Genomic DNA, 56,213 nt, shown 5'->3' with positions numbered 1-56,213 from the left:
GGCCGGTGCTCCGAAACGATGATGTCCGTGTCGCCGCGGACGGTGTCCAGCCACGCCCCGAACTCTTCGGCGTTGGAGACGGTGGCGCTGAGCGAGGCCACCTGTACCTCGCTGGGCAGGTGGATGATGACTTCCTCCCAGACGGCGCCCCGGAAGCGGTCCGCGAGGTAGTGCACCTCGTCCATGACCACGTAGCCCAGGTCGTCCAGGGTGGCCGAATCAGCGTAGAGCATGTTGCGCAGGACTTCGGTGGTCATAACCACCACTGGAGCGTCACCGTTGATGCTGGTATCCCCGGTGAGCAGGCCTACCTTGCCGGCGCCGTACTTTTCGGTGAGCTCAGTGAACTTCTGGTTGCTGAGTGCCTTGATGGGCGTGGTGTAGAAAGCCTTGAGGCCGCGCTGCAGCGCAAGGTAGATGGCGAACTCGCCCACGATGGTTTTGCCGGCCCCGGTGGGCGCTGCCACCAGGACTCCCCTGCCCTCCTGCAGTGATTTGCAGGCCTGCCGCTGGAAGTCATCCAGCTCGAAGTCCAGGGTCCGGATAAAGGAACCAAGGTAGGTGGCTGCTTCTGCCCTTCGTTCCGCGCTGGCCCGGTATCTCTCGGCGGGAGAGAGCTCCTCGGGATCGCTGGGTCCGGCGGAGAATGGGCCAGAAGAGAACGGCCCGGCATTGGAGGACATATACCAAGCCTAACGGGCGGCTAGAGGTTCTTCAGCTCACTGCCCGGGGTGGCGATATCCGCTGTTGCCTCGGTCTCGGCCATCCGCTTCGCCTGGCGGCGGTCGCGGCGCTTGTCATTCATCAGGCAGATGCCAATGGCGGCGAAAAAGAGCACCAACAGGGGGCCGGCCAACATAAACATCGAGATGGCATCCGCCCCGGGAGCGGCGATGGCGGCGAGCACAAACACCAGGAACACGGTGATGCGCCAGGCCTTGAGGATGGTGCGGCCGGAGACGATGCCCGCCATGTTAATGCCCACCAGCACCACGGGCACCAGGAAGGCGAGGCCCAGCACCAGCACCATGCGTGTGACGAACTCAATGTACGTCCTGGCGTCGATGACGCTGGAGGAGCCCTCCGGTGTGAACTGGGTCAGGGCGTGGACAACCTGGGGCACCACGAGCCAGCCTGCCCAGATTCCGGCAAGGAACAACGGAACAGCAGCGGCCATGTAACCCAGCGTGTAGCGGCGCTCCTTGGACGTCAGGCCCGGCGTGATGAACGCCCAGAGCTGGTAGATCCAGATGGGGCTGGAAATGACCACGCCTATGAGGAGCGACATCTGGAGCTTGAAATCGAACGGGGACGCGATGCTCCCGAAGTTGATTGCGGCTAGCCCGCCGGTCTGCTCCGAGATGCGGTTGACCGGCTCGGCCAGTGCCTTCAGCAGCGGGTCGTAAAGTATCCAGCCTCCGATGCCGCCAATGACGACGCCGATAGCCGACTTAATCAGCCGGTTTTTCAGCTCTTTGAGGTGGTCCCAAAGAGCCATCCGCCCTTCGGGGTTGGCTTTACGGGACCGCGACAGTGCCACTGGGGGTCAGGCGCGGTTCGACGGCGGGACGTCAGTGCCGTCTGTCGGCTCACCGGGCTTCGCCTGGGGGTGGTTGACGATGGTGCCTTCCACCGGTCCTGAGGCGTTGGTGGTGGTGTCGGTCTTGCCGTCGTTCTTCATTTCCTTGACCTCGGATTTGATGATCCGCATGGACTGTCCAAGGCTGCGCGCCATGGCCGGAAGCTTGGGTGCGGCAAAGAGAAGCAAAGCGACGATGATGATAATAACGATGGGCCAAGGGCCCTCAAAGAGTCTTCCCACGGGAAATCCTTTCCTCTACGTACATCCTACTTCTATGTGAAGTCGAGATCGCCGAGCGCCTGCGGTTGGCCCCGGTCTGTCTTGCGCTGCACCCGCCGAAGGCGGCGTTGTTCCCGGCGGGACCACTTGGATGCCTCGTAATCATGTCTCATGAGGGCGGGCGAGGCAAAAACTGCTGAGCCCGGCTGGGGCCCCGTGGTGTGCGGAGCATCCTCTTGTTCAACGGGGCGGAGTTGACCGAGTTTTTCGCCTGCCGCGCTGAGATCCTTGACGGTCGCCATGAACTGGCGGAACAGCCGGATGCCCAGCAGGACATAGAAGAGCAGCGAGAGCGCAACGAGCGCCACCCATATCAGGATCCAGGACCACCAAGGCATGCTGAGAAGTCTAGCCGCCGTAGCTTGCCAGGGATGCAGCGAGCCATGTGCGGGCCGCCTCTGCCAGGTCCGCGGGAGCAATGATTCGTGCGGAACCGCCGTGCTGGGCCACGAACATGGGCAGCCAGTCGGTGTTGCCGAAACGGATCTCGGCCACCAGCCCGCCGTCGTCGAGCTCGGCAGTGCGCTCCGCGTAGTAGTCATCGGCGAGGCCCCTCCCCTGCCTGGTGAGCTGGACGGTGACCACAGTATCGTCGTCCGTGGGTGTGAAGAGCTTCGCGGGCGCGCCTTCTGACGGCATGGTTCCAGCCGGCACCGGACGGCCGTTGGGGTGGACCTCCTGTACCCGGTCCAGGCGGAAATTCCTCAAGCCCGACACTGAGTGGCAGTAAGCCTCGAAATACCAGGTGTTGTCCAGTGAATACAGGCGCAACGGGTCCACGTCCCGCTCAGATACTGTGTCCCGCTGCGGGGACAGGTAGGTGAGGCGCAACTGGGACCGGGACGCGATGGCCTGCCGCACGGTGTCGTGGACAGCGGCGTCGGCAGGCGCGATTTCCGGGCCCGCCAATGAAGCCGCCCGCAGCCCTTCCTCGCCGGCGGCCGCCAGCAGTTTGAGGGTCACCGATTCCAGGGCGCCGCCCTCCGCTATGCCAGGCAGCCCGTTGAGTGATTCCAGGCCGGTCAGCAGGGCGCAGGCTTCCTCGACCGTGAAACGGACGGGTCTTTTCAGGTCCAGGTCCTGCGTGATGTAGACGTGGTCGTTTTCCCACTGGATGTCCAGGAGATCATCGGGGTAGCCCTCCGGAAGTCCGGAGCAGATAAGAATCTGCAGGTCGTCCTCCAGCTCCTTCCGGCTGATGCCGAAGTGCTGGGCGACATCCTGGATGTGCAGGCCCTGGTTATGCACCAGGAAAGGGACCAGTTGAAGCATGCGCTTGAGCTGGTCCTCCGAGGTGCGGGCACGGACAGGCCGGGCCGGCGCAGCGCCAAAACTGAACGTGGGAACGGGCGCATGGCTGAAGTCGGCAGCGGCATGGAGCCTTCGCCGGACCGCGTCAACGAGTTCGGCGGGAGCCACGGCGCGGGCGTCAGGGCCGTATGAGGCGAGCTCTTCGGCGAGGGCCTCGGGGTCCCTGAACGGGAGGCTGAGCCGCTCGTAGCCGGCAGCAGGCTGAGGCCAGGGTTGGCTCGCCTGCGCGGCGTCGGGTGCCGCAGCGCGGCGCCGCAGGGCCAGGAGGCGTCCCGCACGGACGTCCACGACGGCGGTGCGCAGCGGCAACTCGGGCAGGCGTTCCAGTTCCTGGCGGATATTGAAGTCGCGCGGAGGAGTGAATTGCTCCCGTTCCAGGGTTCCCACAGCGCTGGTGAAGCGGGAGAGCCGGAAGTGGCGGGGAGCCTTCCTGCCGCGGTCATAGCCCATGAGGTACCAGTGGCCGAAGCGGCTGCCGAGACCCCAAGGCTCCACGGTCCGTGGCTCCTCCGCACCAGAACTCCCGGCCAGGTAGGTGAAGGTGACCGGGTGCTTGGCATGCATGGCGGCAACGAGGTCATCGAAAGCCTGGCCTGCGGGCTTGATCCGCGGCTGCACGCCGGGGGGCAGCTGAACGTCGGACACCGCACCCGATGCCTGCAGTTTCCTCAGCGCGCTCCGGGCGGCGGTGCCGAGCGCGGCCCGCTCCCAGAGCTGGGATGCCAGGAGCAGGACTGTCCACTCCTCCGGGCCCAGTTCCACGTCCGGCAGGCGGTTGGACTCCTTGCCGATCCGGTAGCGGGTGGTGGCGGGATCGTCCTCGCTCCAACCCAGGTCGGTCAAGGTCTCCACGTCAAAGCCGAAATTGCGAAGATCCGCTTTGTCCCGCTCGAACATCCTGCCGAAGGACGCCTCTGTGCCGGGAACGCCACGGTAGACAGTTTCGCGCAATTCGCTGCGGCGCAGTCCGTACCTGGTGTTGAGCAGTGCGATCAGCAGGTTGAGGAGGCGTTCAGTACGGGATGCGGACACTCTGGTTACGTTACTAAACTCCGGGCCGGAACGCAGGAAGCGCGGCAGTTGCAGGACATTGGGGTCCTGCAACTGCCGCGCTCCTGGCTGCTGGCGGAGCCTGGGTCAGCGCACCGCTACGAGGTCAACCACGAAGATCAGGGCTTCGTTCGGGGCGATGGCTCCGCCGGCGCCGCGGGATCCGTACGCCAGCTCAGAGGGGATCTCCAGGCGGCGACGGCCGCCCACCTTCATGCCCAGGAGTCCCTGGTCCCAGCCCTGGATGACCTGGCCAACGCCTACGCGGAAGTCCAGCGGTGCGCCGCGGCCCCAGGACGCGTCGAATTCTTCGCCGGTGGACCAGGCAACGCCTACGTAGTGAGTGGAGACGGTGTCCCCGGCCTTGGCTTCACGTCCATCTCCCTCAATGAGGTCGGTGATCACGAGTTCCGTGGGGACCTCGCCCTCCGGAAAATCGATCTCGGGCTTCTCGCGGTCAAATTCCCGCTGTCCAAATGACATGGTTGCTCCTAGGTGTCTGGCAGATGGTGTGCTGCTGTTCGATGCCACGGCGAAGGCCGGGCCTGTTGCCATTGTTGCTACTTGGCTCCGAGGATGTCCACTACGAAGACCAGGTCGCCCTTGGCCTCGCCCTGGCCGGCGTCGCCGTATGCCAGGTCCTTGGGGATGACCAGGAGGACGCGGGAGCCTACGGTTTTCCCGGCCAGGCCCTGGGTCCAGCCCTTGATCACGCCGGTGAGCGGGAAGGTGGCCGGCTGGCCCCGGTCGAAGCTGGAGTCAAACTTGGTTGCGCCCGCCAGGGTGACGCCCACGTAGTTGACCGTCAGGGTGTCGGTTTCCTTGACTGTGGCGCCGGTGCCCTTGATCAGGTCCTGGGAAACGAGGGCTGTGGGAGCCGCAACACCTTCGGTGGAGATCTCGGGGACGCCGTCTTTCTCAGTGACGGTGGGCAGCCCGGCAGGCGGGGTCACAGTTTCACCTTCAGGCTTCTCCAAGGCAGGCGTCACGTCGGAGGCCGACAGGATCTTGATGATCAGCAGCTGGGTGGGCTGGGCCGGAGTGGACGGGGCCGGGCTGGCACCGTCCGAGGGGCTGGGGGCGGCTGTACCCTGCTGGCCCGGCACGGCCAGCGCAAGGCTGGAGCCTACCTTGGCGCCCACAAACGCGTTGTAGATGACCTCGCTGCCGGTCTTCAGTTCCTCGTTCAGCTCAAGGGGCTCGGGCTCTTGGGGAAACGTGTCCTCCAGAGTTGTCCCGTCGGCGCCGTTCAGGGCGACGATGGAAATGTTGGCGACCTGGTTGGCCTTCACAGGATCGCCGCTGCCCTCAGCGACCACCTTGATGGTGGGGTCAGCCACTTCCAGCGGCTTGTCGAATTCCACGCCAGGGGCCTTTTTGTCCCCATTGTCAGTCAGTTTGAGGGAGTCGAACTTCGCAGTCTCGCCAGCCGGTTTGCTGGTGGGTTCCGGCTCCGCCGATGAACCGCCGCAGGCGGTCAGCAGCAGCAAAGCGGGAAGAAGGATTGCTAGTAGTCGGCGCACGTAAGAAAACTTTCGTCGGGGCAGGATGGAATCGGCGATCCGCAACTGGGCGGGCAGCACCGCGAGGCCCTTGTTAAAAGGCCTTATCCAGAATAGCCCCTCAACCTGAGTGTCAGCCCATAGAGTCCAGCAGGGCATCCACCCGGTCATCCACGCTGCGGAAGGGATCCTTGCACAGGATTGTCTGGTGGGCCCGGTCATTCAGCTTCAGGTGCACCCAGTCCACGGTGTAGTCCCGGCCCAGTTCCTGCGCCCGCCGGACAAAATCACCGCGGAGTTTTGCGCGCGTGGTTTGCGGCGGTGCATCCACGGCGTCCTTGATCACCGTATCGTCCACGATCCGGCGTACTGCCCCGCGGGACTGCAGCAGGTAAAACAATCCGCGGCTGCGGGAAATGTCGTGGTAGGTCAGGTCCAGCTGGGCTATCCGTGGGGCGTCCAGGCCCAGGCCGTGGCGTTCGCGGTAGTTGTCCATCAGCTTCTTCTTGATGGCCCAGTCGATTTCTGTGTCGATACTTCGGGTGTTACCGCTTTCGATGGCCTTCAGCGTCCGCTCCCACAGGTCGAGGATCTGCGGAACGTGCGGGTTGTGTGCGCCGTGCTCCTTGACGAAGGCCGTGACCTTGCTGAGGTACTCCTGCTGGATCTCCAGTGCCGTCAACTGGCGCCCGTTGGCCAGGCGTACCAGGGCACGGCCGCTGAGGTCGTGGGAGATTTCGCGGATGCTGCGGATGGGGTTTTCCATCCGCATGTCCCGCATGATCACCCCGGCTTCGATCATGCGCAGGACCAGGTCCACCGTGCCAACCTTCATCAGGGCGGTGGCCTCGGACATGTTCGAGTCGCCCACAATAACGTGCAGCCGCCGGTAGAACTCGGCGTCCGCGTGCGGCTCGTCCCTGGTGTTGATGATGGGCCGGGACCTGGTGGTGGCGGAAGAAACCCCTTCCCAGATGTGGTCTGCACGCTGGGAAAAGGCGAAGGTGGCCCCATGGGGGGTCTTGAGGATCTTCCCGGCACCGGCGATAAGCTGCCGGGTGACCAGGAAGGGAATCAGGATCTCAGCGAGCCTGGAAAACTCCCCACGCCGGGGAATCAGGTAGTTCTCGTGGCTGCCGTAGGAGTTCCCTGCCGAATCCGTGTTGTTCTTGAACAGGTAGACAGTGCCGTTAAAGCCCTCCGCAGCGAGCCGGGCCTGGGCCTCGTCCACCAGGTCATCGAGGATCAGTTCACCGGCCCGGTCGTGGGCGATGAGCTGGGCGAGGTCGTCACATTCCGCGGTGGCGTATTCGGGGTGGGATCCCACATCCAGGTACAGCCGGGAGCCGTTGGTCAGGAAAACGTTGGAGGACCGGCCCCAGCTGACCACTTTCCGGAAGAGGTACCGGGCCACCTCCTCCGGGGCAAGAGGCCTCGAGTCGGGGCTGGAATACGAAATCCCGAACTCCGTTTCGATACCGAAGATTCTCTTGTCCATGTGGTCCTCCTAGGCCAGCAGTGCAGTTATTTCCGCGTCGTCCAGCCGGCGGAATGCGCGCCGCGAGCCGCGTGTACTCTCGGACTGCCTCTCCAGCACGGCAACCTCCAGGGCAGCCGCGGGGAGCGCCTTCGGCTGCTCCTCCGTTTCCGTTGCCGGGACGAGCGCAGCCATGGCGAGCCTGAGGGCGTCCCCGAAGCCCAGTGAACTGCGCCAGCCCTGATCGATGACTGACGAGACCTTGTCCGCTTGTCCGCCCATCACCACGAACTGGTGTTCGTCGGCGATGGATCCGTCAAACGTCAGGCGGTAAAGGTGGTCCTCAGCCTGTGTTGGACCTACTTCGGCCACCGCCAATTCAACCTCGAAGGGCTTTTGTTCCGCGGTGAACACGGCACCCAGGCTTTGGGCATAAACACTGGCGAGGCCGCGGGCGGTGACGTCTTCGCGGTCATACGAGTAGCCCCGGACGTCTGCATAGCGCACGCCGGCCTGGCGGAGGCTTTCGAATTCGTTGTATTTTCCGACCGCGGCGAACGCGATTTTGTCGTAGATCTCGCCGATCTTGTGCAGGGACGGCGACGGGTTCTCGGCCACCAGCGCGATGCCGTCCGCGCAGCTGATCACGGCGACGGACCTGCCGCGGGAAATGCCCTTCCGTGCGAAATCCGCACGGTCCTTCATCAGCTGTTCGGGCGATACATAAAACTGCTGGGTCATCTCAGGCCTCCCGTCCGGCGTTGGTGCGTGCCTCGATGACGTTCCCGGCTGCGGCAGCGAGTTCGTTCTCAGCCACGCGGCGGGCACCGCTCCTGTCCACGGTATAAATAACTGGCCATAGCTTTCGGACGGTGTCGGGGCCGCCGGTGGCGGAATCGTCGTCGGCCGCATCGTAGAGGGCCTCGACGGCCACCGAGACGGCTTCGGCCGCACTAAGGTTGGGCCGCCACAGCTTCTTCAGCGCACCCCGGGCGAAGACTGAACCGGAGCCCACCGTGTGGTGTTCGTGCTCCTCGTACCTTCCGCCAGTGACGTCGTAGGAGAAAAGCCTCCCGACGCCGGCGCTCGTATCGAAGCCTGCGAAGAGCGGCACCACGGCGAGCCCCTGAAGGGCAAGGGGCAGGTTACCGCGGATCATCGCCCCGAGCCGGTTGGCTTTGCCTTCGAGGCTGAGCAGGGTGCCCTCGATCTTCTCGTAGTGTTCGAGTTCCACCTGGAACAGCCGGGTGAGGTCGATGGCGATGCCCGCGGTACCGGCGATGCCGAGGACGGAGTAGCGGTCAGCGGGAAAAACTTTTTCAATGTGCCTGCTGGCAATCACGTTGCCCATGGTGGCCCGCCGGTCCCCGGCCATCAGCACACCGCCGGCGTAACTCATCGCGACGATGGTGGTGGCATGCGGTACCTGCAGCGGAGCGGCGCCGGGTGTCCCGGCTTGGAGTCCCCTGTTGTAGGGCAGGAGTTCAGGCCGGTCCCGTTGCAGATGTTCGGTAAAGGACGAGGTGGCGTTGGCGGCTACCTGGTTGGCGGTTGATTCCTGCACTCATGCACTCCTTGAACGTAATTCTTCAACGTCGGTACAGATTCCGGCCGGCCGCGGCTTCCGCCACCCTCCGGTCCGGGTTACTGGCCGCCTTTTTGGACGAAGGCGCGCACGAACTCCTCGGCGTTGGATTCCAGGACTCCGTCAATTTCATCGAGGAGGTCATCAACGCCTTCAGTGGCTGCTGATGCCTGTGCCTCGGGCGGCGCCGGGGGTGCCTCGGGAATGTCCTCGTCGACCTGGCTGTCGCGCGATTGTGGCTGCTGCTGCTCCTGGCCTGCCATTGTTACCTCTCCCTTTCGTGTCATCGGATCCGGCGGATCCTCCGATATGCCCATCCTGCCACGAAGCGGGCCTTCCGGCGTGGTTTACGCCGCAGGCGGAGCGGTGGGGTGTCCCAGAAGCTCCGCGAGGAATGGGCCTGCCTCCCGGTAGCGTTCGAACAACGCTCCGGTCAAGGATTTGGTTCCCCGCAGAGGCTCCCGGGTGGGCACGCGCTGGAGCCTGCCGTAGCCTGGAACGTCGAAGATGACGGAGTCCCAACTGGCCCCCACCACGTCCTTGCCAAAGCTGCTGATGCACTTGCCGCGGAAGAAGGCCCGGGTGTCCGACGGCGGCTGTGCGACGGCCGCGGCGATCGCGGCGTCATCCACGATCCTGTCCATCCGGTTCCTGGCGAGGAGACGGTAGTAGAGGCCTTTCTCGGGCCTGATGTCCGCCCATTGGAGGTCGATCAGCCCGAGCCTGGCATCGTTCCACTCAAGTCCGTCGCGGTCGCGGTAGCCCTCGAGGAGCGAGAGCTTGGCGACCCATTCCACGGAGCTGGCCGCAGCCTGCCGGTCGTTGTCCAGCTGGGTGAGGACGGTGGCCCACCGGTCCAGGACGTCATGGGTATGTCCGTCGCCATCCACTGCATCACCGACGCCGGTGTCCTGGGCCAGTTTTGCCGCTGCTTCGTGATACATCCATTGCACGTCAAGGGCTGTCACCCGCCTGCCGTCCAGAAGCCTGACTGTGGCAGAAAGGGAGGTATCGTGGCTGATCGCCTGCAGGGCGGGAACGGGTTCGTGGACCTCAATCTTCGGCGCGAGCCCGGCCTCGATGAGGCTGAGGACCAAGGCGGTGGTCCCGAACTTCAGGTAGTTGGAGACCTGGCTCAGGTTGGCGTCGCCAATAATCACGTGCAGGCGCCGGTATTTGTCCGCCGTTGCGTGCGGTTCGTCCCTGGTGTTGATGATGGGACGCCGGATAGTGGTTTCCAGGCCCACTTCGGCTTCGAAGAAATCGGCCCGCTGGCTGATCTGGTAGCCCGGGGTGGACGCGTCCTGTCCGATCCCCACCCGCCCGGACCCGCAAAGGACCTGGCGGGTGACGAAGAAAGGGGTCAGGCCCCGCACGATGTCACCAAACGGCACCGACCGCGGCATGAGGTAGTTCTCGTGGGAGCCGTAGGAGACGGACTTGTTGTCCGTATTGTTCTTGTAGAGGTTCACCGGCGGCAGGTCCGGGTCCGCCGCCAGCCGGCGGACCGTGGCGAGGCCGACGAGGTCGCCCGCGGCATCCCAAGTGACTGCATCGCGGGGATTGGTGACTTCAGGGCTTGAGTACTCCGGGTGGGCGTGGTCCACGTACAGCCTGGCCCCGTTGCCGAGGACCATGTTCATCAGCAGGGTGCCGGACTCGTCCTGCCCGTCGAGCTCCAGTTCCTCCCGGCCATAGGCGAGTGCCACCGCCTCCGCATCCAGTACGGGTGGCTGGTCCGTCAGCTGGCTGGGGTGCGCGGAGCCCCTGTCCACGGTCCACCCGCGGGCATCGTGCAGGGGTTCCTCATCCGTGTAGTCCCACCGGGTTTCGGCTCCGCCGGCGGCACGCTGGCGCGTCACCTGGGCATAGGCCTGCACCACACGGGCGCTCATCATGGTCGCGTTCGCGGACGGGGCGGACGGGGCATGGATGCCGTACTCGGTTTCTGCTCCCATGACACGCATGGCCCCGCCCACGGGGAGGGCGCCCCCCACGGCGGGTTCCTGCGCTGCCGTCATAGATACTGCCCTGTGGTGGGCATCGTTTCGATGGACTTACCTGGCTCCTGGCCCGCTTTGCCCTGGACGATGGTGCGGATGTACGTGATCCGCTCGCCCTTCTTGCCGGAGATGCGTGCCCAGTCGTCCGGATTGGTGGTGTTGGGCATGTCCTCGTGCTCGCGGAATTCGTCCACCACAGCCCGGAGCAGGTGTTCGATCCGGAGCCCCTTCTGGTGTGTGGTCAACAGGTCCTTGATGGCGTACTTCTTGGCCCGGTCAACAACATTCTGGACCACGGCGCCGGAATTGAAGTCCTTGAAGTACAGCATCTCGGTGTCACCGTTGGCGTAGGTGACTTCCAGGAACTCATTCGACTTGTCCGTTGAGTACATGGCTTCCACTGTGCGCTGGACCATGGCGTCCACCGTGGCCTGAACGTCGCCGTTGTGCTCGGCGAGGTCGGACTCGTGGAACGGCAGGTCCGTGGTGATGTACTTGTTGAAGATGTCCGCCGCGGCCTCGGCGTCCGGGCGGTGAATCTTGACCTTGACGTCCAGCCGGCCGGGCCGAAGGATGGCGGGGTCGATCATGTCCTCGCGGTTTGAGGCGCCAATGACGATGACGTTGTCCAGGCGCTCCACGCCGTCGATTTCGCTCAGGAGCTGGGGCACGATGGTTGTTTCGACGTCGGATGAGATTCCCGTGCCGCGGGTGCGGAACAGCGAGTCCATTTCGTCGAAGAACACCACCACTGGGCTGCCGTCCGATGCCTTCTCCCGTGCACGCGAGAAGATGAGGCGGATGTGCCGCTCGGTTTCGCCCACGTACTTGTCCAGCAGCTCCGGGCCCTTGATATTCAGGAAGTAGCTCTTCAGGTCCACATTCCCGGAACGCTCTGCAGCGCGGGCCGCAAGCGAGTTCGCCACGGCTTTGGCGATGAGGGTCTTGCCGCAGCCGGGCGGGCCGTAGAGCAGGATGCCCTTGGGTGCCTTCAGGCCGTGTTCCCGGTAGAGGTCAGGGTGGAGGAACGGCAGTTCGACGGCGTCGCGGATCTGTTCGATCTGCGGCCCGAGTCCGCCGATGTCCTCGTACGTGATGTCCGGAACCTCTTCCAGGACCAGGTTCTCTACCTCGGACCGGGGGACTTTCTCCAGCGCGTATCCGGTCCTGGAGTCGATGGAGAGGGCATCACCCACCCGGAGCTTTTCGGCCAGGAGTGCGCCGGAAAGCCGGACCACGCGCTCTTCATCGGCCCGTCCCACAACGAGGACGCGGTCGGCCCCGAGCATCTCCTTCAGTGTGGCCAGCTCGCCGGCGCGCTCGTAGCCAAGACCGGCCACAACGAGAAGGGCCTCGTTCAGGAGCACTTCCTGGCCCACCGCGAGCTGGTTGATGTTCACCAGCGGGCTGATGCCCACCCGCATCTTCCGCCCGGCGTTGAAGATGTCCACCGATTCTTCCGTGGCGGCCTGCCCGCTGTTCCCCGGCGAGGGTTGCCGCCGCGGGTTCAATTGAAGAATGGTCCCGAAGCTGTAGGGAGGCTGTTCTTCCTGGTCCAACGCGTTCTTCAGCCGGAGAATCTCAGCCTTCGCGGCCTCGAGCATGCTGACCAGCTTGGTGTTGTTCTGCGTGGCCGCAGCCAACTGGCGGTCAATGTGCCTGAGCTTGTCCCGAAGGATGTTGACCTGGCGGTCCGCAACCGAGAGGTCGGCGGCGGACTGCTCTGCCGGTGTACGTCCGGAGTCCTGGTTTGGCGTCTCCATGATGTATCAGCCCCTTCCTGCTTCTATAAAGACCTTAGCCCCAAGATGGCAGGTAGGGAGGGAGACTCCCGAAATATGGACTAGATCTTGATCTAAGGTGTGTCCTTGACGTTCGTGCCTGCAATCGCGTCCCTGGCGGCGCGTCGGAGCTTCTTGTCGGACACCAGCCGCTCCCCCACCGCACCGGGCGTCCAGGCATTCACATCTTCTTCGTTGAACTCGGTTTTGGAGGGGCGGCGCTTGACGGAGATGCCTGTGACGCCGTCGGCCAACCGGCGGGTGACCAGCAGGAATCCTGTGTGGGCCACCATCCGGTGGTCCGGCCGGACCGCCAGGCCTTCGAGGTGCCAGCCGCGCACCATGGACTCCCATGCGTCGGGTTCAGTGAACCGGCCGTCGGCGCGAATGGCCTCGGCGGTGCGCGAGAGCTGGGTGACGGTGGCGACGTAGTTGATCCAGACACCGCCGGGTGCCAGGACCGTGGCCACAGCGTCCAGGCATTCCCACGGGGCGAGCATGTCCAGGACCACGCGGTCCACGGAACCGGGTTCCTCAGTCCGGACAACTTCCTCCTGGAAGTCGCCAAGCGTGATCTGCCAGGCAGGGTGGGGACCACCGAAGATGGTCTCGACATTTCCGCGGGCGATATCGGCGAATTCTTCACGCCGCTCGAAGGAATGCAGGTAGCCGTTGTCCCCGACCGCCCGCAGCAGCGAAATGGACAGGGCGCCGGAACCTACCCCCGCCTCCACCACGCGCGCACCCGGAAAAATATCCGCCATGGTGACGATCTGGCCGGCGTCCTTGGGATAGACAACCGCGGCGCCGCGGGGCATGGAGAGGACGAAATCGGAGAGCAGCGGGCGCAGCGTCTGGTACTGCTGGCCAACGTTGTTAACCACTACCGAACCGTCAACCTTGCCGATGATGTCATCGTGTTTCAGGAAACCGCGGTGGGTGTGGAACGCCCCGCCGCTTTCGAGGGTGATCGTGTTCATGCGTCCCCGCTCGTCAGTGAGCTGGACGCGTTCGCCCTCCCGGAAGGGCCCGCGCCGACGGGCAGCTCCCACCGGCTGCGAGGCGACGGGGCCAACACCTGGTTGTGCTGCCGCGGCGGCTTCGTTGACGGCAGTTTCGCTGCTCATGATTTTCCTCGCTCCTGTAAAACTGTTGCGCGCCCGCGTGAACGTCAATATGGCGTTAGGCGGTGGCGGCGGCAATGCACTGCCGGCTGGTAACTCTACCGGTTCCTGCCCTGCCGGCGCCCATCCGGCCTTGGCCGCCTGCCGGTCATGGCCGTCAGCACGGCGTCCTGCGAGAGGAGCCCCGTCACCTTGCCGTTGTGGTCAACAACGGCATAGTCCCGGCCTTCGAGCTGGGACAGGAAATGCAGGAGCTCCTGCCCTTTCGACCATTCGGGCACGTAGGCCCCGGCGGCAAGGGAGTAGGACACCGCACTCAGTGGAGTCGACCCGGCCGCGGCAGGCGGCACGGACTGCAATGCGGCTGGATCCACGATGCCCTGCGGCCGGCCGTCCGCGGCGCAGACCACTACGGCGGCCGACGACGGAGCTCCCATTTGGAGGGCCTCCTGGACTGACGCCGTGGCCGGCAACCCCACGGCCGGCGTCGACAGTCCTGCCGCACTGACAAGGTGCAGGCGCCCCCGCAGCGTTCCTTGCTGGATCGCCGCTGACGCTCCCATCCACAGGAAGCCGCCCACCAGGACGGTGATCATCAGCAGGCTGAACTCGGGCGAATCGCCGGCAAGCAGCGGGCGGAGGAGGAACCAGTAACCCAGCGCGATCACGATCACGCGGCCGCCCCATCCGGCCGCCACCGTTCCCTTGGCCTGGCTGCCGGTGGCCTTCCAAACGACCGATTCGACCAGCCGGCCGCCGTCCAGGGGCAGCCCGGGCAGGACGTTGAAGACCCCAATGAGGAAGTTCGCCCACATAAAGATGTTGGTGAGGATTTCTGCGACACTGCCCATGGCGGCACTGTTGAGCAACAGCCATGCGCCGCCGGCCAGGACAAAGTTCGCGGCGGGGCCGGCGAGGGCCACCAGCACTGATCGCCACGGCGTGGCCGTGAAGCTGTCGAACTGGGTGTGCCCGCCCCACAGGTTGAGCACAATTTTCTGCGTGGGCCAGCCGTAGATTTTGGCCGTCAGGGCGTGGGCCAGTTCGTGGACCAGAACCGAAACGAGCAGCAGTACAGCGTAGGCGAAGGCGACCAGGTACGCGCTGGCACCCAGCGCCGGGTTGCTCCGGTCGAGGACCGGCCCGTAGACAATGACCGTGAACGCGGCGATGACGAACCAGGAATAAGCCAGCACAACGGGGACTCCGGCAATCCGTCCCAGCGGTATGCCCTCCCTGCGGACGGGAGCGGCTGTCTCAGTCATGGAACGTCACGGGCGATCCGGCCCCTTCGTACCGCGCCGAGCCAATCCGCGCCGCCTCGAAATCTGGGGCGCCGTCCTGGACGGAGCGGGCCAGGACAAGGCCTTCAAGGTCGGCCAGCGACCGTCCGGCCAGCGAATCCCACAGTGTGTACCGCTCATCCTCCGGCAGCGGGACGATATGCGGAATCGCAACGGTGGGAACGCCGGAGGCGACAGCGGCCGCGACTCCCGGCGTCGAGTCTTCGAGGGCAACACAATGTTCCATGGCAAGGTACGGATCGGATTCCTGGAGCAGTTCGACTGCCGTCAGGTAGGCCTCCGGGTGGGGCTTTCCCTGGGCCACGGTATCCCCGGTTACGAGGACCTCGAAGTAGGGCCGGGGAAGGCTGGCCACCACTTCCCGGGCGAGGGGCCCCTCGGACATGGTGACAAGGGCGCACCTCACACCGGCCTGGTGCAGGTCTTCGAGCAGTTCGCGGGCTCCGGGTCGCCACGGCACCTGCCGCCGGACACTTGCCACTACCTCGGCGGTGAGGTGGTCGATGATTTGGCGTACTTCCAGGTCCACCCCGGCCTGCTGGAGGAGCCCGGCGGAGAACGTCAGAGACTGGCCCACCAACTGCATGGCCTGCTCATGCGACCAGGATCCGCCATGGGCTTCAACCAGCGCATGTTCCGCCGCGATCCAATAGGGCTCCGTGTCCACTATGGTGCCGTCCATGTCCCACAGGACGGCTTTGAGCAGGGAAGGTGGGGCTGGTTGTCGCATTCCCCCAGTCTACGGGGACAGCCTGAATGGGGGCTGTGGCTACGCCGTCGGCGAATACGGTGCTGTTACCGCCTTTTCCGGCACGGACAGCGCATTTTTCGGCGCTTCATTCAATGCATGACCCCGCTCCTTGGACGTAGGGTGAAGAAATGAATAGCTTCGAGGGAGACAACACTGAACCGGTGGCGGGACCCGCCAGCGAACGGTTCCTGCAGCCTGTGCCGGACGGGCAGCGTGTGACAGTGATGCTTGCCGCCTTTGAAGGCTGGAATGACGCCGGCGAGGCCGCAAGCGACTCGCTGCGGTATCTCAACAAGCTCTGGGGCGGCAAGAAGGTGGCGTCCATCGACGCCGACGAGTACTACGACTTCCAGTTCACCCGGCCCACCGTTCGCAGGAACGCTGCCGGTGAGCGCAAGATCAAATGGCCCTCCACGCGCATCTACAAGGCCAGCGCACCCAACTCCAACGTGGACGTCATCTTTGTCCAGGGCACGGAGCCGTCCTATAAATGGCGCGCATACACGGCTGAACTCCTGGTGCATGCCGAAGCGCTGAACGTTGACTACGTCATCCTGGTGGGCGCACTGCTGGCAGATGTTCCGCACAGCCGGCCCATTCCTGTGAGCACCTCCTCTGATGACGGGCCGCTGCGGGAACGGATGAACCTGGAAGCGTCACAATACGAGGGGCCGGTGGGGATTGTGGGAGTCCTCTCCGAGGTTTCGCTGCTGGCGGGCATCCCCACGGTCTCGCTGTGGGCCGCCGTTCCGCACTACGTGGCGCAAGCTCCCTCGCCGAAGGCACAGCTGGCGCTCCTCCACCGCATCGAAGAGCTGCTCCAGGTGCCGCTGGACACGCACGAGCTGGCAGAAGAAGCGGATGCCTGGGAACGCGGCGTGGACGAACTGGCCACTGAGGATCCGGAGATTGCGGCCTACGTCCGGCAGCTTGAGGAGGCAAAGGACACCGCCGATCTTCCAGAGGCAACCGGGGAGTCCATCGCCCGGGAGTTCGAGCGTTACCTTAAGCGCCGGGGCCAGGACCGCCCCTGAGAGCTCTCCGGGGACCGGACCTGCGCTGCCCCCGGGGACCGACCCCGGGGCTGGCGTCAGAGACGGATTCCGAGGAGGGCATCGACGGCGTCCCGAACGAGTGCCTCGTCCTCACGGCTGCCAGGCGTTCCTGCTGAGTTGGCCTGTCCTGCCCAGCGGGTGACGGCGGCAACGGCGGCGGGTGCGTTGAGGTCGGCGGCCAGGGCTGCACGCATCTCTGCTATCAGGACAGAAGCCGAGCCGGCGGGAGCCAGGGGCAGCGCTTGGCGCCAAGCGGCCAGGGCCGACTTTGCGGCGTCGAATCCTTCGTCAGTCCAGGACCAGTCCGAGCGGTAGTGGTGTGCAAGGATGGCCAGGCGGATGGCCGCGGGGTCCTCCCCGGCGGCGCGCAGCTTCGAGACCAGTACCAGGTTGCCTTTGGACTTGCTCATCTTCTCGCCATCCAGGCCTACCATGCCGGCGTGGGCATAGTGCTTTGCCAGCGGAACGCCGGCCAGGGAATACGCGTGGCCCGCCCCCATCTCATGGTGCGGGAAAATCAGGTCGGACCCGCCGCCTTGCACTGTAAAGGGCGAGGGCAGGTACTTCTGGGCGATCACGGTGCACTCAATGTGCCAACCGGGCCGGCCTGCTCCAAGGCTGCCGCCGGGCCAGCCCGGCTCGCCCTCCCGCTTCACGCGCCACAACAACGGGTCCAGGGCCTGCCGCTTGCCGGACCGTCCCGGATCCCCGCCGCGTTCGGCGAAAAGCTCGAGCATTTCACTTTCACCCAGTCCGGAGATGGAACCCAGTGTCCAGGCGCCAGGCGAGACAGACTGCTTGCCGGCCGCTTCGACGTCATAATAAACGTCGCCGTCCGGCTCGCCGTTGGTGCCCTCCACCTTGTAGGCCAGCCCGAGGCTGACAAGGCGTTCCACCTCCGGAACGATCAACGGGATGGATTCGACGGCGCCCACATAGTGGTCCGGCGCCAGAACGTTCAGCGCTTCCATATCCGTCTGGAAAAGCTCGATCTGGCTTGCCGCCAGGTCCCGCCAGTCCACCCCCGTGGCCGTGGCGCGTTCCAGCAGCGGATCATCCACGTCCGTCACGTTCTGGACGTAGGACACATCATGCCCGGCATCCCGCCAGACCCGGTTCAAAAGGTCGAAGGCCACGTAGCTGGCAGCGTGCCCCATATGGGTGGCGTCATAAGGGGTGATGCCGCAGACGTACAGCGACGGCTGCCCGTCTGCTTCCAGGGCTACCTCGTGCCCCACAGCGGTGTCGAACAACCGGATGGCAGGCATGCTGCCGGGCACGTCGGGAACAGGGCGGGAGATCCAGGATTTCACACGCCAAGCCTAGTGCTAGGCGCTGATGACATTGAAACCGAGAAGCAGGTACAGGGCGAGGCCCAGGAAGATCCGGTACCAGACGAAGAGGCGGTAGCTGCGGGTGGAGACGAACTTCAGGAACCAGCCGATGATGATGTAACCCACCACCAGGGCGATGACGGTGGCGAGGGCGGTCTCCGGCAGGCCATAAGGGCCAGTGATGCCTTCCTTGGACACGGTCTTGTAGAGCTGGAAGAGACCGCTGCCGAAAACCGCCGGAATTGCCAGCAGGAAGGAGTACCGTGCGGCCGCTTCACGCGTATAGCCCATCAGCAGGCCCGCCGTAATCGTGCCGCCGGACCGGGACACGCCGGGGATCAGCGCCATGGCCTGGGCAAAGCCGTAGAGGATGCCGTGCTTGTACGTGAGGCAGGTCAGGTCGCGTTCCTGCTTACCCACTGCGTCCGCCACCGCCAGGATCAGGCCGAACACGATCAGCATTGTGGCGACGATCCACATGCTGCGGAGCACCGATTCGATCTGGTCCTGAAACAGCAGGCCCAGGACAATGATGGGGATGCTGCCCAGGATGACAAGCCAGCCCATCCGGGCGTCAGGGTCCTGGCGGGACACTTTTCCGGTGAGGGAACCTGCCCACGCCTTAACGATTCGGACGATGTCCCGCCAGAAATAGATCAGCACCGCTGTTTCGGTTCCCAGCTGGGTGATGGCGGTGAACGCTGCGCCGGGATCCGCGGCGTTGGGCAGGAACTGCCCCACAATCCTCAGGTGCGCACTCGATGAAATAGGTAGAAATTCGGTCAGTCCCTGCACAAGGCCCAGCAGGGCCGCCTCAAACCAGTTCACGCTAAGACCCTACGGCATGGCAGTGCGGGTTCTGCCCGTAAGCTTGCTGCTATGCAGCAGCGTTACGTCGGCAACAGTGGATTGCGAGTTTCCGCCCTTTCCCTTGGCACCATGTCCTGGGCCGGCGAGACGGACGAGCAGGACGCTTCGGAGCTGCTGCGGACCTTCCTTAATGGCGGCGGCCGACACGTTGACACTGCGGCGTCTTACGCGGACGGGCGCTCAGAGGCGATGATCGGGTCCCTGCTTGGCGACGTGGTGGCCCGGACGGAGGTGTCCATTTCCACCAAGGCGGGAATGACGACGCCGGATGGCCGGCGCGGCGTGGACACCTCACGCAATGCGATGCTGAGCGGACTTGAGGCAAGCCTTGCCAGGCTCGGCACCGACTATGTGGACATCTGGTTCGCGCAGGCGTGGGATGGCAACGTGCCGCTGGACGAGACGCTGTCCGCGTTGGAGTTTGCGGTTCGCACCGGTCGCGCCCGCTACGCGGGAGTTTCGAACTTCAACGGCTGGCAGACGGCGAAGGCTGCGGCTATCGCAGGCTTTCCCCTGGTTGCCGCCCAGGCTGAATATTCGTTCCTGCAGCGGACGCCGGAGGCCGAGCTCATCCCGGCCGTTGAGGATGCAGGCTTGGGCCTGATGGCATGGGCGCCGCTGGGCCGCGGCGTGCTGACAGGCAAGTACCGCGGCGGCATCCCAACCGGCTCCCGCGCGGCGTCGGCCGCTGCAGCCGGTTATGTTGAGCCGTATCTCGACGGCCAGGCTTCCAGGACCGTGGAGGCCGTGTGCATGGCAGCGAAAGGGCTGGGCCGGACTCCCCAGGATGTATCCCTGAGCTGGCTGCTGTCACAGCATGGAGTGGCCACGGCGATTGTAGGGCCGCGGACACCTGCCCAGCTGAAGGAAATCCTGGATGCGCAGCTGACACCACTGCCGCCTGAAATTGCGTGCGCCCTGGAAGACGCTTCAGCGGCCGGCTAAGCCAACCGTGCGGCGGTGAGTTTCAGAGGACCTATTCCTCGACGATCTCCAGGTCCTCGTCGTCCACGTCGACTTCTTCATCCTCTTCGTCCTCGTCATCAAAGACCTGGAGCGGGGTGACCTCGTTGTAGGCCTCGTAGAGGGCGTCCTCATAAACTTCGAATGCATCTGCAACGGCGAAAAACGCCGACTCGACGGAGGGATCCCCATCTCCGCGGCGGTTCGATGCTGCTATAAGGTGTTCTTCCAAAGCGGTGGTCAAGGACTGAAGCGCGACACGCGGATCGATGCTCATGACTTCACGTTAGCCGGAAAAGGACGAAAATGGAGAGCAAATGAAGGAACAATTTCTCACCAGCTCGGTCCAGCGGGAACGGGACTATGCGAAGCAGTACGAGTACCTCGTACTGACGGTCAGCCCTGTGGATTCACTGCACGAGGCACGGCGCCGCCTGGTGGAGCACTCCGAATACGGCAAGTGGGAGCTTGAGCGCAGCAAGCTGTATCTGGGCGGCGGGAGGCGGTTTTGGCTCCGCCGCCGGGTCATGCAGGTCCAGCGGACCGTCTAGGCGAAACGACTGGCGGAGGGCCAGGGCCGTGCCCGGCGCGCCGCCACGCGTTACTCCTCGAGGGGTCCCAGCCAGGCGGTGGCGATGGTGTTGTGCGCCGATTCGTCGTCGGACGGGTGGAACATGCCCGCCAGGACATCCCGGTAGAGCCGTTCGAGTTCCGAACCCCGGAAGTAGCTTGATCCCCCACTGACGCGGATAGCCAGGTCCACCACGCGCCGTGCCGTTTCCGTAGCGTTGACCTTCAGGCCCACGAGCTTCGGGAACCATTGCGGGCCGTGGTCAGCGAGGCTGTCGACGTCGGCCGTCACTGATGCCAGCTGCGGGTACAGGTTGTCCATGGCCATCGCCGCGTCGGCCACCTTCCAGCGGATGTCCGGGTCCTGCGCGTAGCTGCGTCCGCCGTTCTTGAAGGACGTGCGCCGCTTCACCGCCTCAACGCCCAGCGCCAGGGCCCGCTCCCCCAAGCCCGTGTAGACGGCTGCCAGCAACGTCTCGAAGCACGCGAAGATTGCGAAGATCAGCGGATCCCGGCTAGGCCCGACCGGGAGTTTGCGGAAGATCCTGTCCGCGGGCACGTGCACGCCCTCAAGGACGGTGGTTCCGGACTGGCTGGCACGCATTCCGAGCGTGTCCCAGTCGTCAAGAATGCGGTAGCCCGGCGTTGCCCGGGTGATAAACCCGTGGACGAGCTCACCGTCCCCGTCCCTGGCCGCGGCGTCTTTGCCAAAGATTCCCAGCCTGGTCCATGCCGGCGACAGGCTGGTGAAGATCTTGGTCCCGGTGAAGGCATAGCCGCCGTCAGGTTGGGCCTCGGCCACGGTGCGGGAGTCGAAGAGGACGGAATCGTTCCCTGCTTCCGAGTTGCCGAAGGCGAAGACTTCTCCTTGGGCCGCTTCCTGCAGCACAAAATCCAGGGACGAGTCCCCTCGTGCGCCAAGGACGTGGGCGACGCCGGTCCATACCAGATGCATGTTCAGGGCCAGAGCGGTGGCGGGCGCGGCCGTTGCCAACCTGCGCTGGCACTGCGCCGCCGCTGCGAGCCCCAGCCCCTTTCCGCCGTCGCCCGCGGGGACAAAAAGCTTCAGGTAACCCGCCTCCACAAGCTCGTGCAGGTCCTCATGGAAGAACGCATTGTCCTGGTCGTACCGGGCCGCCCGCCCACGGATCCGTTCCAGCAGCTCGTCGGGCAGGATATCTTCCGGGGTCATCGCAACTGCCTAGTAGTTGGTGAGCAGGGTGTTGAGGACCCTGGCGCCGAATTTGAGCGAATCAGCGGGGACGCGTTCGTCCACGCCATGGAACATGCCGGTGAAGTCCAGCTCGTCCGGGAGCATAAGGGGTGCAAAGCCGTAGCCGGTGATACCGAGCCGGCTGAGGGACTTGTTGTCCGTCCCGCCTGACAGGGTATAGGGCAGCACTTTGGCGCCGGGGTCCTCGGAATGCAAGGCATCGATCATGGAATCCACCAGGTTGCCGGCGAACGGGACCTCAAGGGAAACGTCGTTGTGGACATAGCTCACGTCCACTCCCGTCCCTGCCAGTTCCCGCACGATCTCCAGGACGTGTTCCTGCTGCCCGGGCAGGGTGCGGCAGTCGATGAGTGCCTCAGCGGATTCCGGGATGACGTTGTGCTTGTAACCGCCCTTGAGCAGCGTGGGGTTGGTGGTGTTCTGCAGGGTGGCGCCGACGAAACGAGCCACTGTTCCCAACTGGTCCAGCAGCAGGTCCGGATTGCCGGCGTCGAACTCCACCCCGGTGAGTTCGGTCACGCCGTCCAGGAACTGCCTGGTGGTGGGCGTCAGTTCGATGGGCCACTTGTACTCGCCGATGCGCGTCACGGCTGCCGCCAGGCGGGTCACGGCGTTGTCGGTGTTGATCTGGGAGCCGTGCCCTGCCCTGCCGTGCGCCACCAGGCGCAGCCAGGAGATGCCCTTCTCCGCGGTCTGGAGCAGGTAGGTGCGCTGCCCGCCGATGGTGGCCGAGAAGCCTCCCACCTCGGAGATGGCTTCGGTGGCACCATCGAAGAGCTCCGGCCGGTTGTCCACTGCATACCGGGCGCCCATGGCACCGCCGGCCTCCTCGTCGGCGAAGAACGCGAAGATGATGTCCCGCTTGGGCTTCTTTCCGGTGCGGGCAAAGCTTCGCAGGACGGAAAGGATCATCGCGTCCATGTCCTTCATGTCGACGGCGCCGCGGCCCCAGATGAGACCGTCCTTCAGTTCGGCGCCGAACGGATCCACGGACCACTGGTCCCGCAGCGCCGGCACCACGTCGAGGTGGCCGTGCACCACCAGGGCGCTTGCGGAAGGGTCCGAGCCGGCCATCCGGGTTACCACGTTCGCCCGTCCGGGAGCAGACTCGAAGATCTCGGCCTCCATGCCGACTTCTTCGATGAGGCCAGCCGCGTACTCGGCGGCGGCCCGCTCCCCCGGCCCTGACCCGTCACCGTAGTTCGAGGTGTCTATCCGGATGAGCTCCTGGCAGATCCGGACAACTTCATCCTCGGGCAGGACGTCAGGCATGGAGGGCTCCTCACTGGGAAATGACTGGCTGGTGCAGCGCTGGCGCACTGCCCTCAGCCTACCCACTTGGCCCGATTCGATGTTTCAGGAAAAGTCGTGTTAGAGTTTTTCTCGCTGCTTCGGAGAAACGCGAAACGCTGAAAGGCGGAAACGGTTTCCGAATTACCACCTGCGCGGGTGGCGGAATGGCAGACGCGCTAGCTTGAGGTGCTAGTCCTCGAAAGGGGGTGGGGGTTCAAGTCCCCCTCCGCGCACAAAGGGAAGCCCCGGAAAATCATTGATTTTCCGGGGCTTTTTTGTGCCTTCGCCATCGTGCCGACCCGGTTCTCCCTTGCCCCGTTACTTGGCGGCTGGAAGGGTAGTCCCCGCACGGTCGCCAACTGCCAGATCGGCAGTTATGCCAAATACCTCTACAAGGACCTGCTCCTTCCGTTCAATATCCGTGACCGTGACAGAGCGAGCAGATCTTTCGATCCGGCCGACCGGCATGCCGTTGATGGCAACAGCCCAGGAATCGGCCGCCGGATCATCTGACTCCCAACCCACTTTGATTTCGCTGATGCCGTTACTCGTCGAGAGAACCTCCACCTGGACATTGAGTGGCGGTGCCAGCCGCTGGCGAAACGGCTTCGTACTGACGTGGACCGGGGTCCGCAGTGTGTGCGAGCCACCAACAACGTTCGACACCCGAAGGATCATCTCGCCGTCGAACTCGCCAATGTAGGCGTGTTTGAAGATCGGGCCAGCGGTCGTCACATCAAAAACGCCGTCGCCATCGAAGTCCCACTCGTATTTCTCCACCGGCCCCACGGACGATGAGGCATCAAACGTGATCTCCATGCCCGGGGCGGCGAAGTAGCCGTTGATGGGCAACCTGGCCTCGACCCCGTTATTCTTGCCCAAGGGAATGACCGTAACCTTTAGCGGGGCATCGGCATCCCCAGCCTGCCCTGACGGTGAGGGGCTGGCTGGACCTGCGACGTCGGCACCTGATGCCGTTGGTAAGGGAATCCTGGGGGTCCCGGCGCCGTAGAGGGGGCCCGAACCTTCGCCGCAGCCGGTAAGTGCCAGTGCCAGGCTTGTGGCCGCCAGTACTGCCGCCGTTTTGTTCATTGCCTCCCCCATCAATCCTTGCCGCCAGAGAGAAGCATGCGCAGATGTCCGGCGTTTGCGATACAGGTGAGGGGGCAAGATTGCCGCAAGAATCCGGGCCCAAGGCCCCACACCAGGACGTAGACTGTGCCGGGTAAGGACGGATTGGGGGATCCAGCGCGGCCATGCCGCGTTCCGCTGGTCAGTCGCAACCAGCGGACCTGAGGATGTTGAGTGACCTTTTTCCAGGACTTCCCCGTACCACCTTCCCCGCAGCGGCCTCAGGCCACCAGGTTCGTCCCGCCACCTTGGGCCGCTCCACCTGCCTATGAGCTGCCGGTGGTGGTCCATGTCGGTGAGTTTCTGCACCGCAGCCCCACGAGTGTGGTGGCGATCAAGAGTGCTGAGGTTTACTCCACGGGCTGTTCTTTCAGTTTGTCCTGGGTTTTCCGTCGTGGCGAGAAGATGAGGATGTCTGGGCTGACAAGCACGCCGTGTTCTTTCAGCCCGGGATGGGTATTCGCCGTGGCAAAGATCAGCAGACCATGTTGATGTTCGGCGTCCAATTTCCTGATGGATCAAAGGCCAGCACGGGAATGCGGGGCCCCTACGGGTTCATGGGCAGCAACGAGGAGCCGGGACCGCCAACTCTTGTCCTAAACAACGGCGGCGGTGGGGTGGCGGTGACGAGCTGGCCGGAACAGGCAGTCTTTGGCTGTGGCCGCTGCCTCCAGCAGGTGACCTTCGCATGGTTGGCCAGTGGAAGGACTTCGGCATGGAAGAGAGCTCCATCGTTCTCGAAGGAGGACGGATGCGGGACGCCGCAGCGGGAGTTCAGGAGTTCTGGCCAGTGGGAGGCACACGCCATGCTTGATCCGGACGCCGTAATCTTGAATCTGGTCTTCGCCGCCATCTTCTTTTACGTCCTCTACGGGGTCATCCGCGCCGGGGTCCGCGACGGCATCGGCCAGGCAGACGAACGGCGGCGCAAGCGTGACGAGGAGCCGGCAAGGAATGGCCGATAAGCCCACCCTGGAGGGGGCCAAAACCCCTCCCGACTGGATGGGACTGGAATCCCAGGATCTTTCACCCGTGACGCTCCTGCTCACAGCTGTTGGTCCCGCCTGCTGGCGTTCGTCGTCGTCCAGGCTTTGTTGGCGTCAACCACGGAAACCACGCCTTCAGAGTCCGCCAAAGACGAGTCGATGCGGTGACCTGCGCTTGGAAGATCATGAATGGGTAACGGCCGCATCGCTGCAATTACGTGTTAGTAACCCTTGCGGACCGAGGAGGATATCCAGACGGCTTCGTCCCTAAACTAAGCCATGGATACGATTCCTGCGGTGATCCTTATTCTCGGTGCTGCGTTTGTTTGGATTGGGTTGACCGTGTTCGTCCTCCTGCGGCTGCGCCGCCGCAGGAACGGGTCCTCGCTGGTGGCCTCTGCTCCAGCGACCGCTGCACCGGACATCAGCCGACCCCACAGGCCTTGGCGCCGCGTCCGGCCCCTCACCGGGCAGGCCCCCCAACGACTACGCAGGTTGCGCACCAGGAAAGTCCGCGGGTAAGAATCCAGACTCCGTCACATCATCCCGGTGGCGGGTGGCTGCTTCTCGCCCGGGTCCCCGCCGTCCGCTATGGACCAGGCGCCCGGATGGCGACTTCACGGTAATGCACCGGCAAGCGCACGATCTCGAGTTCTGAGCTGTCCAGAAGGCAGCGGCTGCCCGTCAGGGTGTCGAGAATCCAGAGCAGTCCATGGCCCGGGACGATCTCCGTGACCGGCCCGCGGTGGACCAAGGTGTTCTTGTAAAACGCTTCGATAGCATCTCCAGGTGCGAGCGCATCATGGAAACCGACAGGAAACTGCTCCCCGCCGATCCTGACCCGTCTGTGCCTGTTCCAGGTGTTGCCCATGCCCCCAATTGTGTCGGCGCGAGGTTGCCTCCACGTGTCTTCTGGATGATTTTCCGCTGACTTATCGGGGCCGGTTCTGCCATTTCCCGTATATGGGCTTCCTTCGGCTAAGGCGTGAGCCCGGCCCCACGGCCTTGGACCTGTCCACAGCTTTACCCATCGGCCAGTGGCACCCTAGGGTAGCCAGCTTGCCTGCTCTCGAAGGTAGTCCGAGGCTGGCTTTGGAATGATTCCGCGCTGAAGCAGGGGGGCGTCATCCCATGTAGCCTCGTAAAGGTCCTGGTGCAGCCCGGCGCCAAAGGCGGAAGCCAGGGCATCATTGCGGTGTCGGAGCAGCCGCACCGCAACGCGGGCTACTGTACGGGGCATGTGCTGGACCCTCATTCGCCGGTGTGTGAGCTCCTGAGCGACCGCAACGGCCTGATTCTTGGTTAGGGGCTCCGGACCTCCGAACTCGATAAGTGCCGGCGGGGCAGGCTCAACGGCTACGGCGCAGAGCAGGGCGGCGACATCCTCCGTAGCAACCCAGCGTCGCCTGGTGTTGCCCTTGCCAATAATGGCTGCCTTCCCGTTGGCAATGTCAAAGCGCGCCATCGGAGCGAGATGGACCTCCTGGAAAGCATCTGCACGCACAATGACCGCCTGCATGGAGGATCTGGCCAGACGTTTCTCGATCGCGAGCTTGGCGTGTTCCAGCGGAGTGCCGACGGGTTTGTCCACCCCTGTGAAGGAGAGGTAGACGAACCGCTGCACACCCGCGGCCTCGGCGGCATCCACCAAGGAGCCCATGCCTTCCTCGTCAACCTCCCTGATGGTGGAAGTGGAGGCACCGGCCAGCCGCCGGCCGATCGCCGTTGCAGTCGCGACGACGGTATCGACTCCGTGGCATGGCGCCCGCAGCCCGGCAGGTACGGTGAGGTCACCATGCATCGCCTCGGCACCTATCCCGCGCAACTCCGCGTCGTTATTGCTGGTCCGGACAAGGCAGCGGACCGGCTGTTCCCCCAAGCGCAGCCGCCTCGTTACACGGCTGCCCAGATCGCCGGTGCCACCGACAACAAGAATCATGGCCGCTCAACTCCGAAACACAAAGGCAGGTGGTGTTCTGTTCGGAGCTTAGGACTCGGCCCCGTGGGCGTCAACGTGCCGCCGGATGGAGGGTCGGGAGGGCCACAGTGACAGAGGCCGGCAACGGTGGACAATTCGTCCGCGGGTTCGCCTCTTCGAGCTTCGGCTACCCCTGCTCAGGAATCCAGAAGGGTGCCGCTACTCCGGCACCGGTGAGGTTATCGCAACGCACGAGCTGGTCACCGATCCGCTCCAGTGGGCAGTCGGCATAGGTGATGAGGTCATCGCCTGCCTCCATGTTTGGAGCGGCCAGTACACCGGCCGCGCTATGAAGGACTAAGGCCACCAAAACGGCAGCACAGACTGCTGCAATGCGTTGGAACATCTACGTCTCCTGAACAGGACATCTGATGAGCTGGACCACCGGCAGATTCGGCGGAGTATGAACTGGGATCCCAGCTGATCCCTGCGGCACGGGCCAGCCAGTGTGTTGCGGCTCCCGTCATTGGAGAAGTTACCATCAGCGCCCTAGCCACATAAGGGTGGCTTCTACCCCTTTACTCCACCGTTCGGCTTAGGGAGTACCCCCTATGGGAACGCCACCGGCCGATCGTCACCCACCACCCGGGGCATGCTGCCGCAATTAAGCTGGTGCTTGCCGGCGCAAGCATGGAACATGGCCCCATGAATGTTGCAGCAGGCAGCCGCCGAGAGCCGGGCCATGTGGTCCTGGTGGGCGATTCCATCTTCGACAACGGCGCCTACGTTGGCGGCGGCCCGGACGTCATCAGCCAACTGCGGCAGGAGCTGCCGGGCTGGAAATGCTCCCTTCTGGCGATCGACGGCGACGTTATCACCGGCGTCGTCCGCCAGCTTGGCCGCCTCCCCGCGGACGCGACCCACCTGGTAGTGAGCGCGGGAGGAAACGACGCGCTAGGTTATGCGCCGCTGTTGCAGGAACCTGCGCCAACAGTGGCCGAGGCACTGCTGAAGCTGGGCGCCGCCAAGGACACGTTCGACGCCGACTACCGGACGATGCTTCCTGCCGTCCTGGCACAGGGATTGCCGACGGCGGTCTGCACCATCTACGACACGCCCCCCTCAGAGCCGAACCAGAAGGTCATCAAGGCCGCGCTGTCCCTTTTCAACGATTCGATTACCAGGGCTGCCTTCCTGCACGGATCGCCGCTGATAGACCTGCGGCTCATCTGCAATGAAGACGGGGACTATGCGAATCCCATCGAACCGTCATCCCAAGGCGGACGGAAGATCGCGGCAGCCATCGGCACGCTGGTCCGGTCCGCCCACACCGGCCCGCATTCACTCGTTGTTGCCGACGGGTACCGGGAGCTTTCAGCCGCGCCGAAGTCACCCGCGGACCCAGGCACCTAAACGCCGCTGTACTACCGGTTGGTTAACTGCATCAGTGCGGCAGGCTTCGAATGCGCGGACGCTTCCCACGTTTTACCAGCCGGGACCCAGCCACTGCCGGCCGAAATTTGGTCCTTCGATTTTCAGCCGCGGCCGCTCTCCGCTCGCGGCGCCTGGCGCGCCGCTCGAGCCGGTCAATCCTGGACAGGATAGCGAAAGTTCCCACCATCCAGACGAACACCATCGTCAACACCAAGGCAATTGCAATCTCAGCGCCCATGCCTACATCTTAGTGCTTCACCGCCTCAAACAAGAGGCCGCGGCCCCGCCAGTGCAGGCTGGACCAGCGTCCTACATCACCCCCAGCTCACGGGCTGCTGCAAGGACGTCCGGCACTGTAACCGCCAGCAACGCCGGGTCCGGCTGGTCGGCGAAAGTGTCTCCCCGCCGCAGCTCGGACCGGGTCAGGACCACGTGCGGACCAGGGGGCGGACCCCAGATCTCGGGCGGAGCGGGACCAAACAACACCACTGACGGCGTTCCATACGCCGATGCCAGGTGCGCGGCTCCCGTATCGGCGGAAATGACCAGGCGTGCCGCCGCTATGGCGGCGGCGAACTCGGCCAGCCCCAGCCGCCCCGCCAACACAGTTTCCTCCGGAAGGCCGGCCCGGCGGCAGACATCGAGTGCACGGCCCCTTTCCCCGCCGCCACCGGTAAAGACCACGTTGTGCCCGGCACCGGCGAGCGCGGACGCAACTGCCGCGAAGCGCTCGGCAGGCCAAAGGCGGCTGCCGTAGGCGGCACCTACATGTAAAACGGTGGCACCGGGAACGGGGCTTGGCATGTGGGGTTTGTTGAGGTGGATATCCAGGGGATCCGCCTCAATGCCATGCCATTCCAGGAGCCTGACCCAGCGTTCCCGTTCGTGCAGTTCCGCGCGCCAGGGCGGACCGTCGCGATACTGGCTTCGGTGCCCTATTGTTTGCCGGGCCTGGAGCGCCTCGATCCTGCCCTGGCTCTCCGGCCCGCTGCCGTGCAGGTTCACGGCCACGTCCACGACGCCGGGCTCCATGGCCAAAGGTTCATCCAGGCCATGGGTGGGAAAGAGTTCGTAACCACCTACCAGGCCCAACGCCTCCGACAACCACCCCTGGGCCGCGTACCGCAGCCGATGCTCAGGGAAAGTCCGGCGGAGGGCCTTCAGCGCCGGGACGGCCACGAGCATGTCCCCGAGCTTAAGCGCCCGAAGGACCAGGAGTTCGGGTTTCCCATCAGGAACCTCGTCACTCTTCACGGCCACGTCATTCTCCGGAACGCTCATGCGCTTTGCCCGCTCAAGTCAGTGGCAGCCAGGCTGCGAACATCCTCGTGGACATCCCGTACCGCAATTTCTGCCACCACCGAATCGTCATGGGGGCACCGGGGTGCGGTCCAGCCCACCTGCGTGACATCGATCCCGCATGTAGGACAGGCAGTCACCCAGGAAGCGTGGATGCGATGAAGGCTCCGGCCGAGCGCCCCGGCATTGATGACGTTGCCTGCCCAGAAGATCCCCACTGTTGGCACTCCGAGGGCCTGGGCAAGGTGGCGCGGTCCGCTGTCGTTTCCAACCACCACCGCCGCGGCTGCCAACAGCGTCACCAAACCTGCCATGTCCAGCTCTCCCGCCACGGACCTGACTTGTCCCGAGGCTGCCAGTTCAACAATGCGGCATGCGAGTTCCTCTTCGCTCTGATCTCCCACAACAACCACTTGGAAGCCATCTGCAGCGCAGGCAGCGGCGAGTTCAGCGAACCTCTCAGCGGGCCAGCGACGGCGGGGATCCGTCGCGCCGGGATGCATCACCACCAAAGGCTGGGCACCGTCGTCCGTACCGCCGTAGGCGCCCAAGTCCTCCGCGGGAGCGAGCCGCGCCTCAAGATCAGCCGGGAAAGCCCCGGCGAAACCTGCCACTTCCAATGCCCTCAACGGTTCATGCTGGTAGTAAAGGTAAGGCACGGTCCGCTCCAGGCTGGCTGCATCCGCCGTGCGGGTTCCCACGGTGTGCCGGGCGCCGAGCCGAAGCAGGAAAGGATTCGAGTACCGGCCCCCGCCATGGAGCTGGACAGCAAGGTCAAAGCGGCGGGCCCGCATGTCCTGGAAAAACCTGTCCAGCTCCTCCTCGTTTTCCTCCCCCGGCCGGACGCCCTCGGAGAAAGGCAGGACACACACTTCATCCACCGGGCCCTGTGTCGCAGCTATCAGAGCCTTATGCGCCGGAGTGCCGAGAAGTGTTATGGACGCTTCCGGATATGCCGCCTTCAACGCGGCCATAGCGGGGATGGCAAAAATCAGGTCACCCAGCCCGCCGCCCCTCAGGACAGCGATCCTGTTTACCGCGTCAAACTTCTCGAGGACGGGACCAACACCCGTGCCAACCCGCCCGGCACCACCGAATTCTGCCGTCAGCTGCTCCACATATACCCCTTCACCTAAAGCCGGGGCCGCTCCTTTTGCCGCGGCCTCCCCTTCCCGTGCCGCCGCAACAACGTGACGAATCCTGGCACGGCCTTCCTTTGAACCTGTACCCAGACGCCGGTCAATATACTCCGCCTATTGGGGAATACCGGGATGATGCTGTACGTTTCATACGCGACAGACGAACCAAAGAAAAGAGAAGCACCTAAATTGGCAACCGATTACGATGAACTGCGTTCCGACGTCAAGGAATCGCAGGACAACTCACTCGAGCAGCTCCAGTCAGCAAATGCTCCCGACGCGCGCAGCGTTGTGCTCGAGCTGGATGAAGCCGACGGCCTGGACGGCGCGGGCGTACCTGGCGGCGAATTTGTCGCCGAGGAGCTCGTGGTTCAGGTCATTCCGCAGGCGGATGACGAGTTCACCTGCTACTCCTGCTTCCTGGTGCGTCACCGCTCGCAGATTGCTCGCCAGAAGGATGGCCACAGCTACTGCACCGAGTGCGAGGGCTGATCAGGCGGTCACCTGGAGCGGCTACGGCCAATCCGCCAACTGAGCAAGAGGCACGTCCCATGCGGAGACGTGCCTCTGCGCTTTAAGCAAGCTTCCGCCGCACGATCTGGCTGACTTCTTTTCCGTCGAAGCGCCCTGCCACTTCTGCAGTTACGGGCTTCATAACCTCGCCCATGTGCCGGGGCGACAATTCCTGGCCTCCGGAGCGGAGCCCGGCAATGACCCGGTCCACGATTCCTTCAACTTCCTCCCGGGACAGCGGTTTTGGCAGGTAGGACTCTATGACTTCCGCCTCGGCGATTTCCGCCGCCGCACGGTCCGGTTGACCCGCTTCCGTGTAGATTCCCGCCGTTTCGCGGCGCTTCGCAGCTTCTTTCTGAAGCAGCGATGTCACCTGCAGGTCATCGAGCTGCACCGGGGTCTTGCCCGACTTCTCCCGGGTCTCGATTTCACCCAGGACGTTCCGGACCGTTGTCAGGGCCGTCTTGTTGCGCTCCTTCATATGGATGACAACATCGGCCTGAAGCCGTTCTTTCAGTGATGACACGTTTCCTCTGTTCCTGTTGTTCCTGCTCCAAGACGGTGCACAGCTGAGCTGCGGCCGCTCCCAGCCATCCCTAGTACCGTAGGGGCTTATGCCTGACGTTGACCACCCATTCCCGGCCCGGACCCCGTGAGCTTCCCCACGGACCTGTGGGCCGCCTTCATCCATGCGTTCAGCCGGACGGATGTCCCGGCCATCACGATCACGGAGCTGCTGCTGGTGGTGTCCATAGCGACGGCCCTGTCCATCCCCCGCCGGTCCTGGAGGTATGTGGGTTTACTCGCCACCGCCACGCACGAACTGGGACACGCCTTCGCCGCCGTGACCAGCGGGCAGCGGCTCTCCGGAATCCAGCTGAGGTTCGATCATTCGGGAACCACTACAACCTACAGCCGGAGCAAGCTTGCCTCCGCGTGGTCCTGCTTCTGGGGCTACCCCGTACCTGCCGTGGTGGGTGCCGTGTTTGTCTGGTGCGGTTTCAACGGCTGGGGGCCTGCCGCCATTGCGTCCAGTACCCTCGCCATGGCCGCGGCGTTCCTGTTCCTCCGCAACGCCACAGGCTTCATTATCACCGGCGGAGCGATCCTTGGCTGCCTCGCGCTGGTGCTACTGGTTCCTGCCCCGTTCGTGGGCCACGTCGCCGTTACCCTCGGCCTGGTACTCCTGGTGGGCGCGGTGCGGGACCTTGGCAAGCTCACCCATGTCCACCTGCGCCGGAGGGAGAGGCTGGCCACGTCCGACGCCTACTTGCTGTACCGGGCGACAGCGGTCCCTTCCGGCGTCTGGATTCTCCTGTTCAGTCTCCTTGTGGCAGCCTCCTGGCTGGTGGCCTGGCAGCCCATCGCAACAATCCTGCAGTAGGCGCATAGGGTGGATTCATGAGGCAGGAAACGGAAAGCACACAGCAGGCGCCAGGCAGCAGTCCCACTGAATACAGCACACGCGGCGCGTATGTGACGGGCGGGGCGGAGTTCAACCGCGACACCAACTACATCGAGGACAGGATCACTGCCGACGGCAGGACAGGTCCCAACGGAGAGCCGGGCTGGCCTGCCGAGGCTGGACGCTACCGCCTCGTTGCCGCGAGGGCCTGCCCTTGGGCCAACAGGACCGTGATCGTCCGCCGCCTGCTGGGCCTGGAGGATGCCATTTCCCTCGGCCAGCCTGGCCCTACCCACGACGCCCGGTCCTGGACCTTCGACCTTGACCCGGGCGGGGTGGATCCGGTCCTCGGCATCGAGCGCCTCCAGGAGGCCTACTTCAAGCGGTTCCCGGGTTACCCCCGGGGCATCACGGTTCCGGCGATCGTGGAGGTAGCCACCGGCGAAGTGGTGACCAACAACTTCCCGCAGATCACGCTCGATTTTTCGACCGAATGGACCCAGTTCCACCGGCCCGGTGCGCCACGCCTTTACCCCGAGCATCTTCGGGACGAGATTGACCAGGTCAACAAGCGGGTGTTCACCGAGGTTAATAATGGGGTCTACCGCTGCGGCTTTGCCGGTTCGCAGGAAGCTTATGACGCAGCCTACGAACGGCTCTGGACCGCCATGGACTGGCTGGAGGAACGCCTGTCGCGGCAGCGCTACCTGGTAGGTGACACCATCACGGAAGCGGACGTACGGCTGTTCACCACCCTGGTCCGGTTCGACGCCGTTTACCACGGCCACTTCAAATGCAACCGCCAGAAGCTCAGCGAGATGCCGGCGCTCTGGGAGTACGCCCGTGACCTTTTCCAGACCCCGGGCTTTGGGGACACGATCGACTTCGTGCAGATCAAGCAGCACTACTACATCGTGCATGAGGACATAAATCCGACCGGGATCGTTCCCGCAGGCCCCGCCCTGGGCGGGTGGCTGGAGGACCATGGGCGCGAATCCCTGGGCGGGCGGCCGTTCGGGGACGGCACGGCACCGGGACCGGTGAAGGCGGGAGAAGAAGTTGCTCCCGGCCACGGTGCGACGCCCTCAGGAAAGCGCTTGCTCGTTTAGACTGGCGGGATGCAGACTTCATATGGCTTTGTAGCGCCTGGTTTTGAAAATGTACTGGAGCTGTTCCAGTCATTCCTTGCCGAAGACCCGCAGTACAGCGCACAAGTGGCCGCCTACCGGAACGGGGCACAGGTGGTGCGCCTGGTTGGCGGCCCGGACATGGACGCTGACACGATCACCGGCGCCTACTCCTGCTCCAAGGGAGTAGCCGCCATGGTGATTGCCCTCCTCGTCCAGGACGGCCTGCTTGACCTCGACGCCCCCGTGGCCAAATATTGGCCCGAGTTCGGTGTGCACGGCAAGGAGCGGCTCCTGGTGCGGGAGGCGTTGTCCCACCAGGCCGGCCTGCTGGGTGTGGAGGGCGGGCTTGCCCTGGACGGGTTCACCACTGCGGGCGCTGCTGCGGCGTTGGCCGCAGCCAGGCCCTCCTGGCAGCCCGGACGGCAATTTGGCTATCACGCCCTGACCATCGGGATCATCATGGAGGAACTCTGCCGCCGCACGGCAGGAGAAACCCTGCAACGCATCTATGACCGCCGGATCCGGACGGTGCTGGGCATCGACTTCTTCCTTGGCCTGCCTGCCGAAGTTGAGCCCCGCTACCGCAACGTCCTCTACACTGCGGATCCGGCAGGGCCCTGGGTGGATCCCCTCAGCCTGGACGGCCTGAACAGCAACGCCCCTGTCAGCACCATCATGGAGTTGCCGAACATCCGAAGTGTCCGGAGCGCTGGCATGTCGGCGGCCGGCGGGGTGGGTTCCGCGGACGGCCTGGCCAGGCTGTATGCAGCGGCCACCACCGGGGTCGACGGTACCCACGGCTTCCTCAACCCGGAGACGCTGGAGCTGATGTCGCAGGAGCAGGTGTGGGGCCTGGACCGGTCCTCGGGGCTGGACAATGCGTTCGCCGTCGTATTTATGAAACCGCACCCGTCCCGGAACTTCGGCAGCCACCGAGCTTTCGGCCATGAAGGTGCCAACGCGGCTCTCGGGTTCGCGGACCCTGCTTATGGCCTCGGTTTCGGCTACATCCCCCGGCGCGCGGAGGACGGCCGGACCCCGGGAAAGGCCCACCGGCTCGCGGCTGCCGTGCGCCGTTCCGCCGCCGCTTTTTCCTGAACCGGCCTCTTCAGCCGATCCGCCCGTGGGCCTGACCTGCACCTTTGTGGTTGCGGACCAGGCACCCTAGTGTGGGTCGGATGGGTAAATCTCAAGCACGACCGGCAATCCGGTGGGCCGGGGGGACCCAACTCCTACAACAGGCGGTGGATGGACTGTCCGCGGCGTTCGCTGCCCAGCGGTTGCAGTTGGCGGCGAAAGCGGCGCTGGCCGCAGGGCTGGCGTTCCTCATCGCCCCGCTCATGCCAGGCAGCGCATCACACTATGCCTACTACGCGCCCCTGGGAGCCTTGGTGGCCATGTACCACAACGTGGCCGGCTCCGTCCGGCAGGGTGTGCAGGCCCTCACCGGACTGGCCGTGGGCATCGGGCTCGCGGTGCTCCTGGTGCACATTGCGGACCCGTCGCCACTGACCGTGGCGATTTTTATGGGGATAGGCGTGCTGCTGGGCGGCTTGCCGGGCCTCGGCTCAGGCAGTGATTGGATTCCGACGGCGGCGCTGCTGGTCCTGCTGGTGGGCGGAAGCAACGCCGACGACTTTTCCTTCGGCTATCTGGTGCAGATGGGTGCCGGGGTCGCAGTGGGCATTGCCGTCAATTTCCTGGTCTTTCCGCCGCTCCACCTCAAAGCAGCGGCGGCCAGCCTTGATGACCTCCGCCTGGCCTTGGGCAGGCAGATGATCGACATGGGTACGGCCCTAAAGGAAGAGTGGCCGCCGGAACACGAAGAATGGGCCCGCCGGGCCGACGAGCTGGCATCGGCCACGCGCTCTGTACGGCACCTCGTCAAGGAGGCCGACGCCAGCCGAAGGGCAAATCCCCGCCGCAAACTCCACCCGCGCGACATTGACCTCGACTACCGCAACCTTCGGCAACTGGAAAGGGTCTCGTTCCACGTCCAGGACATGACGGACATTCTGTCCGACGTGATCTGGGAAAGCGAAGTGCCGTACATCGTCCCAATCCAGGACAACGTTCCGCTCGCCGACGCCATCACGGCCACCGGGGACCTGCTGTGCTCCTTCACTAACGAAGATCAGGAACAAAAGGCTGAGCGCTTCAACACCGCCAAGTCGGCGGTGAACGCCTGCATGGCGATAACTGCCACCCGGGAGGTTGACACGGACGCCGTACCTGCGTCCGAATCGATCCTCCTCAGCCTGCACCGGATCCTGCGGACCGTCCGCCCTGGAACTGAGGCCACGGCGTCGTAAACGAAGGCCTAAAGAACGGCTACCGACCCGCTGAAATGGCGGCGGCCCGAACGGGGATTCCACGCGGCGAACTCGGACCGCTCCCACGTTCCGGCAGGTCCCTGGATGCTGTTGATATCAAGGGCCACGCGACAGGGCAGGAACACGGGTGCGTCAAAGTCCACATCCCAGGTGAAGGAATCACCACGGACAGCACCGACGTCGGCGAGCGCCCGCGAAGCCAGGTACATTCCATGGGCGATGGAGCGGCGCATTCCCAACGCCTTTGCTGAAAGCACACTGAGGTGGATGGGATTGAAGTCGCCAGACACCGCGGCGTACGCCCTGCCAGTATCGACCCCCAGCTGCCACAACGCAGTGGGGTCCGGCGCAGTGAACCCGGCACGTACGGGCGCTGGGGAGGGTTTGTCGATCCCCGGCAGGAAAACTCCCTTCGCGAGGTAGGTGGAGACACCTCGCCAGCAGGTTTCCGCGGACCCGGTCCGTCGCACGTGGCTGACCACGTCCACTTGGGTACCGGCACGGTGTCCGCGCAGGTTTTCCACATGGGCCGTAATGTCCAGGGCGTCGGTGAAAAGCACCGGCGACCGCTGTTCCACACTGTTCCGAAGGTGGATCATCCCGAGCAGGGGAAGCGGAAAGTCGTCCCGGTTCATAACGCTCATGGCCAGGGGAAACGCGAGGGCGTGAATGAAACCTGCCGGCAGGACGTCACTGGCAGTTTCGCCGACGAGGTGCTGGTAGGCGGTCAGGTTCCCGACGTCCACAGTCACCCCGCGCACCTCGTGGCTCTCCTGCGGCAGGGCAGATCCGTCATGGGCCCCCAGCAGCCGCCGCCGCGCGGCCTGGGCGGCCGCGTTGACGTACAGCTTGGAAAGCGACGGCATCTCCCCCAGGATGACCGGCTGCGCGGGCGTCATGCCCCCACCAGGTTCTGCCCGCAGACCCGCAGCACTTCGCCGTTGATTCCCCCGGCGGCGTCACTGGCCAGGAACGCAATGGTTTCCGCCACGTCGCTTGGCAGCCCGCCCTGTTGCAGCGAGTTCAGGCGGCGGCCCATCTCCCGCAACGCAAAGGGTATGCGGGCCGTCATCTCGGTTTCGATGAACCCCGGCGCTACGGCGTTGACGGTTCCTCCATGGGCAGCGATCAGCGAAGCGGTGGCCCGGACCATTCCCATCACACCTGCCTTGGAAGCCGCATAGTTCGTCTGGCCGCGGTTGCCGGCAATGCCGCTGGTGGACGCGACGGAAACTATCCGGGGGGACGGACGGAAGTGCTCGGACGCGAGGAGCGCCTCGTTGATCCGGAGCTGTGCAGCGATATTGATGTCAATCACGGAACCCCAGCGCGACTGGTCCATGTTGGCAAGGAGTTTGTCCCTGGTGATGCCGGCGTTGTGGACCATGATGTCCAGGCGTCCGTGCCGCTGCACGGTGTGCTCCAGGATACGTTGCCCGGCATCCTGCCTGCTGATGTCCAGCTGGAGGGCAGTGCCTTTGACCTCATTGGCCACCTCAGCTAAATGGTCGCCCGCGGCAGGGATGTCCACCAGCACCAGAGCAGCGCCGTCACGGTGCAGGGTCCTTGCGATTGCAGCACCAATACCGCGGGCGGCTCCGGTAACGACGGCAACCTTTCCGGCCAACGGTTTTCCGAGGTCCGAGGGCAGTTCACCCGCCGTGGTGGAGACGGTCAGGAACTGCCCGTCCACGAAGGCGGACCTGCCGGAGAGGAAGAACCTGACTGCCCCCAGGGTGCTGGGGCTTGTTGTCCCTACCTCCGGTGCCAGGAGCACGCCGTTGCCGGTGGCGCCGGCCCGCAGTTCCTTGGCGAGGGAGCGCAGGAACCCGTCCACTCCCTGCCGTGCGGCTGCCTGTGCCGGTGAGCCTGCGTCTGAGGCCCGCCGGGATACGGTAATGATCCGGCCTCCCGGTCCGAGGTCCCGGAGGGACGCGGCAGCGGCGAGGATGGGCTTTCCGAGGTCTTCGGGACGCTCCACCTCGTCCAGGACCAGGATGATGGCGCCGAGCCTCTCCCGCGGTACTGCATGCCGCCGGACGTCGAGGTCCCAGGACAGCAGCTCGGCCGCCAGGCTGTCGGCGCCCTCGGTGTCGCCCTGGACCACGATGGGCCCGGCGACCAGCGGCTGGCCGGGCTGGTACCGGCGCAGGACTGCGGGCCGCGGCAAACCGAGCTTCTTGGCTACGGTCCCGCCCACACTGTGGTTTACCAGTTGTGCATACGTGTCAGTCATTCGTGCCCCTACAGTGATTCGAGAATCGCGGCAACGCCCAGGCCGCCGGCCGCGCAGATCGAGACGAGGCCGCGTGCGGGTCGGCCTGCGTCTTTGCCCTTAGCGTGCAGTGTCTTGGCCAGTGAAGCGACGATCCTGCCCCCGGTGGCGGCGAACGGATGGCCGGCAGCCAGGGACGAGCCGTGTACGTTCAGGCGTGACCGGTCAATACTGCCAAAAGCGCCGTCCAGGCCGAGCCGGGTACGGCCAAAGTCCTCGTCCTCCCAGGCGGCGAGGATACTGAGGACGGTGGATGCGAAGGCTTCATGGATCTCGAAGAAGTCGATGTCCGCCAACGTAAGTCCCTGCCTGGCGAGCAGCCTCGGGACCGCGAAGACCGGTGCCATCAGCAGGCCGTCCTTGCCGTGCACAAAGTCCACGGCGGCAGCTTCAGCGTCTACGATGGCAGCCAGCTTGGGCAGGACCCGGGCGTCGGCCCACTCATCCGAGGCCAGCAGGACGGTGGAAGCGCCGTCGGTCAGCGGAGTGGAGTTACCGGCGGTCATGGTGGCGTCCGCGCCCAGGTTCTTCCCGAAGACCGGCTTCAGCCCGGCGAGCTTTTCCAGTGAGGTGTCCGGACGCAGGTTCCCGTCACGGGTCAGGCCCCGGTAAGGGGTCAGGAGGTCGTCGAAGAAACCTGTGTCGTACGCGGCAGCGAGGTTCCGGTGGCTGTTGAACGCAAGTTCGTCCTGCGCCTCACGGGAGACCTTCCACTGTGACGTAGTGAGCGCCTGGTGCTCCCCCATGGAGAGTCCAGTGCGGGGCTCGGACGTGCCGGGGGCCAGCGGAGCGAGGTCCTTGGGCCTCAGCCGGCTCAGGATCTGAAGCCGTTGCGGAATGCTCTTTGCCCTGTTCAGGTCAAGGATGACTTCGCGGAGTCCTTCGCTGACCACTACAGGCGCGTCAGAGGCGGAGTCCACGCCCCCGGCGATTCCCGAATCGATCTGGCCCAGCTTGATTTTGTTGGACAGGCCCACAACGGTCTCCAGCCCGGTGGCGCAGGCCTGCTGGAGGTCATAGGCCGGCGTCTCCGGTGACAAGGCGGAGCCCAGGACCGCTTCGCGGGTGAGGTTGAAGTCCCTGGAGTGCTTGAGTACGGCACCTGCCGCCACTTCCCCCAGCCGCTCGTCCTGCAGGCCAAAGCGTGCGATCAGCCCGTCCAGCGCCGCCGTCAGCATGTCCTGGTTGGAGGACTTGGCGTAGGCCCCGCCGGCCCGCGCGAACGGGATCCTGTTCCCACCAACGATGACTGCCCGGCGCAATCCGGGGGCGGTGCCTCCAGCGGGAGTGCGGGATTCGTCAGGTCCGGTAGTGGATTGTCCGTCAATGGACATGGGTGTCTCCTCGGGTCACGTGCGGTTACCGATACCCAGCGTACCTGATACGCTGGGTATCGTGAACATCCAGCAGACCGGCACCTCTTCCGCGCCCGCCGCCATCCCTGGCGACGGCCGCTCGTCACGCTGGCAGAGCCACCGCGAGGAACGCCGGCGGGAGCTGATCAAGTCCGCCCGCCGGGCCGTCCATGCTTTGGGGAGTGACGCATCCATGGAAGACATTGCTGCCGCCGCCGGCACCTCCAAGTCCGTTTTCTACCGCTACTTCGGAGACAAAGCCGGGCTGCAGCAGGCGGTGGGCGAAGTAGTCCTCGGCCAGATGCAGCGCCGGATCCGCGAGGCCGCGCAGAGCGCGGACACCCCCCGTGAAGGACTCCTGGCGATGGTTACCGCCTACCTGCAGATGGCCAGCACAAGCCCGAATGTCTACACCTTTGTCACCCGCCAGGCCTACGACGCGGACAGCAGCCAGGACGCGGCAGCAGGATCCGCTGCCCTGGGCCACTTCTTTGATGCCGTCGCCGAAATGATCGCTACCCCCATGCGCTCCCATCTCGGGGACGGCAAGGAAGCCGTCATTGGGTACTGGCCCAAAGCCGCCATCGGGATGGTGAGGAATGCCGGCGAGCAGTGGCTCAATACCCCGGCCTCCCCTGCCAAGCCTGGGCAGGAAGCGATGGCCCGGCAGATCACCGACTGGCTGTGCGTCGGCATCGCCCCCGAACTGCCGCCGTCCGCCCGGACGTGAGGCTTCCCCGGCACCCCCGACTTCTACCGCAGCAGCAACTACCCGCAGCACTACCCATCTGTCAGCACCAACAAAGGACTACGACATGACTGAACTTGTGGACCGTCCCGCCGGAAGAAGGCAGCGCCCCGGCACAACGGCAACTACTGCCTCCGCGGCACCTGAAGCACTGCCCGCCGTCGACGTCGACGTGCTGGGTGAGCAGCTCCTGGGCAAGTGGGCGGCGATCCGGCGCCAGGCGAGGGAGCTTGCCGCACGCCCCCAGCTGCACAAGATCGAGGGGCTCACGCACACCGAGCACCGCGCCCGGGTGTCCGGGCAGCTGAAGTACCTGGTGGAGAACGAGGCGGTGCACCGCGCCTTCCCCCAGTCCCTGGGCGGATCCGATGACCACGGCGGAAACATTGCAGGCTTCGAGGAACTGGTAGTGGCGGATCCTTCGCTGCAGATCAAGGCCGGCGTCCAGTGGGGTCTCTTCGGTTCCGCCGTGATGCACCTCGGCACTGACAGGCACCATGCGAAGTGGCTCCCGGGCATCATGAGCCTGGACATCCCCGGTTGCTTTGCGATGACCGAAACCGGACACGGATCAGACGTGGCCAGCATCGCCACCACCGCCACGTACGACCCTGCAACTGAGGAATTCGTGGTGCACACGCCGTTCCGCGCCGCGTGGAAGGACTACATCGGCAACGCGGCCATTGACGGCCTGGGCGCGGTAGTGTTCGCGCAGCTGGTTACCGGTGGCGTCAACCACGGGGTCCACGCGTTCTATGTAGACCTTCGCGACCCGGAGACCAGGGAGTTCCTGCCCGGCATCGGCGGCGAGGACGACGGCATCAAGGGCGGGCTCAACGGGGTAGACAACGGCCGGCTGCACTTCACCAACGTGCGCATCCCCCGGACAAACCTGTTGAACCGCTACGGGAACGTCGAGGCCGACGGGACCTACAGCTCCCCCATCGCCAGCCCGGGCCGCCGCTTCTTCACCATGCTGGGCACCCTGGTGCAGGGCCGCGTCTCCCTGGACGGCGCTGCCGTGGCAGCCTCCAAGGTGGCGCTGAAGGCTGCCGTTCAATACGCCACCGAACGCCGACAGTTCAACGCCTCCTCCCACACCGAGGAGGAAGTGCTGCTGGATTACCAGCGCCACCAGAAACGCCTGTTCACCAGGCTGGCCACCACCTACGCGGCCAGCTTCGCCCACGAGCAGCTGCTGCAGAAATTCGACGACGTCTTTTCCGGCGCCCACGACACCGATGAAGACCGACAGGACCTCGAAACCCTCGCTGCCGCGCTGAAGCCGCTCAGCACCTGGCACGCGCTGGACACCCTGCAGGAATGCCGTGAAGCCTGCGGCGGCGCCGGTTTCCTCATTGAGAACCGCTTCGCGTCCCTGCGGGCAGACCTTGACGTCTACGCCACCTTTGAAGGTGACAACACCGTTTTGCTGCAGCTCGTGGCCAAGCGCCTCCTGGCGGACTACGCCAAGGAATTCCGCTCCGTCGACTTCGGCGTGCTGGCCCGGTACGTGGTGGGCCAGGCCACCGGGGCGGCCATCCACCGCACCGGGCTGCGGCAGGTGGCCCAGTTCGTCGCTGACACCGGATCAGTGCAGAAGGCCGCCATGGCCCTGCGCGACGAGGAAGGCCAGCGCGCGCTGCTCACCGACCGGGTGCAGACCATGGTGGCCGAGGCCGCCACGGCTCTGAAAGGCACAGGGCGGTTATCACAGGGGAAGGGTGCGGCCCTGTTCAACCGGCACCAGAACGAACTGATCGACGCCGCGCAGGCCCATGCCGAACTGCTCCAGTGGGAGGCGTTCACCGACGCGCTCCGCGATGTTGCTGACCCCGGGACCAGGGCCGTCCTGACCTGGGTGCGGGACCTGTTCGGCCTGTCCCTGATCGAGAAGAACCTGTCCTGGTACCTCATGAACGGCCGCCTCTCGATGCAGCGGGGCCGCACGGTGGGCGAGTACATCAACAGGCTGCTGGTGAAGATCCGTCCGCATGCCCTGGACCTGGTGGACGCCTTTGGCTACGGCGAAGAGCACGTCCGCGCAGCCATCGCCACCGGCGCTGAGAAGGAACGGCAGGACCAGGCGCGCGCCTACTTCCGTGGCCAGCGGGCGAGCGGCAAGGCACCGGTGGACGAGAAGGTCCTGCTGGCGCGTACCGCCGGCCACCGGAACTAAGCGTCCCCGACAGCATTAACGACGACGGCGCCACCCACCTCGCAAGGTGGGCGGCGCCGTCGTCGTCATATGCTTGGCGGTACGGCTAGCCCTGCGCAGGCAGCACAGAGCGGTACACCTCAAGCGTGGTCTCCGTGATGGATTCCCAGGAGAAGTGCTTTTCCGCGCGCTCCCGGCCCGCCTGCCCCATGGCGCGGGCGCGGTCGGGATCAGAGACCACCTCGGTGAGGGCGGCAGCAAACTCCGTGACGAACTTTTCCGGGTCGAGGGGTGTACCGGTGCCGTCGGTGACCTGCTCCAGGTCCACCAGCAGGCCCGTCTGGCCGTGCTCCACCACCTCCGGGATGCCGCCGGTGGCGCTGGCCACCACGGCGGCACCGCAAGCCATGGCTTCGAGGTTCACGATGCCCAGCGGTTCGTAGATGGACGGGCAGGCGAAGGCGGTGGCGTGACTGAGCACCTGGATCAGTTCGTGGCGGGGCAGCATGCGCTCGATGAGCACCACGCCGGTGCGCTCGCGCTGCAGGTCTTCAATCAGGCGGGCTGTTTCGGCAGCGAGCTCGGGGGTGTCTGCGGCGCCCAGGCACAGGACCAGCTGGACGTCGGCGGGAAGCTTCGCTGCCGCGCGCAGGAGGTAGGGGACGCCCTTCTGGCGGGTGTTCCGGCCCACGAACACGACGCTCGGCTTGCCCGGGTCGATGCCCAGCGCGCGCACGGCGTCGTCATTCTCGTCACGTTGCCACATCTCGACGTCGATGCCGTTGTGGACCACGCGTACCTTGGCTGGATCAACGTTGGGGTAGCTGCGCAGGATGTCCTGCCGCATGCCCTCCGAGACCGCGATGATGGCGGCCGCTGCCTCGTAGGCGGTCTTTTCCACCCAGGACGAAAGGGCGTACCCGCCGCCGAGCTGTTCGGCCTTCCAAGGGCGCAGCGGCTCGAGGCTGTGGGCGCTGAGGACGTGCGGAATGCCGTGGAGCAAGGAGGCGAGGTGGCCCGCCATGTTGGCGTACCAGGTGTGCGAATGGACCAGGTCCGCGCCTTCGATGTCCGGGACGATGCGCAGGTCCACGCCCAGGGTCTGCACTGCGGCGTTGGCTGAGCCAAGGTCTTCCGGCACGGCGTAGGACGTCACCGCCGCCCCATGATAGTCGGCGTCGCGCGGAGCCCCAAATGCCCGAACGTGCAGGTCAACGTGCTTACTAAGCACCCTGCTCAATTCGGCTACGTGGACTCCGGCGCCTCCATAGATTTCCGGCGGAAACTCTTTAGTCACAATGTCTATTCGCACAAGACCCAAGGTAGTCCTTCACGCATAACTGTTCTAGTGTGAAGGAGTCCGGGCATGCCGGACTGTCTTGGGGAGTTACGAAGGCGTACAGGAGCGACCACTATGCCGTTGAACAAAAGAGTCCTGGCCATTGTCCTCGCCGGCGGCGAGGGAAACAGGCTGATGCCGCTGACGGCAGACCGCGCGAAACCGGCGGTACCCTTCGCCGGAAGTTACCGGCTGATCGATTTCGCCCTGTCCAACCTGGTGAATTCCCGCTACCTGCAGATCGTTGTGCTCACCCAGTACAAGTCGCACAGCCTTGACCGCCACATCTCCGAGACCTGGCGCATGTCCACTCAGCTTGGCAACTACGTGGCCTCGGTACCGGCCCAGCAGCGCGTGGGCAAGAGCTGGTTCCTGGGCAGTGCCAACGCCATCTACCAGTCGCTGAACCTGATCCACGATGCCAACCCGGACATCGTTGTGGTGGTCGGCGCCGACCACGTCTACCGGATGGACTTCGCCCAGATGGTGGCCCAGCACGTGAACAGCGGAGCCAAGGCAACGGTCGCCGCCGTGCGGCAGCCCCTGCACATGGCCGACCAGTTCGGCGTGATCGAAGTGGACCAGAACGATCCCCAGAAGATCGCCGCCTTCGTGGAAAAACCGTCCAGCACGCCGGGCCTGGCGGCGGACCCGTCGCAGTTCCTGGCCTCCATGGGCAACTACGTGTTCGACGCCGACGCCCTGGTGGCGGCGCTGCACGTGGACGCCGAGCGGCTGGACACCAAGCACGACATGGGCGGTGACATCATCCCCTACTTCGTAAACCAGGGCGAGGCCGGTGTCTACGACTTCACGCTGAACGACATCCCCGGCTCCACGGAGCGTGACCGCACCTACTGGCGCGATGTGGGCACCATCGACTCCTTCTACGACGCCCACATGGACCTGATCTCCCCGCTGCCGGTCTTCAACCTCTACAACTCCGAATGGCCCATCTACACCCGGCAGAGCATTTCGCCGCCGGCCAAGTTCGTCCGAGGCCAGAACAACACGGTAGGTACCGCCCTGGACTCGATTGTTTCCAGCGGCGTGGTGATTTCCGGGGCCGTGGTGGAGGGCTCCGTCCTGTCCAACGACGTGTTTGTGGGAACCAGCAGCCGCGTGGTCGACTCCGTCCTGATGGATAAGGTGTACGTCGGCGAGGGCGCCGTCATCCACCGGGCCATTCTCGATAAGAACGTCAAGGTGCCCTCGGGTGCGGCGATCGGGCTGGATGCCGACCTGGACCGTGCCCGCGGTTTCAAGGTCACGGATTCCGGCATTACTGTGCTGTCCAAGGGCCAGCAGGTGCCGGAACCCGGTGACCAGGAGCGGCGGCTGGCGGCCGCAAACCTCCACCTCGTGCCCAACGCTGTGAAGGCAGCGGCTGCGCTTTACCCCGAGGTCCGGGAGTCCGTGGACAAAGTAGCCGAGACGCATGCTGCGGCAGCAGCGGAGGCCGTGCCGGGAGCACGTATTTCCTGAACCCTTCCTTGTGTTTACTCCTCCGCGGCCCCCGTTTACGGTGGGGGCTGCGGGGAGGAGCAGGCTGTAAAATCAGTACAGTGAACTCCCCCGATCTGACGCCTGAGGAAATCCAGGCCTGCCTCAAGGTCCTCAACACCATCCACGCCTACGACGAGGAACACCCGGACTACGTCTCCGTGCGCCGCGCCACCGGCAAGATGTTCAAGGCCGTCAAGAGGCACAGGCGGGTCACCAAACGGGACTCGATCTCCGAAGCCGACCGGGCGGTCATCGCCCTGACGGCCACCGCCGCGCCGGACCGGATCGACGATGAAACCCGCGGGAACAAACTTGCTTCATCCACCACGGGCAACGTTGCAGGCCACCTCATTAGGTCCCGCCCCTGCTACATCTGCAAGCAGCACTACACCCAGGTGGACGCTTTCTACCACCAGCTCTGCCCCGAATGCGCCGCATTCAACCACGCCAAACGTGATGCCCGGACGGACCTCACCGGCCGCCGCGCCCTGCTCACCGGCGGCCGCGCCAAGATCGGTATGTACATCGCACTCCGGCTGCTGCGCGACGGCGCCCACACCACCATCACCACCCGGTTCCCCAAGGACGCCGCCCGCCGCTTCGCCGCGATGGAGGACAGCGGTGAGTGGCTGCACCGGCTCCGGATCGTGGGCATCGACCTGCGTGACCCCGCCCAGGTCATGGCATTGACTGATTCACTCAACGAGGCCGGCCCGCTGGACATCATCATTAACAACGCCGCGCAGACCGTGCGCCGCTCCGGCAATGCCTACAAGCCCCTGGTAGACGCCGAGGACGAGCCGCTGCCGGCCGCCCTCGAGCCCGCCAACGGCGGCCCCGAGCTGGTGACCTTCGGGCACGCGCACGACAAGCACCCGCTGGCCCTGGCCAGCAGCGTCACCGAGCATCCCGTCCTCGCCGGTGACGCCATCACCTCGCTGGCGCTGTCCACCGGTTCGGCTTCACTGGAGCGGATCGCTTCCGGGACAGCGATCGACGCCGGCGGGCTGGTGCCGGACCTGGCCACCATCAACAGCTGGACCCAGGTGGTGGACGAGGTGGATCCGCTGGAAATGCTCGAGGTCCAGCTCTGCAACGTCACAGCCCCGTTCCTGCTGGTGAGCCGGCTGCGGCAGGCCATGAAGCTGTCCACGGCGCGGCGGAAGTACATCGTGAACGTGTCGGCCATGGAAGGCCAGTTTTCCCGGGCCTACAAGGGCCCTGGCCACCCGCACACGAACATGGCAAAGGCTGCGCTGAACATGATGACCCGCACCAGCGCCCAGGAGATGCTGGACGCCGACGGCATCCTGATGACAGCGGTGGATACCGGCTGGATCACGGATGAACGTCCGCACTTCACCAAGGTCCGGCTTATGGAGGAAGGCTTCCACGCGCCCCTGGACCTGGTGGACGGAGCCGCCCGCGTCTATGACCCGATCGTGATGGGCGAGAACGGCGAGGACCAGTACGGGGTGTTCCTCAAGGACTACAAGCCCAGCCCCTGGTAGACCCAGCTCAACGGCGCAGCCGAATCCTCACCGGAGTAAGCCGCCCCGAAATGCGCGCGGTCAGGCGAGCTGGGTGATCTCCACGCTGACACTGAGCGCCGATCCGCCGCCGCCGGACAGGATGCCCTTCAGCGGGGGCACGTCACGGTAGTCGCGGCCCCGGGCCACGGTGACATGGAAATCCCCCGCAGGCTTGTGGTTGGTGGGGTCCCAGCTCCGCCAGTCACCGTCCCACCACTCCAGCCAAGCGTGCGACTGCCCGGACACGGTCTCGCCAATGCCCGCACTGGACCGTGGGTGCAGGTAGCCCGACACGTACCGGGCCGGGATGCCGCAGCTGCGCAGCGAGCCGATGGCCAGGTGCGCAAGGTCCTGGCACACACCCTTGCGCTGGCCCCAGGCCTCCTCGGCATTGGTGGTAACGGCGGTGGAGCCGGACATGTACGTCATCTCCCCGCGCATCCACTCAAAGACCGCCATAGCGGCCTCGTGCGGGTTCTTCCCGGCCACGACCCCGGGAATGATGCCCAGGACCTCGTCCCCGGGGCCGCTCAGCCGGGACTGGGGCAGCCAGTCGCTGAAGGTGTTGAGCGTCTCGGGCGAGGCCAGGACGTCCCAGCCCGCGATGTCCGAGTCGGATGGGATCTTCTCGGCCCGGTGCACCTCCACCGTGATGTTGGAGACAACTTCGAGGTGCTCATGCGGCATCTGCATGTCGAAGGCGGTGACCCTGGTCCCCCAGTAGTCCCGGTAGGTGCTCACGGCCGCCTGGGACGGGGACACCTTGACCACCGATTCCAGCACCACCTGCTGGGAGTCGGTGAGCGGCGTCATCCGGGCCTCGTTGTAGGACAGGGTGACGCGCTTGTTGTACTTGTAAGCCGTCTTGTGAACGATGCTCAGCCGGGTCATGAAACTTCTCCCACCCAGGCCAGTTCGTCCGCCTGATTGAAGTACTTACGGGAAATGGCGTCCGAGGCCTGGGATACTGCCTTCTGCACCCGCTCCATGTGTTCGGGCAGCTCGGACATGAGGTCGTCCGTGCGGTGGAACTCAAGGAAGGTGCGGGCCTGCCCAACAATCCTGCGGGCGTCATTAATGAAGCCCACCCGCTGGGCGGAGGGATCAAGTTTCGCCAGGCACTCGTCAGCGTCGCGCAGGGCATACACGATGGACCGCGGGAACAGGCGGTCCAGCAGCAGGAACTCGGCCGCGTGCTGGTCGCCAAAGGCCGCGCGGCGGGTGCGCAGGAAGGACTCGTAGGCTCCGGCGCACCGGAGCATGTTGACCCAGGACATGCCTGCGGACAGGACGTCGCGGGTGGAGAGCATACGGGCGGTCATGTCAGCGCGCTCCAGCGAGCGTCCCAGAACGAGGAACAGCCAGCTCTCGTCATGGCTCACCGTGGTGTCGGCGAGGCCGCTGACCATGGCGGTGCGTTCCAGGGTCCAGTTGCAGAAGCGGTAGGTGCCCACCACGTCCTTGCGGTGCTGGCTCAGCCCGTAATACGTGGTGTTCAGGCTCTCCCACAGACCGGACGAAACAGTTTCCCTGGCGCGGCGGGCGTTCTCACGGGCGGCACCGAGCGATCCCGCGATGGAGGTGGCGCTGGTCTTGTCATAGGCCAGGGCGTGCAGCAGCTCCGGCAGGCCGAAGTCCTCGCTTTGCGGGCGCGCGCCCATCACCGCCAGCAGCTCCTGGGCCACGCTCTTGCGTTCCTCCATGGGAAGGTGGTTCAGGCGTTCCAGGTGTACGTCGAGGATACGGGCGGTGCCGTCGGCCCGCTCCACATACCGGCCGATCCAGAAAAGGGACTCGGCAATACGGCTAAGCATTCGCGGTTACCTCCTGCGGGTCCGAAACTGTCAAAGAGATGTGCTGGACGACAGCGGGCCTCATTGCTGCTGCTCCGACTGGCGGTCGCGCCAGTTGCTTTCCACCGGCCACACGGACACCCGTTCGCGGATGGAGACGGAGGGCCGCGGCACGGTTTCCACCGGCACCTGGGGCGAATCGGCCAGGACCCAGGTGTCCTTGGAGCCGCCGCCCTGGCTCGAGTTGACGATCAGCGAGCCTTCTTTCAGGGCCACGCGGGTGAGGCCGCCGGGCAGCACCCAGACGTTGTCGCCGTCGTTCACTGCGAAGGGGCGCAGGTCCACATGCCGGGGTCCGAACTTGTCGCCGCTCAGGGTAGGCACCGTCGAGAGCTGGAGCACGGGCTGTGCAATCCAGCCGCGGGGGTCCGCGATGACCCGCTGGCGGAGGGCATCCAGTTCGTCCTTCGAGGCGTCCGGCCCAATCACCAGGCCCTTGCCGCCTGAACCGTCTACGGGCTTGACCACCAGCTCGGAGAGGTTGTCCAGCGTGAACTCGCGCGCTTCCTTCTCCTCGAGGCGGTAGGTGTCCACGTTGGCGATAATGGGCTCCTCGCTGAGGTAGTAGCGGATCAGGTCAGGGACGTAACTGTAGACCAGTTTGTCGTCGGCCACGCCATTGCCCACGGCGTTGGCGATGGTCACCCCGCCTGCCCGGGCGGCGTTGACGAGTCCGGGGCAGCCCAGCATGGAATCGGCGCGGAACTGCAGCGGGTCAAGGAAGTCGTCGTCGATCCGCTTGTAGATGACGTCCACGCGCTGCTCGCCGGCGGTGGTGCGCATGTACACCCGGTTGCCGCGGCAGATGAGGTCGCGGCCCTCCACGAGTTCAACGCCCATCAGGCCGGCCAGCAGGGTGTGCTCGAAGTAGGCGCTGTTGAACACGCCGGGAGTGAGGACGACGACGGTGGGATCGTCGACGCCCGCGGGCGCGGTTTTGCGCAGGGCCGAGAGGAGCCGGCGCGGGTACTCCTCCACCGGGCGGATGAGCTGCTGGCCGAAGGCTTCGGGCAGGCCCTTGGCCATGGCCCGCCGGTTCTCCAGCACGTAGCTCACGCCGGACGGGACGCGCACGTTGTCCTCCAGCACCCGGAAGGTGCCGGCGGCATCACGGACCACGTCGATGCCGGAGATGTGGACCCGGACTCCGCCAGCAGGCTCGAAGCCGTGCACCTGGCGGTGGAAGTGCGCGCTGGTGGTCACAAGTTGGCGGGGGATCACGCCGTCGGAGACCACCGTCATCTTGTCGTACACGTCGTTGAGGAAGGCCTCGAGTGCGCGCACCCGCTGGGCTACGCCGCGCTCCATCACATCCCATTCCGCAGCGGGAATCACCCTGGGGACGATATCGAGGGGGAACGGGCGCTCCTCACCGGCGAAATCAAAGGTGACACCACGGTCCAGGAAGGTGCGGGCCATCGAGTCCGCGCGCGCGCTGACATCGGCCAACGAGAGCTTGCGCAAAGCGTCCGCCACCTGCTCATAGGAGCCGCGGGCCTGCTGCCCGGGGGCGAACATCTCGTCGTAGGCTCCGGTCCGGCCGGCGGCCGCGGAGTAATCCTGGAATAGGTCTGACATGTCCACAAGCCAACCATCTTTTTGTTTCGAATTCATTACTGCCATCCATTCTGGCGTGTTGGCGGACGCAGCCGGGTTCGTGGATTCCGCAGCTTATCCGGCACAGTAGGTGAGTGCCAGTCAGCAGAAGCCTCCCAGCTCCGGGTCCGGGCGTTCCCGAACGCGCTGACCGGCTGGTCCCGGGCCTCGCCACGGCAGCCGTTGCGCTGGCCGCAGCCTTCCTCGTCCACCGGATGGTTCCCGTCCTTCCCGCCATGACCCTGGCCGTCGTCCTGGGCGTCCTGGCCGCCAACCTGCCGGGCACCGGCGCCTGGACCGCGGGGAGGGGCCGGCCGGGGCTGGACTTTGCCGGGAAGCACCTGATGCGCGGCGGGATCATCATGCTGGGCCTGAAGGTGAGCATCATGGACGTGCTGGGGCTGGGCTGGCTTGCCCTGGTCCTGATCGCCGGCGTGGTGGCGGCCAGCTTCGGTGGAACCTACCTGATCTCCCGGCTGTTCCGGCTGCCGCCGGTCACGTCGCTCCTGGTGGCCACAGGGTTCTCGATCTGTGGCGCCTCGGCGATCGGTGCCATGGCCGCCGTCCGGCGGATCAGGCACGTGGAAACAGTCCTCCCGGTGGCCCTGGTGACCCTGTGCGGAACGCTCGCCATCGGCGTCCTGCCCCTGCTCGTCCATCCCCTGAAACTCTCCGCGCCCGCGTTCGGCGCCTGGACCGGCGCTTCGGTACATGACGTCGGCCAGGTGGTGGCCACCGCGCAGACTGCCGGGACGGCGGCACTTGGGATCGCCGTCGTCGTAAAACTTACCCGCGTGCTGCTCCTGGCGCCCGTGGCCGCCATAGCCGGCGGGCACCAGCGGTGGGCAGGCCGGGGCGGCGCAGGCACAAACGGAAGGGCAGCCGACGGGGGCGCGCAGGCGAAGCTGCCGCCGGTGGTTCCGCTGTTTGTCCTGGGCTTCATGGCCATGGTGGGCCTGCGGTCCACCGGTTGGCTGAGCGACGGGTGGCTGGAGGCAGGGGCGGCGCTGCAGGACATCCTGCTGGGCGCGGCCCTGTTCGGGCTGGGATCGGCGGTGCGCATCCGCACCCTGTTGCACACGGGTGGCCGGGCGCTCCTGGCAGCCCTTGCATCCTGGCTCCTGATCGCCCTGCTGGGGCTGGGTGCCGCCCTGGTGATCACGGCGTGATCTTGGACACCTGCCCCGTGATTAGATAGCTGGGTGCCACATGAAAATCTGCAGCGCGATGAGGCCGCCGCCCGGTCAACCCTGATCAGCACCACCAGTTACGACGTTTCACTGGACCTGCGGCAGGCAGCGGATCCGGAAGTGGCAGGCTACCCCACCCGCAGCGTCATTGACTTCACCGCGCAACCCGGAGCCTCGACCTTCCTGGACTTCATCGGCAGCGGCGTGCACAGCGTGTTCCTGAACGGCAAGGGACTTCGGGTGCAGGACGTGGTGGACGGGGCCAGGATCCGGCTGGACAACCTTCAGGCGGAGAACCAGGTGACCGTCACCGGAACAGCCCTCTACAGCCGCTCCGGCGAGGGAATGCACCGCTTCGTGGACCCTGCGGACGGGCAGTGCTACCTCTACACCCAGTACGAGCCGGCGGACGCACGCCGGGTCTTCGCCAACTTCGAACAACCCGACCTGAAGGCCGCTTACACCTTCCACGTGATGGCGCCGGCTCACTGGCAGGTGGACTCCAACGGAGCGGAGGTCAACCGCACGCTGCTCACCAGCGATCCCGCCACGGCCCGCTGGGACTTCGCCGCCACCGAGCCGATGTCCACCTACATCACCACCGTCCTTGCCGGGCCCTACTTCAAGGCGGAGGACCGCTGGCAGGCAACGCTCGAGGACGGAACAGGCCTGGACGTCCCGCTCGCCCTGTATTGCCGGGCCTCCATGGCAGATTCCTTCGACACCGGCGAGCTCTTCCGGCTGACCAAGCAGGGGCTGGACTTCTTCAACCGGCTCTTCGCCTACCCGTACCCGTGGGGCAAGTACGCCCAGGCGTTTGTGCCCGAATACAACCTCGGCGCCATGGAAAACCCCGGGCTGGTCACCTTCACCGAAAGCTACGTCTTCACCTCCCGCGCCACCGATGCCCAGTACCAGGCGCGGGCCAATACGCTGATGCACGAGATGGCGCACATGTGGTTCGGCGACCTGGTGACCATGCAGTGGTGGGACGACCTGTGGCTCAAGGAATCCTTCGCGGACTACATGGGCACGCTGGGCGTGGACCGGGCTACGGACTGGGACACCGCCTGGGTCAACTTCGCCAACAAACGCAAGGCGTGGGCCTATGTGCAGGACCAGCTGCCCACCACCCACCCGATTGTGGCGGACATCCCGGACCTCGAGGCAGCCAAGCAGAACTTCGACGGCATCACCTACGCCAAGGGCGCGTCCGTACTCAAACAGCTGGTGGCCTACGTGGGCTTCGAGGCCTTCATTGCCGGCTCCCGCGAGTACTTCCGCCAGCACGCCTACGGCAACACCTCCCTGGCCGACCTGCTGGCGGCGCTCCGTGCCGCCTCCGGGCGGGACCTGGCCGGCTGGGCGCAGCACTGGCTGCAGACCTCGGGAATTTCCACCCTGTCGCTGGACTTCGAGGCTGCGGACGACGCCGGCACCCTGGGCCGGGTAGTCATCGTCCAGGAGGCCACGGATCCCGTGACGGGACGGCAGGAGCTCCGGCCGCACCGGCTGCGGGTAGGCTCCTACGACTTGGACGCCGACAACGCCCTGGTGCGGACCGGAAGTTTCGAAACAGACGTGGCCGGTGCACGGACGGAACTCCCCCAGCTCGCCGGCCGGCCCCGCCCCGCGTTCCTGCTCGTCAACGACGACGACCTCACCTACGCCAAGGTCCGGCTGGACCCGGCATCCGAAGCAGCAGTGCGGGCCTCCCTGGACCGGATCGCAGACCCAATGGCCCGAGCCCTCTGCTGGACGGCATTATGGAACTCGGCGCGCGATGGCGAGAGCCCGGCGTCCCGCTATGTGGAGGCAGTGGCCGCGTTCGGTCCGGCTGAAACCGGAATCGGAGTGCTGCTGAACATCCTCGACAACGCAAGCACCGCCGTCGAACGCTACACCACGGTCCAGGAACGAGCAGCCGTCCGCGCTTCCTTCCTGGCCACCGCAGCCGCTGAACTGGACCGGGCACAGCCGGGCTCCGATCAACAGCTGGCCTGGGCACGGACCCTGGCGACACTCAGCAGGCAGGACGACGCCATGCTGCCCCGGCTCAAAGGACTCTTGGACGGGGCCGCGCCGGTGGAAGGCCTGGCGGTGGACCCTGAGCTGCGCTGGCACCTGTGGCATGCCCTGGCGGCGAACGGCCGGGCAACGGTTGCGGAGCTGGACGCCGAGCTGGCCCGCGACACCACAGCCTCGGGACGGGCCGGGCACGCCACAGCGCTCGCTGCCCGCCCGGACCCGGACGTCAAGGCAGCCGCATGGAACGCGGCGGTCCATGGAAATGAACTGTCCAACCAGCTGCTCACTGCCACCATCAGCGGGTTCATGACCTCCCCGCCGGACCTGCTGGCACTATATCTGGAGCCGTACTTCGACTGCCTGCGCAGCGTCTGGGAAGGGCGGAGCATCGAGATCGCGGGCCGGATCGTCCGGGGCCTGTATCCTTTGGCGCAGGACCTTGCAGAAGGCGCGGAGCCGGCCCGTCATCCGGTGGTGCGGCGGACCGACAAGTGGCTGGAATCCAACGCCGACGCTCCCCCGGCGCTGCGCAGGATCATCATCGAGCAGCGCAGCCACTTGCTGCGGGCACTCACGGCGCAGTCCGCGCGGTAACAGCCCCATGTACGGCGCTGCGCGGTGAGGTCCAGGCCCAGCGCGCAGGGGCAGTCCGTGCTCAGCGAAACCGGGGGTCAGTGCGCACGTACGTACGGGATGGGACTCAGGGAACCCGGTGCAGCCACCCGTCCGTGCCGAACTTCGAGTCCACGCGCTCGCGGGCCATGGCCAGTTCAGCGTCTGTCAGTTCGGATGGCGTGGCGGCATACCGCTCGGCGAAGACTTCCATCATGGCGGAGATGATGTCGGTGCGGGCCAAGCCGGTCTGGCGGCGGAGCGGATCCACCCTTTTCTTGGCGCTGCGTGTTCCCTTGTCCGAGAGCTTTTCCTTGCCGATGCGGAGCACTTCCACCATCTTGTCTGCGTCGATGTCGTAGCTCATGGTGACGTGGTGCAGCATTCCCCCGTTGGCCAGGCGTTTCTGGGCAGCCCCGCCGATTTTGCCCTGCTCGGTGGCGATATCGTTCAGCGGCACGTAGAACGCCGTGATGCCCAGTTTCTCCAGCGCGGCCATCACCCACGCGTCGAGGAAGGGGTAGGAATCGGCGAAGCTCAGGCCATCCACCAGGGTCTGCGGCAGGTACAGGGAGTACGTGATGCAGTTGCCCGCCTCCATGAACATCGCTCCGCCGCCGCTGATCCGGCGGACAACCTTGATGCCGTGCTTCGCCACGCCATCGGGGTCGATCTCGTTGCGGTAGGACTGGAAGCTGCCAATGACGGTGGATGGCTCCTGCCAGTCCCAGAACCGGAGGGTGGGGTTGCGGCGGCCGGCGCCCACCTCCTCGGTAAGCACCTCATCCAGGGCCACATTGATTTCGGTGGGCAGGACGGTGGGCGCGATGAGGTTCCAGTGGTGGTCCGCCCAGGACGTGGCCTTGGCCAGGGCGCGCCGGACTGCGATGGCCACCGCGTCGGCAGAGAAGCCGAACAGGGCGGCGTCGGGAGGCAGCGAAGCCAGGACGACGGCGGCAAGCTCGGACGCCGTCGTGCCCTCCGGCAGTCCAGTGAGCCCGCGGTTGATGTCCAGCAGTGCCTCGTCCGGCTCGAGGAAAAAGTCCCCGCTGAGGGAGACGTTGGCCAGCCGGCCGTCCGCGACGTCCAGGTCCACCACCACCAGCTTGCCGCCCGGGACTTTGTACTCACCATGCCGGCGGGACGCGGAATCGGCTGCTGGTGCTGGCGTGGGAGTCATGGCTTCCATCCTGCCCAGAAACCCGTCCGGCGCCAAGCCGGGCGCACAGCAGACGCGCGGCCGTTAACGCGAAAAGCCCGCACCGTTGCTGGTGCGGGCTTCCCTGTGAAGCTTTGGGGCGAGGTGGATTACTTCTTGCCGCCGAAGCCCTTGAAGCGAGCGTTGAAGCGCTCGACGCGGCCGGCGGAGTCCATGATGCGCTGCTTGCCCGTGTAGAACGGGTGGGACTCGGAGGAGATTTCGACGTCGATAACCGGGTAGGTGTTGCCGTCTTCCCACTCGATGGTCTTTGAGGAAGACACGGTGGACTTGGTCAGGAACTTGACGCCGGAAGCCAGGTCGTTGAAAACAACAGCTTCGTACTTCGGGTGGATATCAGACTTCATAATGGGACCTTTGTTCACACAACTGGATTTTGCCAGCTGTCAGGTATGAATGGGATGGCCGGGTTCCGCGCCGAAAGACCCGGGACGGCCAGCTATCAA

Annotated in this window: 54 protein-coding genes and 1 tRNA gene (1 of these 55 cut by a window edge); 17 read left to right on the top strand and 38 right to left on the bottom strand. The window is 65.2% G+C overall.

Annotated elements, in window-relative coordinates; genetic code table 11:
* The 16 genes from AC5RVY_RS10625 to AC5RVY_RS10550 form a co-directional block, all read right to left on the bottom strand.
* A protein-coding gene (locus AC5RVY_RS10625) for a DEAD/DEAH box helicase (RefSeq protein ID WP_493954660.1) crosses the window boundary here: on the bottom strand, positions 1–683 show its 5' end (the start). Its footprint begins 2,257 nt before the window's first position; 683 of the gene's 2,940 nt are visible here — the first part of the coding sequence; its start codon is at positions 681–683; its stop codon lies beyond the left edge, outside the window.
* A gap of 20 nt (positions 684–703) precedes the next feature.
* Entirely contained in the window at positions 704–1,498 is a 795-nt protein-coding gene (gene tatC, locus AC5RVY_RS10620; protein ID WP_493954659.1) for a twin-arginine translocase subunit TatC, read from the bottom strand.
* 48 nt (positions 1,499–1,546) lie between these two features.
* Positions 1,547–1,822, bottom strand: a complete 276-nt coding sequence (gene tatA, locus AC5RVY_RS10615) for a Sec-independent protein translocase subunit TatA (protein ID WP_493954658.1) — start codon at positions 1,820–1,822, stop codon at positions 1,547–1,549.
* A gap of 32 nt (positions 1,823–1,854) precedes the next feature.
* Complete coding sequence (locus tag AC5RVY_RS10610) at positions 1,855–2,199, bottom strand: hypothetical protein (protein ID WP_493954657.1); 345 nt, start codon at positions 2,197–2,199, stop codon at positions 1,855–1,857.
* A 10-nt stretch (positions 2,200–2,209) separates the two neighbouring features.
* Positions 2,210–4,204: a helix-turn-helix transcriptional regulator gene (locus AC5RVY_RS10605; protein WP_493954656.1), complete on the bottom strand. Its 1,995-nt coding sequence runs from the start codon at positions 4,202–4,204 to the stop codon at positions 2,210–2,212.
* 105 nt (positions 4,205–4,309) lie between these two features.
* Positions 4,310–4,705 carry an FKBP-type peptidyl-prolyl cis-trans isomerase gene (locus AC5RVY_RS10600; RefSeq protein ID WP_493954655.1) on the bottom strand — a complete coding sequence of 132 codons (396 nt, stop codon included), beginning with the start codon at positions 4,703–4,705 and terminating at the stop codon, positions 4,310–4,312.
* 77 nt (positions 4,706–4,782) lie between these two features.
* Complete coding sequence (locus AC5RVY_RS10595) at positions 4,783–5,745, bottom strand: FKBP-type peptidyl-prolyl cis-trans isomerase (RefSeq protein ID WP_493954654.1); 963 nt, start codon at positions 5,743–5,745, stop codon at positions 4,783–4,785.
* A gap of 112 nt (positions 5,746–5,857) precedes the next feature.
* Positions 5,858–7,222, bottom strand: a complete 1,365-nt coding sequence (gene pafA / locus AC5RVY_RS10590) for a Pup--protein ligase (RefSeq protein WP_493954653.1) — start codon at positions 7,220–7,222, stop codon at positions 5,858–5,860.
* A 9-nt stretch (positions 7,223–7,231) separates the two neighbouring features.
* Entirely contained in the window at positions 7,232–7,942 is a 711-nt protein-coding gene (prcA, locus tag AC5RVY_RS10585; RefSeq protein WP_493954652.1) for a proteasome subunit alpha, read from the bottom strand.
* 1 nt (position 7,943) lies between these two features.
* Positions 7,944–8,765, bottom strand: coding sequence for a proteasome subunit beta (prcB, locus tag AC5RVY_RS10580; protein ID WP_493954651.1), 822 nt, complete (start codon positions 8,763–8,765; stop codon positions 7,944–7,946).
* 80 nt (positions 8,766–8,845) lie between these two features.
* Positions 8,846–9,049: a ubiquitin-like protein Pup gene (locus AC5RVY_RS10575; protein WP_159825709.1), complete on the bottom strand. Its 204-nt coding sequence runs from the start codon at positions 9,047–9,049 to the stop codon at positions 8,846–8,848.
* 84 nt (positions 9,050–9,133) lie between these two features.
* Positions 9,134–10,807: a depupylase/deamidase Dop gene (gene dop, locus AC5RVY_RS10570; RefSeq protein WP_493954650.1), complete on the bottom strand. Its 1,674-nt coding sequence runs from the start codon at positions 10,805–10,807 to the stop codon at positions 9,134–9,136.
* Positions 10,804–12,552, bottom strand: a complete 1,749-nt coding sequence (gene arc, locus AC5RVY_RS10565; protein ID WP_493954649.1) for a proteasome ATPase — start codon at positions 12,550–12,552, stop codon at positions 10,804–10,806. Before arc ends, dop begins: the two co-directional genes overlap by 4 nt.
* A 92-nt stretch (positions 12,553–12,644) precedes the next feature.
* Complete coding sequence (locus AC5RVY_RS10560) at positions 12,645–13,697, bottom strand: tRNA (adenine-N1)-methyltransferase (RefSeq protein WP_493954648.1); 1,053 nt, start codon at positions 13,695–13,697, stop codon at positions 12,645–12,647.
* A gap of 95 nt (positions 13,698–13,792) precedes the next feature.
* Positions 13,793–14,959 (bottom strand): site-2 protease family protein, encoded by a 1,167-nt coding sequence (locus AC5RVY_RS10555; protein ID WP_493954647.1) that lies wholly within the window; start codon positions 14,957–14,959, stop codon positions 13,793–13,795.
* Positions 14,952–15,680, bottom strand: coding sequence for an HAD family hydrolase (locus tag AC5RVY_RS10550; RefSeq protein WP_493954711.1), 729 nt, complete (start codon positions 15,678–15,680; stop codon positions 14,952–14,954). The genes AC5RVY_RS10555 and AC5RVY_RS10550 overlap by 8 nt, the downstream gene beginning before the upstream one ends.
* A gap of 197 nt (positions 15,681–15,877) precedes the next feature.
* On the opposite strand from AC5RVY_RS10550, the gene AC5RVY_RS10545 reads away from it, so the two are divergent.
* Complete coding sequence (locus tag AC5RVY_RS10545) at positions 15,878–16,783, top strand: PAC2 family protein (RefSeq protein WP_493954646.1); 906 nt, start codon at positions 15,878–15,880, stop codon at positions 16,781–16,783.
* 56 nt (positions 16,784–16,839) lie between these two features.
* Here AC5RVY_RS10545 and mshC read toward each other — a convergent pair whose 3' ends face one another.
* Complete coding sequence (mshC, locus tag AC5RVY_RS10540; protein WP_493954645.1) at positions 16,840–18,117, bottom strand: cysteine--1-D-myo-inosityl 2-amino-2-deoxy-alpha-D-glucopyranoside ligase; 1,278 nt, start codon at positions 18,115–18,117, stop codon at positions 16,840–16,842.
* 15 nt (positions 18,118–18,132) lie between these two features.
* Complete coding sequence (locus AC5RVY_RS10535) at positions 18,133–18,966, bottom strand: undecaprenyl-diphosphate phosphatase (RefSeq protein WP_493954644.1); 834 nt, start codon at positions 18,964–18,966, stop codon at positions 18,133–18,135.
* 51 nt (positions 18,967–19,017) lie between these two features.
* Here AC5RVY_RS10535 and AC5RVY_RS10530 point away from each other — a divergent pair, with 51 nt between their 5' ends.
* Positions 19,018–19,953, top strand: a complete 936-nt coding sequence (locus AC5RVY_RS10530) for an aldo/keto reductase (protein ID WP_493954643.1) — start codon at positions 19,018–19,020, stop codon at positions 19,951–19,953.
* A 31-nt stretch (positions 19,954–19,984) separates the two neighbouring features.
* Here the strand turns inward: AC5RVY_RS10530 and AC5RVY_RS10525 are convergent, their stop codons facing one another.
* A complete protein-coding gene (locus AC5RVY_RS10525; protein WP_493954642.1) occupies positions 19,985–20,248 on the bottom strand; it encodes a hypothetical protein in 264 nt (87 codons plus the stop codon).
* 40 nt (positions 20,249–20,288) lie between these two features.
* Here AC5RVY_RS10525 and AC5RVY_RS10520 point away from each other — a divergent pair, with 40 nt between their 5' ends.
* Positions 20,289–20,522, top strand: coding sequence for a DUF5703 family protein (locus AC5RVY_RS10520; RefSeq protein ID WP_050055262.1), 234 nt, complete (start codon positions 20,289–20,291; stop codon positions 20,520–20,522).
* A gap of 50 nt (positions 20,523–20,572) precedes the next feature.
* Here AC5RVY_RS10520 and AC5RVY_RS10515 read toward each other — a convergent pair whose 3' ends face one another.
* Positions 20,573–21,733: an acyl-CoA dehydrogenase family protein gene (locus tag AC5RVY_RS10515; RefSeq protein WP_493954641.1), complete on the bottom strand. Its 1,161-nt coding sequence runs from the start codon at positions 21,731–21,733 to the stop codon at positions 20,573–20,575.
* A gap of 9 nt (positions 21,734–21,742) precedes the next feature.
* On the bottom strand, positions 21,743–23,047 hold the full coding sequence (locus tag AC5RVY_RS10510; RefSeq protein ID WP_493954640.1) for a M20/M25/M40 family metallo-hydrolase: 1,305 nt from the start codon (positions 23,045–23,047) through the stop codon (positions 21,743–21,745).
* 171 nt (positions 23,048–23,218) lie between these two features.
* Here AC5RVY_RS10510 and AC5RVY_RS10505 point away from each other — a divergent pair.
* Positions 23,219–23,301, top strand: a tRNA-Leu gene (locus AC5RVY_RS10505).
* 85 nt (positions 23,302–23,386) lie between these two features.
* Here the strand turns inward: AC5RVY_RS10505 and AC5RVY_RS10500 are convergent.
* Both AC5RVY_RS10500 and AC5RVY_RS10495 read right to left on the bottom strand, forming a co-directional pair.
* A complete protein-coding gene (locus AC5RVY_RS10500; RefSeq protein WP_493954639.1) occupies positions 23,387–24,172 on the bottom strand; it encodes a hypothetical protein in 786 nt (261 codons plus the stop codon).
* 377 nt (positions 24,173–24,549) lie between these two features.
* Positions 24,550–24,705 (bottom strand): hypothetical protein, encoded by a 156-nt coding sequence (locus AC5RVY_RS10495; RefSeq protein ID WP_493954638.1) that lies wholly within the window; start codon positions 24,703–24,705, stop codon positions 24,550–24,552.
* Between the two features lie 300 nt (positions 24,706–25,005).
* Between AC5RVY_RS10495 and AC5RVY_RS10490 the strand changes: the two genes are divergently transcribed.
* A complete protein-coding gene (locus AC5RVY_RS10490; protein WP_493954637.1) occupies positions 25,006–25,164 on the top strand; it encodes a hypothetical protein in 159 nt (52 codons plus the stop codon).
* 610 nt (positions 25,165–25,774) lie between these two features.
* Here AC5RVY_RS10490 and AC5RVY_RS10485 read toward each other — a convergent pair.
* From AC5RVY_RS10485 to AC5RVY_RS10475, 3 genes are all read right to left on the bottom strand, one after another.
* A complete protein-coding gene (locus AC5RVY_RS10485) occupies positions 25,775–26,056 on the bottom strand; it encodes a hypothetical protein (protein ID WP_493954636.1) in 282 nt (93 codons plus the stop codon).
* A gap of 174 nt (positions 26,057–26,230) precedes the next feature.
* Complete coding sequence (locus AC5RVY_RS10480; RefSeq protein ID WP_493954635.1) at positions 26,231–27,124, bottom strand: SDR family oxidoreductase; 894 nt, start codon at positions 27,122–27,124, stop codon at positions 26,231–26,233.
* Positions 27,125–27,290: 166 nt separating this feature from the next.
* A complete protein-coding gene (locus tag AC5RVY_RS10475; protein WP_493954634.1) occupies positions 27,291–27,509 on the bottom strand; it encodes a hypothetical protein in 219 nt (72 codons plus the stop codon).
* 299 nt (positions 27,510–27,808) lie between these two features.
* Here AC5RVY_RS10475 and AC5RVY_RS10470 point away from each other — a divergent pair, with 299 nt between their 5' ends.
* Positions 27,809–28,516, top strand: a complete 708-nt coding sequence (locus AC5RVY_RS10470) for an SGNH/GDSL hydrolase family protein (protein ID WP_493954633.1) — start codon at positions 27,809–27,811, stop codon at positions 28,514–28,516.
* Positions 28,517–28,846: 330 nt separating this feature from the next.
* Here the strand turns inward: AC5RVY_RS10470 and AC5RVY_RS10465 are convergent, their stop codons facing one another.
* Together AC5RVY_RS10465 and AC5RVY_RS10460 are read right to left on the bottom strand one after the other, a co-directional pair.
* Positions 28,847–29,818 carry a glycosyltransferase family 9 protein gene (locus tag AC5RVY_RS10465; protein ID WP_493954632.1) on the bottom strand — a complete coding sequence of 324 codons (972 nt, stop codon included), beginning with the start codon at positions 29,816–29,818 and terminating at the stop codon, positions 28,847–28,849.
* Positions 29,815–30,954, bottom strand: a complete 1,140-nt coding sequence (locus tag AC5RVY_RS10460) for a glycosyltransferase family 9 protein (protein ID WP_493954631.1) — start codon at positions 30,952–30,954, stop codon at positions 29,815–29,817. The genes AC5RVY_RS10465 and AC5RVY_RS10460 overlap by 4 nt, the downstream gene beginning before the upstream one ends.
* Before the next feature lie 210 nt (positions 30,955–31,164).
* Between AC5RVY_RS10460 and AC5RVY_RS10455 the strand changes: the two genes are divergently transcribed.
* A complete protein-coding gene (locus AC5RVY_RS10455; RefSeq protein WP_009358564.1) occupies positions 31,165–31,467 on the top strand; it encodes a DUF4193 domain-containing protein in 303 nt (100 codons plus the stop codon).
* A gap of 82 nt (positions 31,468–31,549) precedes the next feature.
* Here the strand turns inward: AC5RVY_RS10455 and AC5RVY_RS10450 are convergent, their stop codons facing one another.
* A complete protein-coding gene (locus tag AC5RVY_RS10450; RefSeq protein ID WP_493954630.1) occupies positions 31,550–32,014 on the bottom strand; it encodes a GatB/YqeY domain-containing protein in 465 nt (154 codons plus the stop codon).
* Positions 32,015–32,140: 126 nt separating this feature from the next.
* Between AC5RVY_RS10450 and AC5RVY_RS10445 the strand changes: the two genes are divergently transcribed.
* From AC5RVY_RS10445 to AC5RVY_RS10430, 4 genes are all read left to right on the top strand, one after another.
* Positions 32,141–32,872, top strand: a complete 732-nt coding sequence (locus AC5RVY_RS10445) for a M50 family metallopeptidase (RefSeq protein WP_493954629.1) — start codon at positions 32,141–32,143, stop codon at positions 32,870–32,872.
* 17 nt (positions 32,873–32,889) lie between these two features.
* Complete coding sequence (locus AC5RVY_RS10440) at positions 32,890–34,002, top strand: glutathione S-transferase family protein (RefSeq protein WP_493954628.1); 1,113 nt, start codon at positions 32,890–32,892, stop codon at positions 34,000–34,002.
* Between the two features lie 9 nt (positions 34,003–34,011).
* Positions 34,012–35,121, top strand: coding sequence for a serine hydrolase domain-containing protein (locus tag AC5RVY_RS10435; RefSeq protein ID WP_493954627.1), 1,110 nt, complete (start codon positions 34,012–34,014; stop codon positions 35,119–35,121).
* Positions 35,122–35,267: 146 nt separating this feature from the next.
* Positions 35,268–36,335 carry an FUSC family protein gene (locus AC5RVY_RS10430; protein ID WP_493954626.1) on the top strand — a complete coding sequence of 356 codons (1,068 nt, stop codon included), beginning with the start codon at positions 35,268–35,270 and terminating at the stop codon, positions 36,333–36,335.
* 8 nt (positions 36,336–36,343) lie between these two features.
* Here AC5RVY_RS10430 and AC5RVY_RS10425 read toward each other — a convergent pair whose 3' ends face one another.
* Genes AC5RVY_RS10425 through AC5RVY_RS10415 form a run of 3 tightly spaced genes read right to left on the bottom strand, consistent with a single transcriptional unit; the run spans position 36,344 to position 39,965 of the window.
* On the bottom strand, positions 36,344–37,255 hold the full coding sequence (locus AC5RVY_RS10425) for a MaoC/PaaZ C-terminal domain-containing protein (RefSeq protein WP_493954625.1): 912 nt from the start codon (positions 37,253–37,255) through the stop codon (positions 36,344–36,346).
* Positions 37,252–38,592, bottom strand: a complete 1,341-nt coding sequence (locus AC5RVY_RS10420; protein WP_493954624.1) for a 3-oxoacyl-ACP reductase — start codon at positions 38,590–38,592, stop codon at positions 37,252–37,254. Before AC5RVY_RS10420 ends, AC5RVY_RS10425 begins: the two co-directional genes overlap by 4 nt.
* A gap of 8 nt (positions 38,593–38,600) precedes the next feature.
* Positions 38,601–39,965, bottom strand: a complete 1,365-nt coding sequence (locus AC5RVY_RS10415; RefSeq protein ID WP_493954623.1) for an acetyl-CoA C-acetyltransferase — start codon at positions 39,963–39,965, stop codon at positions 38,601–38,603.
* Between the two features lie 67 nt (positions 39,966–40,032).
* On the opposite strand from AC5RVY_RS10415, the gene AC5RVY_RS10410 reads away from it, so the two are divergent.
* A complete protein-coding gene (locus tag AC5RVY_RS10410; RefSeq protein WP_493954710.1) occupies positions 40,033–40,716 on the top strand; it encodes a TetR/AcrR family transcriptional regulator in 684 nt (227 codons plus the stop codon).
* Positions 40,717–40,801: 85 nt separating this feature from the next.
* The gene (locus tag AC5RVY_RS10405) at positions 40,802–42,913 is read left to right on the top strand and encodes an acyl-CoA dehydrogenase family protein (RefSeq protein ID WP_493954622.1); all 2,112 of its coding nucleotides are present in this window, start codon (positions 40,802–40,804) and stop codon (positions 42,911–42,913) included.
* A gap of 85 nt (positions 42,914–42,998) precedes the next feature.
* Here AC5RVY_RS10405 and glgA read toward each other — a convergent pair whose 3' ends face one another.
* Positions 42,999–44,204 carry a glycogen synthase gene (gene glgA / locus AC5RVY_RS10400; protein WP_493954621.1) on the bottom strand — a complete coding sequence of 402 codons (1,206 nt, stop codon included), beginning with the start codon at positions 44,202–44,204 and terminating at the stop codon, positions 42,999–43,001.
* Positions 44,205–44,306: 102 nt separating this feature from the next.
* Here glgA and glgC point away from each other — a divergent pair, with 102 nt between their 5' ends.
* Positions 44,307–45,716, top strand: coding sequence for a glucose-1-phosphate adenylyltransferase (glgC, locus tag AC5RVY_RS10395; RefSeq protein WP_493954620.1), 1,410 nt, complete (start codon positions 44,307–44,309; stop codon positions 45,714–45,716).
* A gap of 80 nt (positions 45,717–45,796) precedes the next feature.
* Complete coding sequence (locus AC5RVY_RS10390; RefSeq protein ID WP_493954619.1) at positions 45,797–47,248, top strand: SDR family NAD(P)-dependent oxidoreductase; 1,452 nt, start codon at positions 45,797–45,799, stop codon at positions 47,246–47,248.
* A gap of 60 nt (positions 47,249–47,308) precedes the next feature.
* Here AC5RVY_RS10390 and AC5RVY_RS10385 read toward each other — a convergent pair whose 3' ends face one another.
* From AC5RVY_RS10385 to AC5RVY_RS10375, 3 genes are read right to left on the bottom strand one after another with little or no spacing between them, the layout of a single operon-like run.
* A complete protein-coding gene (locus AC5RVY_RS10385; protein WP_493954618.1) occupies positions 47,309–48,160 on the bottom strand; it encodes a transglutaminase family protein in 852 nt (283 codons plus the stop codon).
* Complete coding sequence (locus AC5RVY_RS10380; protein ID WP_013600945.1) at positions 48,157–49,083, bottom strand: alpha-E domain-containing protein; 927 nt, start codon at positions 49,081–49,083, stop codon at positions 48,157–48,159. The genes AC5RVY_RS10385 and AC5RVY_RS10380 overlap by 4 nt, the downstream gene beginning before the upstream one ends.
* Before the next feature lie 60 nt (positions 49,084–49,143).
* On the bottom strand, positions 49,144–50,700 hold the full coding sequence (locus AC5RVY_RS10375; protein WP_493954617.1) for a circularly permuted type 2 ATP-grasp protein: 1,557 nt from the start codon (positions 50,698–50,700) through the stop codon (positions 49,144–49,146).
* A gap of 113 nt (positions 50,701–50,813) precedes the next feature.
* Between AC5RVY_RS10375 and AC5RVY_RS10370 the strand changes: the two genes are divergently transcribed.
* Both AC5RVY_RS10370 and pepN read left to right on the top strand, forming a co-directional pair.
* Positions 50,814–51,887: a YeiH family protein gene (locus AC5RVY_RS10370; protein WP_493954616.1), complete on the top strand. Its 1,074-nt coding sequence runs from the start codon at positions 50,814–50,816 to the stop codon at positions 51,885–51,887.
* Between the two features lie 33 nt (positions 51,888–51,920).
* The gene (gene pepN, locus AC5RVY_RS10365; RefSeq protein ID WP_493954615.1) at positions 51,921–54,530 is read left to right on the top strand and encodes an aminopeptidase N; all 2,610 of its coding nucleotides are present in this window, start codon (positions 51,921–51,923) and stop codon (positions 54,528–54,530) included.
* Positions 54,531–54,636: 106 nt separating this feature from the next.
* On the opposite strand, the gene lplAB is transcribed toward pepN, so the two are convergent.
* Positions 54,637–55,728, bottom strand: a complete 1,092-nt coding sequence (gene lplAB / locus AC5RVY_RS10360) for a lipoate-protein ligase LplAB (protein ID WP_493954614.1) — start codon at positions 55,726–55,728, stop codon at positions 54,637–54,639.
* A 128-nt stretch (positions 55,729–55,856) separates the two neighbouring features.
* A complete protein-coding gene (locus tag AC5RVY_RS10355) occupies positions 55,857–56,114 on the bottom strand; it encodes a type B 50S ribosomal protein L31 (RefSeq protein WP_009358283.1) in 258 nt (85 codons plus the stop codon).
* Positions 56,115–56,213: the final 99 nt, after the last annotated feature.

This window comes from Arthrobacter sp. Ha26 (assembly GCF_059091705.1).
Note: the sequence above shows the minus strand (reverse complement) of the source record. Positions and strands in the feature narration are given on the sequence as shown.

What these genes read in the sequence shown, in the direction of transcription:
- tatC (WP_493954659.1), bottom strand. Translation starts at nt 1,498, where the DNA reads ATGGCTCTTTGGGACCACCTCAAAGAGCTGAAAAACCGGCTGATTAAG.
- AC5RVY_RS10610 (WP_493954657.1), bottom strand. Translation starts at nt 2,199, where the DNA reads ATGCCTTGGTGGTCCTGGATCCTGATATGGGTGGCGCTCGTTGCGCTC.
- AC5RVY_RS10600 (WP_493954655.1), bottom strand. Translation starts at nt 4,705, where the DNA reads ATGTCATTTGGACAGCGGGAATTTGACCGCGAGAAGCCCGAGATCGAT.
- pafA (WP_493954653.1), bottom strand. Translation starts at nt 7,222, where the DNA reads ATGGACAAGAGAATCTTCGGTATCGAAACGGAGTTCGGGATTTCGTAT.
- prcA (WP_493954652.1), bottom strand. Translation starts at nt 7,942, where the DNA reads ATGACCCAGCAGTTTTATGTATCGCCCGAACAGCTGATGAAGGACCGT.
- AC5RVY_RS10575 (WP_159825709.1), bottom strand. Translation starts at nt 9,049, where the DNA reads ATGGCAGGCCAGGAGCAGCAGCAGCCACAATCGCGCGACAGCCAGGTC.
- dop (WP_493954650.1), bottom strand. Translation starts at nt 10,807, where the DNA reads ATGACGGCAGCGCAGGAACCCGCCGTGGGGGGCGCCCTCCCCGTGGGC.
- arc (WP_493954649.1), bottom strand. Translation starts at nt 12,552, where the DNA reads ATGGAGACGCCAAACCAGGACTCCGGACGTACACCGGCAGAGCAGTCC.
- AC5RVY_RS10560 (WP_493954648.1), bottom strand. Translation starts at nt 13,697, where the DNA reads ATGAGCAGCGAAACTGCCGTCAACGAAGCCGCCGCGGCAGCACAACCA.
- AC5RVY_RS10555 (WP_493954647.1), bottom strand. Translation starts at nt 14,959, where the DNA reads ATGACTGAGACAGCCGCTCCCGTCCGCAGGGAGGGCATACCGCTGGGA.
- AC5RVY_RS10550 (WP_493954711.1), bottom strand. Translation starts at nt 15,680, where the DNA reads ATGGACGGCACCATAGTGGACACGGAGCCCTATTGGATCGCGGCGGAA.
- AC5RVY_RS10545 (WP_493954646.1), top strand. Translation starts at nt 15,878, where the DNA reads ATGAATAGCTTCGAGGGAGACAACACTGAACCGGTGGCGGGACCCGCC.
- AC5RVY_RS10530 (WP_493954643.1), top strand. Translation starts at nt 19,018, where the DNA reads ATGCAGCAGCGTTACGTCGGCAACAGTGGATTGCGAGTTTCCGCCCTT.
- AC5RVY_RS10525 (WP_493954642.1), bottom strand. Translation starts at nt 20,248, where the DNA reads ATGAGCATCGATCCGCGTGTCGCGCTTCAGTCCTTGACCACCGCTTTG.
- AC5RVY_RS10520 (WP_050055262.1), top strand. Translation starts at nt 20,289, where the DNA reads ATGAAGGAACAATTTCTCACCAGCTCGGTCCAGCGGGAACGGGACTAT.
- AC5RVY_RS10515 (WP_493954641.1), bottom strand. Translation starts at nt 21,733, where the DNA reads ATGACCCCGGAAGATATCCTGCCCGACGAGCTGCTGGAACGGATCCGT.
- AC5RVY_RS10510 (WP_493954640.1), bottom strand. Translation starts at nt 23,047, where the DNA reads ATGCCTGACGTCCTGCCCGAGGATGAAGTTGTCCGGATCTGCCAGGAG.
- AC5RVY_RS10500 (WP_493954639.1), bottom strand. Translation starts at nt 24,172, where the DNA reads ATGGGGGAGGCAATGAACAAAACGGCGGCAGTACTGGCGGCCACAAGC.
- AC5RVY_RS10490 (WP_493954637.1), top strand. Translation starts at nt 25,006, where the DNA reads ATGCTTGATCCGGACGCCGTAATCTTGAATCTGGTCTTCGCCGCCATC.
- AC5RVY_RS10485 (WP_493954636.1), bottom strand. Translation starts at nt 26,056, where the DNA reads ATGGGCAACACCTGGAACAGGCACAGACGGGTCAGGATCGGCGGGGAG.
- AC5RVY_RS10480 (WP_493954635.1), bottom strand. Translation starts at nt 27,124, where the DNA reads ATGATTCTTGTTGTCGGTGGCACCGGCGATCTGGGCAGCCGTGTAACG.
- AC5RVY_RS10475 (WP_493954634.1), bottom strand. Translation starts at nt 27,509, where the DNA reads ATGTTCCAACGCATTGCAGCAGTCTGTGCTGCCGTTTTGGTGGCCTTA.
- AC5RVY_RS10470 (WP_493954633.1), top strand. Translation starts at nt 27,809, where the DNA reads ATGAATGTTGCAGCAGGCAGCCGCCGAGAGCCGGGCCATGTGGTCCTG.
- AC5RVY_RS10465 (WP_493954632.1), bottom strand. Translation starts at nt 29,818, where the DNA reads ATGAGCGTTCCGGAGAATGACGTGGCCGTGAAGAGTGACGAGGTTCCT.
- AC5RVY_RS10440 (WP_493954628.1), top strand. Translation starts at nt 32,890, where the DNA reads ATGAGGCAGGAAACGGAAAGCACACAGCAGGCGCCAGGCAGCAGTCCC.
- AC5RVY_RS10435 (WP_493954627.1), top strand. Translation starts at nt 34,012, where the DNA reads ATGCAGACTTCATATGGCTTTGTAGCGCCTGGTTTTGAAAATGTACTG.
- AC5RVY_RS10425 (WP_493954625.1), bottom strand. Translation starts at nt 37,255, where the DNA reads ATGACGCCCGCGCAGCCGGTCATCCTGGGGGAGATGCCGTCGCTTTCC.
- AC5RVY_RS10420 (WP_493954624.1), bottom strand. Translation starts at nt 38,592, where the DNA reads ATGACTGACACGTATGCACAACTGGTAAACCACAGTGTGGGCGGGACC.
- AC5RVY_RS10415 (WP_493954623.1), bottom strand. Translation starts at nt 39,965, where the DNA reads ATGTCCATTGACGGACAATCCACTACCGGACCTGACGAATCCCGCACT.
- AC5RVY_RS10405 (WP_493954622.1), top strand. Translation starts at nt 40,802, where the DNA reads ATGACTGAACTTGTGGACCGTCCCGCCGGAAGAAGGCAGCGCCCCGGC.
- glgC (WP_493954620.1), top strand. Translation starts at nt 44,307, where the DNA reads ATGCCGTTGAACAAAAGAGTCCTGGCCATTGTCCTCGCCGGCGGCGAG.
- AC5RVY_RS10385 (WP_493954618.1), bottom strand. Translation starts at nt 48,160, where the DNA reads ATGACCCGGCTGAGCATCGTTCACAAGACGGCTTACAAGTACAACAAG.
- AC5RVY_RS10380 (WP_013600945.1), bottom strand. Translation starts at nt 49,083, where the DNA reads ATGCTTAGCCGTATTGCCGAGTCCCTTTTCTGGATCGGCCGGTATGTG.
- AC5RVY_RS10375 (WP_493954617.1), bottom strand. Translation starts at nt 50,700, where the DNA reads ATGTCAGACCTATTCCAGGATTACTCCGCGGCCGCCGGCCGGACCGGA.
- lplAB (WP_493954614.1), bottom strand. Translation starts at nt 55,728, where the DNA reads ATGACTCCCACGCCAGCACCAGCAGCCGATTCCGCGTCCCGCCGGCAT.
- AC5RVY_RS10355 (WP_009358283.1), bottom strand. Translation starts at nt 56,114, where the DNA reads ATGAAGTCTGATATCCACCCGAAGTACGAAGCTGTTGTTTTCAACGAC.